A 57,671-nucleotide genomic window follows, 5' to 3' on the forward strand; every position below is an offset into this window, starting at 1 on the left:
AAAACATACACTGAGAAAAACAGATTCATGATGACAAATAAGATACCAATCCATAATGCTGATCCCTGATACGAGCTAAAATTATATTTAGGGATAGTTGGACCAAATTTCAAATGAAACGATGCGAGAATTGCTAAATTGAAAAACAGTAGGTCTCCTGCGATAGTCATTAATTTTTTAGTTTTACTCCATCCTGCACTTGTGCTCATAGTTATAATCAATTCCTTTCATTACGCTCAAGTCACAATGCTGTCAAAACAGTTGCACGATAAGCTACGATATTAACGTTAAATTTAAATGCTGGTCACTTCTAGGTGAGCTACTTAAATAATTTACTCAAGTACTTCTCGTTTCCCACTAACCACCTATCAAAAGACTACACTTCTAGCTTAACTTCCTTATTATAGGCAATTAGTTGAGAAATGTAAAACACAATAAATGGTAAGATAAACAAGGTTCTAAAATAGAAGAAATTTGCAAAGCCAATTTCAAATAAAAGAAACATAGTAAAAAGAAAACTAGCTAATAGCCAATTCAAATGTTTTTTCAAAAATCTAAAAAAAGACAAATAAATCAGAATCATCCCCGGCAATGACAGTCTTTGAGCAAAATGAGTAAATCCACAATCGATGTAATAGGTTTCCCATATAGACCTATAGCCAGTTCCTTTAAAAGGGTTAGCCATTACTCGATCTATCTGTACCGCAATTGTACCACCTTCTCTAAAACGTATCCCCATACCGTTATTACTTGCTTTGTCAAACAAATTTGATTTAAGCACTGAGAATAAATCAAACTTTACACTTAATATAACCCCTAATACAGCGGCCACTACAAGACCTATAATAAACGTTTTTTTGTTTACCAGATAAAGCATTAATAAGAATAAGCCACTTCCGATAATAAAATAAACATACGATGTCGTTGATTTTGTTGCAACTAAGAAGATTAAAAATAAACTTGCAGCAACTGCATTAAAATATTTTCTCGTGACATAAAAAGTTAACATATGCAGTGTGGCAAAAATAAATAAGTAGAAGCCTGCTAATGAGTGTGTACCGAATACATTAATTGGTTTCCCTTCTGATAGCATTGTCTGAACTAAACCATCATAAAAAGCTTGATATGGTCCAATGATGAAATTCGTGAAAAGCTCAATGTGAAGAATTGCCGACAATGACCATAAAATAAAAATAACACTAATTCCATTTAGGGCCCAACGACTATAATCCAGTCGACTATTTTTTATGTCTAAGTCTAAACAGAAGATTAATGTCATCATTAAAAAAAGAATGGCATAATAACGATACATTTCAGGTGGATTTTCTATATTCTTAGCGCTAGCTGTATAGAAAAGTAGTAGTCCATTTAACAGAACTGCCACTCCTAATTGAACTTTATCCACTTTTTTCTGAATCAGAAACAACAGTAATAAAAAAGCACCCAAAATCACAAAATAGAAAATCTCATTTCTCATCCACTGACCAACACTTGTTGGCAAAAATAAGCCTACAACTAGCAGCGAGAGAACAATACTTTGTGTATTTACATGAAAAAATTTTAAGACTTTGTCAATCATGTTTTATTTCCTCTACTTTTTCTTTAAATTCCGCTAAGCCATACTGCCATGTTGGAATATTAAATCCAGTTGCTTTAGTCTTACTAAGATCTAAAATCGAATATTGAGGTCTTTTGGCCTTTTGAGGAAAATCGCTTGAGCGTATAGGGGCAACTTTAACGTCTGAGTCTTTCAATATTTCTACGGCAAACTCATACCAACTACAGCTATTATCATTAGACAAATGATAAATACCATGCTCAGGTTGGCTTTCCATCAAATGGATCATAAATTCGGCTAAAGTTCTAGTCCAAGTCGGTCGACCAAACTGATCATCCACAATTGTCAATTTGGGGTTCGTTTTAGCTAGTCTTTCCATGGTATACACAAAGTTATTGCCATATACCCCAAACACCCAAGATGTTCTCACGATATAATAGTTAGAACAAATTGATTGAACAGCTAACTCCCCTTCATACTTAGCTCGGCCATACTCATTTTGCGGATTAGGTTGATCCAGTTCTGAATATTCCCCTTCTTGTTTTGTTCCATCAAACACATAATCGGTACTGATGTAAATTAAAGTAGCTCCTACTTTTTCTGAGGCTCTTGCAATGTTCTCTGTGCCTTCAACATTGACCAATTGATTTATTGCTTTCCCTTCATCCTCGGCCTTATCAACAGCTGTATAAGCCGCACAATGAAAGACATAGGTTGGTTTATTATGTAAAAAGAATACATCGACAGCTTCCTGATCAGTAATATCGAGTTGTGCTGTATCAGTTCCTAAGTATTCGATCCCTCTTTGATCTAAAAGCACTCGCAATTCTGTGCCTAATTGGCCTTTTGCACCGGTTATTAAAATTGACACTTTTTCACTTCCTATTTTATAAATATTTTCTTTTGTCGAATGACCATATACATCGATAATGTTGCAATACTTTCTATTAGTATAACATTAATAGCGGCCCCTATCTCATTAAACAAGGTAATTAGCACAATCGTTGAAACAATGCTCCCTAGGCCACATAAGACATAAATTCTTGAAAGGATTTTTTGGTAACCAAAATTAATTAATGTCAACACACCATAAATGTTGGCCCATACGGTAATAAGTGGTAAGAACGACATAATTTTTATTAATTGAATTGAATGATTATACTTATCACCAAACACAATTGGAAATAGAAGATCTGATCCAAACAACAAAATCAAACACCCAACCCCAATGACGATACTCGCATAAACAAACAACTTTTTTATCAAAGTAATCGCCTGATCTTTAGATTTTTCTAATGTATGACTAACGTGAGGGTAAACTGCTTGAATAAGCGGATGGACGACACTTGAACATGCCTTAATTATTTTATCAGCTGCAGAAAAATAACCGACTATCGTATTGTTGGTTAAGAGTCCTAGTATGACGACGTTCCCCGTTGTGTAAAGACTAGTAGACACATTGGATAAAAAGATTTCCCAACCTTCTCTCATCTGAGCTTTCACGTCCGTCAAACTTGGTTTAGTAAAAGTAAAATGATACTTCTTAACCATAATAAGAAGTGATACCAACCCAATTGTGATATATCCTAATGAATTGAATACAGGAACTAATAGATAGTCACTGGGATTGTGAATAAATATAAAGATCGCAATCGTAAAAAAGAGTTTGAACGAAATATTTAAAATCGAAATATTTTTCATTTCTTCAATCCCTTGGAAGTAAAATGTGGGAAACAGGACGCTTCCTATAACCATACCGAAGGTTAATAAGTAAATAAGCGCATCTGAACGAAATTTAGGAACTATCACGATTAACCCCAGTAAGATCAACGCTGACACTAGCAATAGGATGGCCTTGGCCACAAGTGCATTCGAAACTATTTTGGATACTTGCTTTTTATCATCTACCACTTTAGCAATATTTTTGGTAGCAATTAAGTTAAACCCATAATCTGTGAATAAAATGAAATACTGAATAATCGCTTGGGCAAAGTTTACCAGTCCAAATTTCTCAGCTCCCAAATTATTCATTAAATAGGGCAATGTCAGCAATGGTAAGATGTAATTTAACATTTGGACACTTGCTAAAGAGAAAAAGTTTCCTATAATTTTTTTATTCATAAGATGAGTCTCCTTCTCTTATTTTTGATGAGAATACACGCCAAGTTTTCCATTTTTAGCGTCTCTTTTACCTAAGATAATCGATTGGCACTTTTTGATTTTTTCTTTTTCCAAAAAGATGATTTTTAACCATTCGATTAGTTCCATTTTTTTATCCAATTGAATCCACTCTTTTTGCGACTCCTTATATCGATTCCAGACAACTCGCCGATTTCTGGTAATATAATAGCGCCGCTGGTAATTGTGATTACTGGTCTGCAAGGTTTTCCCCAGTATATGATGAGTGGTTAAATTGCCTAAGCTATGAATCAATTCCACCTTATTTGCTTGAATAATCAATTTCCCCTGCTGCATTAAATCAAAACAAAAATCAAAATCAACATAATCAATAAAAAGGTCATCATCAAACGTACAGCCTTCTGGAAGACTTGCCATCCTGAGACAATTGCCGGAGGACATTAATACCGTTGCCTCTCGATAGTCCCCATCATTACTTTCTGGAGATTGATAATCGACCTCCTCCGTAGGATGCCGATAGGTGGGGCCAATCAAGGTGGGGTAAATTCCCCGGTCCTCATAAAAAACTTGCCCTATCTCTATTAATCTTTTGGTGTACCCCTCAGTAATCAGACTATCCTGATCGAAGGTAAAAAGATAGTCCACTACTTGGTGGCGAGCCAGCTTTAACCCTTGATTTAAAGCAAACGCAATGCCTTTGTTTTGTTTGTTCATCACAACTTTAATATTGGAACCCTTTAGCGATTCGAACTTCTCAACCTGCTCTGGGGTATTATCAGATACTAAGACTTGATCAACTTGAGCAGCAATGGCTTTGATATTTTCAATATTGGCGTCATCTGGAAAATAAGTTACGATTACAGCTAAGGTCTTCATCTTACAAGCCTGCACGTTCTTTCAACGGTCTCCACCAAGCTTCATTGGCTAGATACCATTCAATGGTTTCTACAATCCCTGTCTCAAACGTATAGTCTGGTTTCCAACCTAATTCTGTTTCTAGCTTAGTCGGATCTATCGCATAACGTAAATCATGACCTAAACGATCTTCTACATATTTTTTTAAGTCTGAGGACAGGTCTAACTTATCAATAATGATGTCCACAATTTGATTGTTAGTTCGTTCGTTGTGGCCACCGACATTATAAACCTCACCTTTGACCCCTTTATGAAGAACTAAATCAATGGCTTGACAATGATCCTGAACATGCAACCAATCCCGAATATTTTCACCATTGCCGTAAATTGGCAACTCGTTCCCATCTACCCCGTTCGTGATCATCAAGGGAATTAATTTTTCTGGAAAATGATAAGGCCCATAATTATTAGAACAACGGGTAATATTAACGTTTAGGCCATAAGTTTCAAAGTATGAACGGACTAACATATCAGCGCTGGCCTTACTTGCAGAGTATGGACTATTTGGCGCTAAGGGAGTTTCTTCTGTGAAATAACCTTCTGCCCCTAAGGAACCATAGACTTCATCAGTTGATACTTGTAAATATTTGTTAAGGCCTAACTCTTTGGCCACATTTAACAAGGCTAAGGTGCCTTGAACATTGGTTTCAACAAAAACTTCTGGATTCAAAATACTTCGATCCACATGGGATTCTGCAGCAAAATTGACAATCGTGGTAATATCATGTTCTTTTACTAAATGAGTCACTAACTCACGATTAGTGATATTCCCTTGAACAAAAATATGATTGGGATTGTCTTTTACATCATCTAGGTTATGGATATTTCCAGCATATGTCAATAAGTCTAAATTAATCACCTTATATGTTGGGTGATTTTTTAAGACGTAATGGACATAGTTACTTCCGATAAACCCAGCACCACCCGTTACTAAAATATTCATTATTTTGCCTCCCAGATAAAATTATTTTCCGCATCTTTTAATTGTGGATGTTTTGTGTCTTTTTCAGACAAAATTCCTTTGTTAATTGGCCAGTTAATCCCTAGATCGGGATCATCGTAGGCGATACCGCGATCGTGTTCTGGCGAATAGAGTTCATCTACTTTATATTCCACGTTAACATTACCTGTAATCGTACAGAAACCATGAGCAAAACCAGCTGGAACCAAAAGTTGACGATGATTGAATTCACTTAAAATGAACCCTTCCCATTTACCATAAGTCGGTGATCCTTTACGCATGTCGACTAACACATCATAAATCGCACCTGTTGTTGCACGGACTATCTTAGTCTGAGCTTTCGGATTTAATTGATAGTGCATCCCTCGAATAACACCTGGTTCAACCGATAATGAATGATTATCTTGAATAAACTCATGAGTAATGCCTGCCTCAACAAACTTATCCTTTGTATATGTTTCCGTAAAAAAACCACGGTGATCGCCAAAAACGGCCGTTTCAATGATTTTAACGTCTTGTAAGCTAGTTTCAATTATTTTCATTCTTCATTGCCTCTTTCATTTAAGGGTTGTTCTGCCAATCTTAATAAATATTGCCCATATTCATTTTTCTTCAAAGGCTGAGCTAATTTAACTAGCTGTTCTCTATTAATATAATTCATGCGGTAAGCAATTTCTTCCAGACAAGCCACTTTTAGATTTTGACGCTTTTCGATCGTTTCAATAAAGGTCGAGGCCTCTAATAGTGATTCATGAGTGCCCGTATCTAACCAAGCAAAGCCACGACCTAATAATTCGACACTTAATTCTCCTTGCTCCAGATAAGCTTTATTAACGTCTGTAATTTCCAATTCGCCACGAGAAGAAGGTTGGATATTTTTAGCAATCTCAATAACTCGATTATCATAAAAGTACAAACCTGTTACAGCGTAATTGCTTTTAGGAACGGCTGGTTTTTCTTCGATAGAAACGGCGCGCATTTCTGAGTCAAATTCAACAACGCCAAATCGTTCAGGGTCGTTAACATGATAGCCAAATACAGTAGCCCCCTGTTCTCTATTTGCAGCTCTTTGTAGCATCTGGGACAGGCCACCACCGTAGTAAATGTTATCGCCTAATATTAGGCAGACTGAATCCTCTCCAATAAACTCTTCCCCAATAATAAAGGCTTGGGCTAATCCATCTGGAGTTGGTTGAACTTTGTATTCAATTTTCATGCCAATATCCTGACCATCGCCAAATAATTGCTCAAATCTTGGGGTATCTTCAGGTGTCGAAATGATTAACACTTCGGTAATACCAGCTAACATCAGTGTTGACATCGGGTAATAAATCATCGGTTTATCATAAATGGGCATTAACTGCTTTGAAGTTGCTTTAGTCAGTGGGTATAATCTGGTCCCACTTCCTCCTGCTAGTATTATTCCTTTCATCCTTAACGTCTCCTTTTATCATATTTTATTATGGCTTTAAGCATGGTATATCTGCCTACTAACATCGCACTAAATTTTCTTTTTTTTATCCCAGTTACATTCCCACCATGACGTACGTAATTCATGAGCGGTTGATTGATAATGCTAATGGTTCGCTTCGTCTTAATTGCAACTAATGCTAACCATTGATCGTGCATTTCTAGCTCTTTTGGAAAAGGTAAGGCAGCTTCAGCTAATGTTCGTTTAAAAGCCATCATGCAGCCAGTATAACCATTTTTTATTAGATTTCCTAGGATATGAGTTGATAGCTTATTGTGATTGTAAGCATTCCATGATTCGGCCAACACCTTTCCTTTGCCATCAATTACGACGGCATCATGAACGACTAAATCCGCTGACTCCTCATCAAAAACTTTCATAGTTGTGGAGACTTTATTCGGCAGCCACTGGTCATCTTGATCCGAAAGAAAGATTATATCACCTTTAGCTAGTTCTATTGCTCTTTGAAAACTTCCAATAGGCCCAAGATTAAACTGATTTTGATACACAACTGTCAAAGTAGGGTATTTTTTGCTTAATGTCTTAATGATCGACACCGTATTATCATTGGATTTGTCATCAACAATGACTACTTCGTCCTTATTTGTCAGTTGATCAAGGATGGATGTTAATTGCTTTGCAATAAATGCTTCACCATTATAGGTTGCCATGCAAACAGATATCATAGATTACTTGCACTCCTTTAATTTCCTCATCTCAACTAACGTCCGTCGATAGATGTCTCTATTTTTCACTGTCAAAAATTGTTTTAAGACTCTTTTTCTTAAGTGCTTTTTGTGCATCGCCAACCTCTCTCGGCAATACTTTGTATAATAAAGTGTTTCAGACTGGATAATACTTTCATATCGCTTAAAAGACACATGACGGTAATCCAAGACAGATAAATCATGCTCCAAAGCCTGATTCAAAACATAATAGTTTTTCCCAGACTGATTGAGTCGCCAAAATAGCCAATGATCTAGATAATCCAGTGGAAACTCCTGATTGAATCCACCAATGTCTGTTATTGCTTGGACCAATAAAGCAGCACCTGAATTGATTGCCATCAAGGGTTTCGTACATAAACCACTTGCTACACTCTGACTTCTCATACTGATGTATTGGTCTGTATAGACAGGTGATATTTGTCTTCCTTCAGACTCTATTAAAGGTAAACAAGCCCCTATATCAGATGTGAGAGACAGGTTGACTAATTTTTCAAAATAAGAAAGAGGTAATTCAGTATCCTGGTCCAATAGTAATAAAAGTTGACTATCATTCTTTTTTGCTAATTCAAGGGCACAATTATAAGCGATCGCCAATCCAGAGTTAGAAGCATCGTGAATATAAGATATCGGGTAGACAAACTGTTCGTCTGGCTGAGTTTCAAGACTATTGTCGTAAATCAGTAATTCCTTTAATAACTTCTTATCCAGAGCTTCTCTCAAAATTTTTAGGGATGCTATCTCACTTAATTTTTTTTCATAAATAACAATAACTGCGGTAATTTTATTTCCCATTCCAACATTCTCCTAAAAAAAAGTCCAACCCCATTTATTAAAGTATTGAACCATCGATTTGATAAAAATTGAAAATAATTTTTTGCTTTTATGTGCACCTTTAGCATAGAAGTGAATGACAGTCGCATCAGGTAAGTAATAAATTTTTTCATTAGCGGCTCTTAACCGTTGACAGATATCGTTATCTTCAAAATACATAAAAAAACGTTCGTCAAATCCTTTAATTTTCTTAAAAATAGAGGTTCGAAAAAACATAAAGCAACCTGAACCGAATAAAATTTCCTGACGTTCATCACTTAAATCACGACATTCATAATTTGCTAACCGTTTATCAAATAGTCGTCGGATAAACTTAAACGGAATAAATCTCAGCATGTAATCAAACAGGTTCAATCTTTTTCGAATTAAGTACTGTATGGAACCATCTTTATTCAACACTTTTGGAACACACATCCCCACCTCGACTTGATCTTCCATAAAATCATGCATTTTTATGAGTGTCTCGTGATCTGCCAAGATATCTGGGTTGTAAACAATAAAATATTCATCATTACATTTACTTGCATTGTAATTGTGTCCAAAACCAAATCCCATATTTTCATGATGGTAGTGGATTGACATTTGCGTCCCATAGCTTTTTAACTTTTTTTTATATTCATCTGACGAATTATTATCAAATACATAAATGTTGGTTTTTATATATGGCATGATCTTGGTCACAATGTTGTCCAGTGTTTCGAAAACATCTTGACTATTATAAGTCACGATACTAATTGCAATTGTTTTGATAAGAAGCAACCCTTTCTATTTCTAATCTTTTCGCACTTACAATTACTGGCAATAAAAAACCAAGTCCAATCGGACTATTCAAATAAGGATTTATATTAGTAATGACAACCATGCACAAAACGCATGCTGCCATTGCAATACTCATGCTATCTAAATAACGGTGCTTCAAAATGAATTTAAAATAATAAAATAACGGTAGCATACTAAAGCTTAACCATATCAAAACACCGATTAAGCCTTGTTCCACCCATATATCGAGAAAGGTCATCTCGATACCATCTGTGCGTGTTCCAATTTGCGAGCCATATCCATTACCAAAAATGATCGTTTTCGGCCCTTTTTCTAAGATTTTAACTGACTCATCCAACAAGTACACTCTCATATTTATACTAACATCATTGACTTTTTTGACATTTTTTTTCTGCTTCTTACTTTTGGTATAAGCCTGCTCGGTTCCATCATTAAATCTGGCCTGAGTCGATGATGTATAAAGTGTCGGCACAATCGTAAACGCACATAAATAAAAAACAATAGCCGTAATCATTTTTTTGTTAAACTTGATCTTATTAACACGATCTTTTCTACCTATTAAATAAATCAAAATATGAGCGGCCAATATGACTAACAAGGCAATTAAATAACCGATATACAACCCTCGTGTTTCAGAAAAGATGATCGAGATCGACGCCAATACTAAAACGACAATATCACTTTTTGCGCCTTTACTAATAATAATATTATTAGATGCTACAATCAAACCAAACAAAACAATAAAATGGGATTTATAAAAAACGCCTCTACTTGGTCTAAAGAATAAATCGGCAGGCAAAAGGTTATTGATGAATTCATAGAAAGCCCCAAACTCATTTACAAAAAAGAATTTACCACATAAACCAATAATAATTGTCCCTGTGGCAACTATTATTGTCGCTATTTTTAACAAAGTCAAAACATTATTTAATGAAAAACGATCTTGTCTAATATATGTCCAAAACGGAAAAATCAATATCACATAAGAAACTCTGAGAGCATCCTTAATTGTTTCACTAATGCTATGGCCAGACGCCAACCCCAGTAATGTACTAAAAGCTATCCACATGAGTAAGCCAATCGTAATCACACTCATCATATTTTTAACACTAAAAAGTTCTTTCAATTCCGCTCTAGTATCAGCTTTAGTTAACACGCGATACCCGTAGACAGCTAACAATAAGATAAAAAGAACTTGTCTTATTGAAATAGGACCAAATTCAATTTGTCTACCGCCACCGCCAATAAATAATTCCATAAATAAAACCGTTAATAGCCACTTTTCTATTTTGCTCATCCATGATCTCCCGAAAATTAATATGTTACTTCACTATACCGTTAACTTAAGCTTATTTCAATTTTTTTACTAATTCTTAATAAAAATTAACAACGCTAAAACAGAAGATGGCTACCTATTAAAAGAATAAGCAGCCATCGTTTTTACCTTTATTATTATTTACTCTTATACCTGTCATTCTTCCGCTTATGACTATTCAAATTTCTATTAACTATATAGTTCCCATTAAATAATCATCCTTTACCGTTAAACTTTCAGCCAGAAAAAAGCAGAAAGTACCACTCTTGGCGGATGATTATGCGCATTATCCAATGGAACTATATGTTTGATTATTTAACAGGATGTATATATTAATCATCCACTGCCCCATCACCATAGGGTGGGTAGGTTTGCTCACTGACAATGCCATCTGTCTCAAAAACATAGCCTGGCTTATCACGTTCATCTTCCGCTTCCTTGCCTAAAGAGACTAATAATTTATGCTTAATGTATTCTAAACTATCTTCATGGAGCCCTACCATACTTTCTCCAGTATAACTATAAGTAAAACTCATCCAAGAAAAAGTAAACGATTCAAAGCTGAAATCATTAGTTAATGCTGATTGAGCCACTTTCATCATGGTATCTCTATTCATATCCGTCCACAAGTGATTATTAAGCGAAGCCATAACATCTGAATATTTAGTAATGGATCCTACTGCCATCGCTTTTTTCATCACCGCTTGAACGACCATTTGTTGACGTTCTCCACGTTTGATGTCATTATCAATTTTTCTTGTACGAGCGAAAGCTAGCGCTTCTTCACCCGTTAACACCTGTTCGCCAGGCTCTAATTCGACCATTCTAGTCAACTGAGCGTTTGCTTCACTTATTGCAACTGGGACATCCACTGAGACTCCACCTAAAGCATCCACAATTTTTTCAAATGCCTGAAAATCGACAGTTACATAGAAATCAATCGGAATATCCAATAATCCTTCAACAGCATCGATGGCACCATCTTCCTTACCATAGGTATATGCAGCATTGATTTTTGTGTATCCTGTAAAGTCATCTGACTCGACATAAGTAAAAGTGTCACGAGGAATGCTGACCATGCTGACTTTTCCAGTGTCTGGATTCATGGTTACAACAATCATCGTGTCTGTACGATTAGAACCGAGGGCCCGTTCATCATTATCATCTACCCCCATAACTAAGATTGAGAATGGGGTTTTATTAGGTTCGATCGTCTCGTTACTATCAGTTCCACTTTTACGAGGTTTGTATGTCTGTTCCATTAAATCCTCAGCTTGAGTTAACAATTTGGCGCCATAAGCCACTGCTCCCAACACGGCAATCAATAACACAACTAAAGACACTTTAAAAACGTTCACCCAAACACTTGGCTTATTCCGACTGCTTCTACTTTCATAATTTTCGTCTTCGGACTTATGTTTTTTTCTATTTTTATCTTTTCGATATCTTGTTTCTTTTTTGCTCATTCTCAGTTTGCTTCCTTTCGCATCCACCGAAACACAGATTAGTTTCTCTCTGAAACGTGTAAGTAAAAATCTTATTTATTTTACTACATATTATTGCAAATGACCAGTCTCTTAACAATAATTTAACGAAACCAATACAATTAACTTCTCGTAATTTTATTAAACACTACCCAATTAGATTGTATTTTGAGCTAAGACTTTGTATAATAGTGACATCGACCCATTGAAAGTAGGGCTAAATTAATGAATGATGTATTTGGTATTGTTATCTATTTATTTTCAACTGTTTTCCTATCACTGATTATAACGCCTTTTGTTCGGTGGTTTGCATTTAAAATTGGCGCGACTGATAAACCAGATGCACGGCGAATCAATAAAACAGTCATGCCCACGATTGGTGGCTTAGCGATATTTCTCTCGTTTGCAATTTCTGCTGTTTTTATATTTGACAACTATATTCCTAAAACTTATATCCTTCCTATTCTGTTAGCTGCCACTGTCATTATTGTCACAGGCATTATTGATGACACTAAAGAATTATCTCCTAAAGGAAAACTTTTAGGGATCACAATTGCGGCTTGTATTGCTTATTTTCTGGCTGATATTCGTATGGAGTCGTTTTCGTTGCCTTTTATCGGTAATGTAGAGTTAGGTATTTTAAGTTTTCCAGCCACAATAATTTGGATTCTTGCCTTAACTAACGCTGTTAATCTGATAGACGGGCTAGATGGGCTTGCTTCTGGGGTCTCGTTAATCGCCCTCGGTACGATGGGAATCATCGCCAATTTCTTTATTCCCAGCTCAAATTTTCACATCACATTAACGATTTTTATTCTAATCGCAAGTATTGTCGGCTTTTTCCCCTATAATTTTCATCCTGCTAAAATATTTTTAGGAGACACAGGGGCTTTATTTTTAGGGTTTATGATTGCCATCATGTCCCTTCAGGATTTAAAAAATGTCACAATTGTCTCCTTAGTTACACCTTTAATTATTCTTGGTGTCCCGATCACTGATACGGTTTTTGCTATTATCAGACGTTACATCAATAAGCAACCCATCGCTTCTGCTGATAAGATGCATTTGCACCACCGCCTCTTGTCATTAGGGTTTACCCATCGGGGTGCGGTGCTAACGATTTACGGCTTGGCCATGTTATTTTCCTTTACAGCCCTTTTGCTGACATATACTAGCACATTCGGCGGTATTCTATTGGTTATCTTGCTGCTACTAGGAATCGAATTATTTGTTGAGTTAATTGGTCTTGTTGGACCGAACAAACAGTTTCTTCTTAACCTATTCGGATATCTTTTCGGCAATAAGAAAAAAAATGATTCCGAAAACGATGAACAAAAATGATAAAAAGCAGTTGAAGCCTTCTTTGAATGAAGGCTTCAACTGCTTTTTTATTTGAAACTATTATATTATTCTTTTTTTGAGTGAATGAATTTTGTTAGTCTTTTGGGTATGCGACGGCTTTTCGCCTCTATCTCACCATTAGAAAACTCCTCAATTACGGCATTGATGACCCCACCGATAATGATGACTGTGGCAGCAAAATTAAGCCATAACATAAAGACGATAAACCCTCCAATTAAGCCATAACTGGAGAAGCCTTTTGAGAAGTACTTGGTATACAGTCCAAAAAACTGAGTCAAAGCCATCCAGCCAATGGTGGAAAAGGCCGCTCCTGGTAAGACGGAGCGCAGTCGAACTTTAGCATTAGGTAAAAAGTAATAAATAATACTCATGACTAAGAAAAGCGAAATCATGGTGACTGGCCACTTCAAGGTGCCAAATATTCCGGAAATATTATGGGGTAAATTTAAAATTGGCAAGACATAATCCAAGATGGATTGGCCTAAGGTAAAGAGAATAGCTAAAACCATGACAGCCATTAAAAAGAGAAAGATCGCTGCAAAACTGAACAATCTAGTTAAAAGGGCATTTACCCGGTTATTCACGCCGTAGACCTTATTCAAAGCGTTCTGTAAGGCATTAATACTCTTGCTAGCCGCCCAGAGAGTGGCGATGGCGGAAATGGAGAGCAAGCCACCATTGGAGTTCTCTAAGAGCGCGCGAATGGTGCCTTCCAACATCTCGTAAATACTGACTGGTAGCATGGATTCAATATAAGGCAACACGGTTTCTGGATTAATTTGCAGAAAAGGCAAAATATTCCCAACGGCAATTATCAATGGAAAGATTGACAACAACAGATAGTAAGCAATTGTGGACGATGAGGGGCCAATTTCAGCACCGGACACCCGCCCAATGACGGTTTGAATGAACTTCTTTAGCTTGTCATTTTTTATTTTCTCGAGTGGTTCCATCGCTCTCCCCTAATCAAACAGCTACTTTACACAGAAAGTAGCTGTCGTTGTATTTTTATTGCAGTTATAGATTACTGATCCCCTTGAGAAGTTAAAATTTTCGGGCCTTCTTTGGTGATAGCCAAAGTGTGCTCATATTGACAACTTAAACCGCCATCAAGGGTGCGAGCAGTCCAGTTGTTGTCGTCCATTTTCATGCGCCAGGTTCCAGTGTTAACCATTGGTTCAATGGTAATGACCATCCCTTCCTTAAGGCGAAGCCCTTTGCCTGCTTCACCGTAATGAGGAATAGCGGGTGCTTCATGGATTGTTGGCCCTATGCCATGGCCGATAAAATCGCGGACAACGCTGAGATTTTCACCTTCTACATAGGTTTGAATGGCATGCCCAATATCGCCGATACGATTGCCTACTTGAGCTTGTTCGATACCGATGTACAAGGCTTTTTTGGTAACCTCCATCAGCTTATCAATTTCCGGTGTTGATTGGCCCACAACATAAGACCAACAAGAATCTGACATGGCACCGTTTAAATCGATACACATGTCGACTTTGATCAGATCGCCATCTTTTAGTTTCTCTTTACGAGGAAAACCGTGGCAGATTTCGTCGTTAATGCTGCAACAGGTGGCGTATTTATAGCCTTCAAAACCAATTTGGGCTGCAACCCCACCGTTTTTTTTGATAAAATCGTGGACAAACTCTTCCACATCCCAGCTGGTAATGCCTGGTTTGATAAAGGTTCTAAGGGCATGGTGGACTTGAGCTAACAAGGCGCCAGACTCCTCCATCATTTCTATTTCTCTTGCTGATTTAAGTGTAATCATTTTTTGTCTCCTTTGATTGATCCGATTGATTCCGATAGGTCAGAATAAACAACTTCTTAATCATTTGAAGTTGTTGGCAATTTACATTCTATCATATTGAGACAAATCCGCCAAATATCTATGTTTCACTTCTTCTGGCCAGTAAGTGATCACGGTCTAAAAATTATTTTCTTCATTTAAGGAAGTGGTACTTTCATTTACGATTGTTTCTGGTATAATTTAGCAGTAGACTGATTGAAAGGATGATGGATATGGCTCTCGCTAAAATTGTGTATGCTAGTTTAACTGGTAATACCGAAGAAATTGCTGATATTGTAGCTGAAGCATTAGAAAATTTAGACCTAGAAGTTGAACAGGAAGAGTGTACGCAAGTTGATGCGGAAGATTTCTTAGATGCAGACATTTGTATTGTGGCAACTTATACTTACGATGATGGAGAACTACCTGATGATATCGTCGATTTTTATGAGGAGTTGCAGGAACTTGATTTATCTGGAAAGATTTTCGGCGTCGTCGGCTCTGGCGATACCTTTTACGAGTTTTTCTGTAAGTCAGTTGATGATTTTGAGGCCGCTTTTGTCAAAGCTGGTGCCACTAAAGGGGCTGACTGTGTCAAAGTCGACTTAGCTGCTGAAGAGGAAGATATTGTGAAGTTGGAAGCTTTTGCCAAAACAATTGCAAGTAAGGCGTAAAAAAACCCGTTATGGTAACCATAACGGGTTTTTCTTATGCTTGTTTTTCTTTAACTGGCTTTGTTAAAATTTGATTTTTATCGTTCTTTGTTACGCTGCTGATCACATCGTTTAACAAGGCTTTGATGTTGTCGTCAGTTGGGTTAATCAGGCCACCGGATTTTAGGGAGGCAATTCCCGTTGCCACAATCCATGTTCCTGAGAAAATGGCCGTTTTCATCTCTGTGTCTAATTGGCTTAATTCTGGATCTTTGTTGATGTTTTCCATAAATAAATCATGACTGAATTGATTTAACATCGCTTCACCAGAATGTCCTTCTAAATAAAGAGAGCGATAGAGCACTTTCTCCTCAGTGGCAAAACGAACATAGTTTAGATTCATATCCAATAACGGGTCACCTGTGACAACTCGAGCAAAGACAACGTCTCTTAAATAAGTCTCAATCTTTTCGAAAAGTGCTGCCTTCAAATCATCCATGTTTTTGAATTCTAAATAAATTGGTTGAGTCGAGCATTTCATTTTACTGGCAATATTACGTGCCGTAAAACGAGAAAAGCCTTCTGTCGCCACGATGTCGTATGCTGCAGTTAAAATCTGATCTTTCGTAATGGTTTTTTTCCTTGCCATTCTTCTTCCTACCTCTCTTTACATTCACTTTGAGTGTTTATCCTATAAGTTTGTCCAATTGTATTTTCTGCCAAGCCCCTCAAAAATTACCGTTCACTTTATCTGATTTTATTGTATCATGAATCGTACAATAAAAAAAGACAGTTATAATATCTTGTTATTTTTACAAAGTGGAAACGCCGTCTACTGTTTGAAAGAAACGGAACCTTATGTGTAATGAGACCATCAACGCCACTGGATAAATTGTTCCCTTCTGACCTTTGTGTTATCATATGTATGGTGGCCAAAGCCTATAAAACTAGTGTTTTCTATATGGGGTTCCCCGTAGTGTGCCATCACGATAATGAACATTCATTAATAGGAGGAAGATAGATGACATTACCTAATTTCAAAGAAAATCTCCAAAAATACGCTAAATTAATAGCTGCAACAGGGGTCAATGTGCAACAGGGACATACCGTTGTCCTTCAGATTGATGTGGAACAAGTTGAACTGGCTCGTTTGATTGTCAAAGAGGCCTATCAACTTGGGGCTGCCAACGTCAGTGTTCAATGGCGAGACGATGTGGTTCAAAAAGAATTCTTTTTACATGCTGACGAGGCGTTAATGTCGACTATTCCGCAATACAAAATTGATGAGGCTGATTCTTGGGTGGAAAAAGGAGCCAGTCGCATTAGCGTTGTCTCTCAAGACCCTGATGCCTTAGCTGGCACTGATTCTGAGCGAGTAGCCGCTTTTCAAACTGCCAATGGCAAAGCCTTAAGCAAACTCCGCCAAGCCAGTCAAGCTAACAAAATGAGTTGGACAGTAGTTGCTGCTGCTGGGACTGCTTGGGCTGCGAAAGTATTCCCTGAACTGGATACGGCTGAAGCTCAACTAGATGCTCTTTGGGATGAAATCTTTAAAACTACTCGTATTTATAGCGAGGATCCCGTGGCTGCCTGGGAAACCCATGATAAAACCTTAAATTCAAAAGCTGAGGAACTAAATGCAGAGCAATTTGATGCCTTGCACTACACTGCTCCTGGAACTGATTTAATCATTGGCTTGCCCAACAATCATTTATGGGAAGGCGCTGGTAGTTTTAATTCTCGTGGCGAGAAATTTATGGCGAACATGCCAACTGAAGAAGTCTTTACAGCTCCTGACAGCCGTCGTATTGATGGGACAGTCTCAAGTACTAAACCATTGAGCTATGCTGGTACGACTATTTCTGGCATGCATTTTACCTTTAAGGACGGCAAGGTGGTAGATGTTACTGCCGAGCAAGGTGAGGATGTCTTGAAAAAATTATTGGAAACGGATGAAGGAGCTAAGAGCTTAGGGGAAGTCGCTTTAGTGCCTGATCCTTCGCCAATTTCTCAATCTGGTATTACATTCTACAATACTTTATTTGACGAAAATGCGTCCAATCACTTGGCCCTAGGTTCTGCCTATGCTTTTAGTTTAAAAGGCGGCACGGAGATGTCTCAGGAAGAGCTGGAAGCTGCTGGTTTGAATTTAAGTACGACTCACGTCGACTTTATGATCGGTTCTGATCAGATGGATATTGATGGTATTCGCGCGGATGGTACTCGTGTTCCGTTATTTAGAAATGGTGATTGGGCTTAATAATTGGTCCATACAAAAAAACAAGAAGTTCGAAGATTGGTAATCTATCGAGCTTCTTGTTTTTTCTATTTTGATGTTACTTTAAAAAATGAATCGGACAGATACTCTTTTCCACTCGTCAAATCATATTGAACTAACTTGTAATCTTCAAGTATTTCTTTGGTTTGATCATCAAGCTCATCATACGTTTTTGCTTGACCATCGACATAATAAACTTCTCTACTATACGCCTGTATATGCTTGAATAATTCTTCCAAAACTGCATAATAGGCTGATATCTTAGCGTTATTTTGTTGGGCCACTAGATTGGTAAAAAATATTGGACTGACGATCGGAAAGTCTACTGACTGGCTCCTTCCGTGGTTGGAGTATATAAAGAAATCCGTTCCAAACTTTTCAAAATCACTCATTTTATCCGCATATTTACTCATAAAACCAGGAATATGATCACCATACAACAGCACCGTTACATCCTCGTCCATAAGCTCTATTTGATCTAAAAAGTTTTTTGTCGCTTCATCTGTGGCTTTAATTCTATCTAAGTAGTTATTAAACGTTACCTTGTCCTCATCCTCTAAGTTCAGACCTGGCTCCTCTTGAGTTCGTCTATCGATGAATTCAGTTCCATAAGGCAAATGATTTTGCATGGTGGTCAATTGAATAAATCCGACTTGATCTTTTTTTAATTCATCTAAAGTTTCCAAATAAGCCGATTCGTCCGTAATATTGACTCCATTATGAGTGTCTGTATAAGTTAAGTTGCCTTCATATAAAAACTCATCAAAACCAAAATTTTTAAAAACATCTATCCGCTTATATAGCCGAGGCGAATAAGGATGGATGGCAACTGCCTGACTTTTATCTTGATTTCCATTTTTATAAAAATTTACAACTGTTCCGTCGTTCGCTTGACTATGGGCAAAGGAAATATATGCACTAGATATCTGAGGTTGAAAATTAGCCATGGATAACCCCGTTAAAGCGGCATACTCAGTATTAGCCGTCCCACCACCAAGATTTGTTGACAACATCTTTCCAGAGTGGGACTGCTGCATAACTTTATCAATTTCCGTTAGCGGTGAATAATCCATTTCTAACATAGCAACCTTACTTGGATTGAAAAGACTTTCACTCAAAATATATACCAGTTTCGTGTCTGAAAAGTTGGTTACTCTTGTCTGGTTAATTTCGGAAGCCGTTTCTAAGTATTTGACTTCAATTTCTTTCATTTTTTCTTGTGAGTATTCAGGTATAACTGCCATAGGTTTGACAGGCATATTATATAAAAACCCGGTTACAAAACCATTAACTCGATAATTAAGCAATTGATTGTACCCAACCAATTGGCTTTTATCCGTTTTTAACAACTCACCTACCTTAGGAGAATCATTAAAATTGTATGAAAAGTATAGGATATAACCAGAAGCTACAATTGCAAAGAAGCGGCCAACTAAATAAATGTATGTGCCAATGCTGTGTTTTATTTGAATTCTTCGTAGTCCAAGTTTTGTTGTATACTTTCCTAAAATTACTTTTCTAACTAAAAAATAATAAATGATTGTACTCAGAACTGCCATAATTAATATATTGATTCCCAAAGCAATATATTTCGAATCAATCATCTCCAATAATTCTTGAGATTGACCGATCATTTGAAGTTCTTCTGGAAAGACTGGTTCTTGTCTCAACTCAACTTTTTGATTATTTGCAAATACTAATAAACTCATTGCAACACTATAAAAAACAGTAGTAAGAACAAATTTCCCAGTTAGACTCCAAAGAAAAATGAATACAATTAATAGAATCAAAAAACCACTAAAAATACTCTGTTGAAATTCAAACACTCGGACATCAATTTCTCGCATATTAATTTCAAAACCAATAAATAAACTTTTTTGTAAATAAATATTAAAAAGTATTGAAGTAGCTATTGCTATAAATAACTTAATAATAAATAAGAGAAGTCGACTTACCTCATACCCCAAAATGCTAGAAGTAACTTTTTGAATAGTCAATTTTTTTTCTAAATTATTCTCTTCTATTGTTTGTTTAGAAATAAATGTCCGAATCTTTTTTATCGCATCCCCAATAATATCAAACATCTTTATGTTTTTTTCACCTTTCCTTAAGTCACTAAAATATTTCAGATTTAACGTCCCTGACTGGATTCGAACCAGCGGCCTATCGCTTAGGAGGCGATCGCTCTATCCTACTGAGCTACAGGAACACAACATGGACTATTTTCTCATGAAAGTCGCTAAATGTCTAGTTCTAGAAACAAAATTTATTCTTCTAATTGAAAGGTTCTCATAAATTAGTCACCTAACATAAAATATTACATATTTTATGTTTAACCACCTCTGACAAAAGAAGCAATTATTAACTGATCTTTAGTATTACACAACTGAGCCCAAAGCAATCTATGTTACTTTAATTGATATAAACTCTACTATTCGTAATGCAGAATATAGCATTCTAAATTTCACTTATCTAAAAACGTTTTCCCAAACTCATACAGAAGGGTTATCCGAAGGTGATCTTTACATGAATAACCTTAACGATTAAAGCTAAGGCATATCAAAAATTTAAAAAAAATTGGAGAGATTTGATAAAATAATTCTTAAAAAAACAGAGTCTAGAACTTAGTCCCAGACTCCTTTCCAAACCCTAATTCGATTTTAATTCAATAGAATTAGAGAAAACTATGTCCTACAGTCACTATTCACGATAAACTTTTTGATATTCAAGCTCTTTCGCATCAAATTTTCCCCTCAACAAATCAATAAATTTTGACTCTGACTTCAGCTCTTGACAAACAAATAAATCAACTGCTGCATAATTTAACTCAGGCCATGTGTGAATCGTAAAGTGAGATTCAGCTAAAACAACCACACCACTTACTCCATATGGCTCAAACTAATGAAAACAATGATTAACAACTGTTAACTGGCATTTACAAATAATTGCAAGCATTATTTCTTCAACTGATTTAACTGAAGATAGGATACCTTCCGAACAATCGTTTAAATCGAGGAGATAATGATTGCCCAAACGTTGCTTGCTCTTTTGAATTGGTGCATTCGGTGTTAATCGGGCGAATTTTTTTCCTCCGCACATAGAACAACCTTTTTCTTTTAACATTTCGATTGTAACTATTGGAGTTAATCCTTCCATCGGAAAAAGTTGTTGACAGTTTGGGCATCGGTAAATTACTTGTTTGATATTTACCTCTCCTGTATAAATAAACTGATTCCAGTTACTTGCTTTTGGGATTACTGGATAGCTATCAGCCGTGGTTGAAAGGACATACAGATCACTTTTCCCACCAATAATGGCTGCTCCTTGATACTGATTAAAATCTCTTCTGATGTCAGCTACTATCAGGTTTTGGTTGCTTATTAATTGTTGGATCGCCAATTGCTCAGCTGGCGCTTTTTTACCAAATGATAAATAAATCATGCCTGTGCCAAGTCTACTTGCTCCAATAGCTCTTGATAAAAATAACTTCAAGCCAGACAACGTGTAAGGTGGATCCACAAAAACCACATCAAACTGATTTAAATACAATTCTGGGTACGAATCACGAAAATCAATTTGAAAACAGTCGATTTCCAAATCAAGATTGACTGCTGACTCTTTCAGACAACGAATGATTTCACCTGACATTTCATAAATAGTCACCGCGTTATTTTTGATATGCGGTCGGCCGATCTTTTTCAGCAATAAACCGACAGCTAATGAGGTCAAATCATCGTCTCCTAAAAATAAAACGCGATGATTAACCAGTTGATGCTTAGCCAGTAATGAGAAGGCTCGGGCCACACTGGTCTCCAGTGTAGCAAAGGCTTGATCGTATCTGACTTCCACTGGTGGTCGTTGGAGGACGCCAGCAGATAATTCAGCTACAAGCTGTTTGCTAAGATAGGTACGCTCAGTCTGCGAGTTTAGCAATTTAAGGTAATAATCTTTGTTGATGGTGCTCCACCCAAGTTGCTGCTCAACATAGATAAGGCCTTTTCTTGAAAGTAGTGGCCCCCCTTGATTGATTACGAGACCAAACTTTGTCAACTCTTTTCGAATGGCCGCTACTACAGGAATTGGCAAACTTAAGCGCGTACCTAATTCACCGGTAGAGATTTTTTTATGCAGATACATTTCGACTAATAATTGATTTATTATTTCAGCCGGTTCTTTTAACTTCGTTCGTTCTTTAATTATTTCTGTTAGATTCATTTTTTCGGCTTTGCAGTATCTATACTACGAGCCATTCCATCCCTTCGTTTATTACTTGATGAAATGACTACCTGAATTAATTTAATTGATCCTGTCTTTGACTCGCTAAATGATAACAACGATGCAAAAAAGCCGAGATTTCTCTCAGCTCACCATTCTTGTTCATCTATCACTACATATTTAAGCAAGTGTGTTTGAATTATTTTGAGAATGTATGAGTATCTTTAGACATACCAAATAAACTACAGTTTAATGGCTATTAAATTAATCTAGATAGATACAGTCACAATGCTCAAAAAGCACACCTCAGTCTGATATTTGATTTGCTTAACTCAAAATAATTAATGCTACTCTTTTATTATACGGTTTGTCTTGGTAAAGTCAAATAAAAGATGAGCAATCCCTATCTATGGGAAACCCACCTTTTATCCGCAGTTCTTAATTGCTAAACGAGCTAATACAACAAAAAATGAATCATGACTCTAACTATATAGTTTCCAGTAAAAAAACGCGATCAACCGTTAAATTTTCAGCTGAACAGAAGCTAAAAATAACCTTCTCAGTGGACTATATTTCTGAATTATATTACGAGGTGTCTCTATTAAAATAATTTAAATCTTCTTTCGCAATAAAACAAACCTGCTGTTGCCAATAGAATAACGCCTACTGCAATTACTACATTATTTATTCTTACACCTGTTTGTGGCAAGATATTTTTCTTATTTTCTTTACTTTTATCAGACTCTGATGATGAGTTTTCTGATGAAGTTAAGTTTTCTCCAGGAATAGTGAATTCAACTTCATCACTATAATTAACCTGACTTGACATATCGTCATATGCCTTAAGGAACCATTTAGTCCCAACTTCTTCCATACCACCAATTTCAAAATAACCTTTTTCATTTGCAATAACATGACCTTGTCCATACCCTTTATCGATTTCACCATGATAAGTAACCCAAGCTTTTGGATCAGTCGTTCCAACTATTGCTTTTTTTTCGTCGTCATATGCTACATCTGTTAATTTGATAGTTGCTACATCATTACTGACTAAATACCCCGCTAAAATAGTTTTAGTAATTCCATCTTTATCTACTCCAGTTAATTTAACACTGTTTGGAAACTGCCCTATTACGTCTGTTGAAGGTATTTGATTGTCAACAAATTGAAATTCTTTTATTCCACGCTCTATCACTTTCTCAGTATCATCTAAATAATTGTAAAAATCTTGAGTAGTCAATTTCTGATTTTTCTTTACCGGAACAAGTATTGTCCCCAAATCTATTATGGCTGAATCTTTTTCATTTATCGCGTCTAGTTCTTCACTACTCTCACTTGTCATACTTTCTTCTTCGCTTACTGGGTTAGCTGATGTGAGATCATTCACAACAGAATTACTTGTTACCTCAGCTCTATCTTCTGACATTTCAGTTGTCTCAGCATTTACGTAACTCCAGCCAAAAAGGCTAAATAAAACTGTTAGATACACGACTTTTTTCATCTTCATCTCTCCTCTTCTGTTAAACTTCATTTAACCGTAACTTAATTGTAACATTAAAGAAATATAAAACAAGTTTTTTTAACAAAAGAAATATTAAGAAATATTTAAGGTTGCGTTTACAAGTTTAGCTACTCCCACCCTATCCGATCAAACTAGCTTTTTAGCCACAAAAAAAAAGCCCTCTACGGGGCAATTTTAAGGTTAATAAGACGATTCAATCATCTCTAGCATCTTTTTAAATTGACGCTTTTTCAGAAAGCCTAGAAGCGTTCCTACGACCATGTCGTTTAACTTCTGCATGGTTCCGAATGACTTCATTTCTTCATGATAGATCACTTCACAGCTCTTATCATCAATTGGTTGAATCTCGTATTGGACCAGAAAGTCATTACGGGTTGTAGAAGTTCTAAAATGATAAGATTGATTTTCAATGTGTTTTTCAATTTTGATTTTGGCTTTGCTGCTTTTAGAGTATTCCTTGACATACTCAAAATTGTTTAACTGCTTTTTGGTTACATTTTTGCCGGTTTGTTTGCGAATGTCAAACAACACTGAGTCGATAATTTTATCATATAAAAAGGGTGCCGGTACATCTAATTTTTTAACAATCTGCATTTCGTTCACCTCTCTGGAAAATAGCGGGTTGCTACTTCTTGTCGTTTTTATTTTTCAAAGCTTTTTCTTTTTTTGCTCCTGCTGAATAAGCGATGCCGCCGGATATCAGAAAGGCGATACCGGTTACCATGTTCAACAAGTTGTATTGTCCTGTATTTTGGTTGGCGCTATACAGAATAATTAATAAGCCAATACTACATAAAAACAAACCACCTTTAGTCATCTTGATCCATCCATTCTTTTGTCTGCTATTTTACGCCACTTGCTTGAAAGTATAATACAGAGCCCCAAGGTTGTTCTTTAATGGTATTTTTCGCAATCCGGGCTGCTCCGTCAACGTCTTCACTGTTCACGTCGAAATACAGTTTAATTCCTTTTTTCTCTTTAAATGTAAAGGTAACGCCGTCTTTCTCCAAGCCATCTAATAATTCGATCATTTTATCCTGTGAAACTGGTGCGTTTAATTCAATCATTTGTCGTTCCTTCTTCCTATGGTTTTTAATAAAAAGGAGTTGCTTCCACCTCTAGGAAGCGTCGGCAACTCCTTATACATCTTAATTCATTATAGCATAATTCGTGCTTTCGTTAAAACGTTGAGGCTATTTTAGTTTTCGTTTTCACCTAAAGCTGGATCCATTTTATTGGCTGCAATAACGAATGGTACCCAGATGATGAAAGTTGCTGCCATACAGATAAGAGAGACAATTGGTGCTCTCCAGTCAGCCCCGGTAGCTAGGAATGCTAGTAAACCAGGCGGCACGACCCAGGCAACAGCTTGTGTTACTGGCGCGACTAAGCCCCATGAGGTAGCTAAGTAACCGATTGTTGTGGCAACAATTGGAGCTAAGATGAATGGGATAAACATAATCGCATTTAAGACGATTGGTAAACCAAACATGATTGGTTCGTTGATGTTAAAGATACCAGGTCCTAATGATAGTTTTGCGATGGTTAAGTAATCCGCACGTTTAGAGAATAGTAACAGTGCTAAGATTAAGGTAATCGTACCACCTGAACCACCAAACATTGAGAAGATATCAAATGAACCACGTACCCACATAAAGGCTTTGCCATCTTTAATCGCTTCTAAGACAGCGGCACGGCCTTCTAAGCCATTGTAACCTTTTTGGTAAATATCAATATTGATCAATTGGCCTTGTCCGAAGATTCCTTCTAAAACAGGAGCCATAACGTTGGTTCCGTGAATACCGAAGAACCAGAAAATTTGAATTGCTAATTGAATGACTAAAATAGCGCCTAAACCTTGAGTGAAGCCCATTAATGGCTTAGCAATCATTTCTTGAATCCAGTCGATAAATAATTGGCCTGTTAACTCGCCAAAGGCAAAGTTAAAGATCGCTACGACATACAAGGCAACTGTGGCAGGAATGATCGCTGCAAAAGCGCTTGATACTGCTGGTGGTACTGAATCTGGTAATTTGATGGTAATGTTTTTTTGCATTAATTTAGCAAAGATAATAACTGATACAGCGCCAATAATCATGGCAGTAAAGAAGGCATTTCCGTTTAAGTGATTAAGGTTTAACCAGCCCCACAAGCCAACGCTTAGTTGACCGTCTGGTGTAACAGTTGCGCCTATTTCTGAACCAGTGATAGCAGTTGCAATCTTTTCAGGTATTTTCATGCCTAAGTCTGCAGAGTTGCTTGGTCCAAATGAAATTCCTTGAATAAGTGCTGCTAGTGACACAATACCACCGGCTAAAACGTTCACGTTGTAAGCTTTAGCTAGATTATATCCCCAAGAAAAGGCGAAGATTAACCCGGCGATGGCGATGGTTCCGTTCCAGACAAAACCATTGACACTGATAATTTGTTTGATGACTGGAATTGTTGTTCCGTCATACCCGTCAATAAATTCTTTTGGTAAATCTCTAATAATAGCGTTGATCATAACCGCAATCGATCCGGCCATTGTTGCTGGCATGGTACCAATAAAGGCATCACGCAAGGCAACTAAGTGTTTCTGTCCCCCAATTTTCGCTGCAATCGGTAGTATATACCGTTCCAGCCATGCTGTTAGTGCATTCATTTCATTTCCTCCTATAAATTGAAATATATGCTAAAGAAGTTTCCTTCTTAAAGCCAAACTGATCACAAGTCCCGTTCAAAAAACTGGTGAGTAGTATTTCCCAAAGGTTTACTTTCCAACAATCCCTGTCCCTATGGTTAAAATCCGTTCTACTGATTACTCAGCAATTTTTTGGTGCAATTCAATGATTTCTTTAGCCAAATCGGTAAAGGCAATGGCGGTCATTAAGTGATCTTGACTGTGAACTGTCAAAAGTGTTACCGTCATATGCTCGCCTTGAGCTTCTTTAGTTAACAAACCAGTTTGTGAATGATGGGCTTGCACTAATGAAGCTTCAGCACTTTTAATTTTCTCTGCTGCTTCATCAAAGTTACCAGCTTTAGCGGCTTGAATCGCCTCCATTGCGTCACTTTTGGCATTTCCTGCATTAACGATTAATCCCATGATTGATTCTAAATTTGCTTCATCCATCTAAACATATACTCCTCTTACAATTATTAGTTGTCTTTATTCCTTGATTAAGTTTAGGGCCACTTTTAAGACATTTTCACCGTTCATCATGCCGTAGTCTTTCATGTCAATGACATCTAAAGGAATGCCCATCGGCGCCAATTTTTGTTCAAATTGACCTTTCATGAATCTTACTTGTGGGCCCAGTAATAAGACATCCACATTTTTGTCTGCTAAACTTGAATCCGCATCTGATGCTGAAACGGCAAAGATATCGGCTTCAATACCTTGAGTTTCGGCAGCTTTTTGCATTTTTGTTACTAATAAACTGGTGCTCATTCCTGCTGAACATACTAACATAATTGTTTTTTTAGCCATTTGTCTTCTCCTCTTTCCTTTTTGGAAGCTTTTCTCTAACTGGCCGTTTTGTCGGTCAGTCGGAGGTAACTTCTTTTGCTTACACGTTTATATAAGCAATTATCGTGCCAACTTTTTTAAACACCTCAATCATTGACGTAACAGCTTCTACAATGGTCCAGACCAATTACTCACAATTTTACACATAACGTTATAACGTTACACACTGTCAAGACAAGTTGACTAAACCCCTTCTGAATCCTTCACTTGTTATTTTTTTATTTTCTACACACTCAAGATCAGCTGTTTTAGCAAATAAATTAGGGAATTCAGTTTAGTTTGTCGCTTTAGGATTTTGTTCGTTCATTAAAAGATCGTATTTATTAAACAGTTAGACACACTAAAGAAAGACGATGATCATCTGCCACCGTCTTTCTGTCGTTTGATTCAATTTTACCGCTTAATCAGCGATTTTTTGGTGTAATTCAATGATCTCTTTAGCCAAGTCTGTAAAGGCAATGGCTGTCATTAAGTGATCTTGACTGTGAACCGTTAAAAGTGTCACGGTCATATGTTCGCCTTGAGCTTCTTTCGTTAGCAAGCCCGTTTGTGAGTGATGAGCTTCGACTAATGATGCTTCAGCACTTTTAATTTTCTCTGCTGCTTCGTCAAATTTTCCTGCTTTGGCTGCTTGAATGGCTTCCATTGCATCACTTTTTGCGTTTCCTGCGTTAACGATTAATCCCATGATTGATTCTAAATTTGCTTCATCCATCTGTAAATGCTCCTATCTATCTAACAAGTGTTGGGGGTGATTATTCACCGATTAAGTTTAATGCTACTTTTAAGACGTTTTCGCCATTCATCATGCCGTAGTCTTTCATGTCAATGACGTCTAAGGGAATTCCCATCGGCGCTAATTTTTGTTCGAATTGGCCTTTCATGAATCTTACTTGTGGGCCTAATAATAAGACATTAACGTCTTTATCCGCTAAGTTTGAATCAGCATCTGATGCTGACACCGCAAAGATATCTGCTTCAATTCCTTGTGCTTCTGCTGCCTTTTGCATTTTTGTTACTAATAAACTGGTACTCATTCCTGCTGAACATACTAACATAATTGTTTTTTTAGCCATTTTTATATACGCTCCTAAAGATTATTTTGATTACACGTTTATATAAGCAAAAACCGTGCCAACTTTTCGGCACGGTTAAAACAAGGGCTAATTTAGGGTTTTACTGGTAATTGTCAGATAATTTAAAACTGTACACAGCAATTGACATGACTACACACTAAGGCTAGTGTGTATCAATAAAGTTCTTATCGATGCGATTTTCAATCATCATCTGAGCTAAATACGCAATCTCACTTTCAGGGAGTATAATCTCATACTGCTTCTCCAATTGCATTAAATTGGAGCGAACAGCGGTGATTTCAATGCGATTCTTGGCTTTGAAGTTATCCAGATCTTTAAATTTACGGGCTTCTTGGCCGGTTTTTAAAGCTTCTACAAGAAAGGCTAAATGAATCAAAACCCCTGCATCAATGCCTGGTTCCACAATGATTTGCATATCTGTTTGAATTTGATGGACGATTTTTTGTAGCAACGCCAATAAATCTCCGACAGAATCGACACTTTTGATCGTGCCTTCTAAAGAGGTGACCATTTGTTCTAAGGGCACTTCATCAGCGGCAATTCGTTTAAAGACATTTAATTTCTCGTTGTTAAAGATGTCAAAGGCAGAGAAAAAGGGAATATTTTGATATTCCACATCGACAGTCCCGACGATGGCTTTGATCTCATAGGTTTCCATCAACTCGTCAATATGCTTTTTAAAGGCTTCTTTCTCCAGAAACTGCATCTGAATAATTTCAATTTCCTTGGTGTTGATCACCGGTAAAATCCGTTCATATAATTTAGCAGCAACGCCTTCACCGGTAAAGCAGGTGACAATCACGGCTTTTTCCAATTCTCGCTGAGGACGAAATTGGTTGCGAATAATGCTTTCGAAAGACATTTGAATGTTTTGATAAATGTCTTCTAGGGTGCGACCAATACTGGCCATACGAACAGCTTCTAAAACGGTCATGGTACTGACCATGGAAATCGCTTTGGTGCGAATGCCGGTTTCTTCATAGATCATATTACCAAAGGTATTTAAGGAGCCCATATCGGTAAGAAGCAACATCCCGCTTGCCATTTCATCGCGATTGGCTAACACGAAGTTTTTTAATTGTTCGTACATGTGCTGGACTTCCATGGTCAAAGGCATGTTAAACGCTTGGCCAGTCTCTGTTCCCAACAGTTCCTGAACGGCCTCTAACATGCTGGATGCTGTTGATTTGCCGTGCATTAACAAGACGACGGTGACTTTGCTTTCATGGCGGGTGACTGGTTCGCTAATATCCAGTGATAAAAACATGGTAATAAAGCCGATTTCATCAAAGGGGATTTCAATATTGTATTCTTCTTCGATGATGGCAGAGAGATCGATGGCTACCTGAAATTCCTTTTTATAATTGATGCGAATCTCATTGAGATTAGGGTGAATGATGCTCCGCTCTTCTCTGATTCGTTCAAGGGTGCCTTGCAAGTGTAAGGCAAAGGTAAAGCGCGCTTTTTCATTGTACTTGCGGTTCAAGCGCTCTTCGGCTATATCGTATAATCGATCGGTTAAGTACCAAATATCATCGCTGATGAGATCACGGTGAATATCATTACGAGACAGTTCGTCCACATAGGCCTCGAAGTATTTGCTGACATCAGTGGCAATCAACGATTCTAAGGTGGTGTTTTTTAATTCTTTTGGTGATAGATTAGACACTTTTTCTTCTATTGCATTGTAGACTTCCATGTCGCGAGCCGGGTCTAGTGACCAAACCACTTCACTGGTGCCAGGATCGAAGGTTAAATAGTGACTGCTCTTATCGATAAACCGATCGACACGATCTGGTAATTCTTTTACTTTTAGGAGACCTTTTTGGACTTGCAGTGGCAATTCCTTTTGATTGATTGTTAAATATTCTTCTTGATAGGTTCGATAATGTAAAAACGCCTTGGCACAGACTAATTTTAAATCTCGTTTAACTTGACCGATATTGCCTTCAGCGTGATAGAGCATAAAGGCTAAAATTGCCTCTCGTTCGACGATAATCCGCTGATTTAAGCGGTTAGCTTCCTGTTTGATAAAAAGGGTGACAATTTCATAACGCTCGTCAATGGTCCGCTCAGTTAGTGGAGGCAGTGTAATCGACATGGGAATGCGTCGATTAAACGTACTTAAAAACCCTTCGGAAGACTCCGTGGTGGCGCCGATGATTTGCACTGAGGCTTTGTGAGTTTTACTGCTCTCTCCTAAAGGACGATAAACGCCTTTGTCGATAAAGGTAAAGAGCATTTCCTGTCCTTCTGGCGGCAAGCGGTGAATCTCATCTAAAAAGAGAATACCGCCATCGGCTTTCGCCATCAACCCTTCTTGATCCTCATTCGCCCCGGTATAGGCGCCTTTTTTCACACCGAAAATGTGGCCAAAAAGCAATTGAGGATTTTGGGCGTAGTCGGCACAGTTAAAGGAAATAAAGGGCGCCTCCTGAGGCAAGGTGCCTGAGGTAATAGCAAAACGATACATACATTCAGCGAAAAGGGATTTCCCCGTTCCGGTCTGACCAAAAACGATGGAATGCAGACCACGAGGCGGATACAACATGGCGGCTTTCGCCTGTTGAATCACAACTTTTAATGATTCGTTTGCTCCCACTAAATTATCAAAAGTCACATCGAAAGAGGCTTCTTCGGTCATGGAAGCGCTAGCCACAGTGAAAATCACTGGTCGCCCTTCAGACCGCCTGACACGCCCTTCTTTTGCTAAATCGTTTAAATAGCGACTGACATTCGTTCGATCTAAATCCATCGTTTCAGCCACTTCCATGGCTGTCAGCCCTTCTGGACGCTCACTTAACAGACGAATGATTTGCTCTTTTCTATTAGACATCGTTTACCTCCAATATTTCTAGTACAGCCTTAGGCGATTGCTTTCCTAATTTGGCTTGTTGGAATTTTGTTTGGCTTTTCTGGCACCTTTATTCTTTTGATCCTTTTTCTTATGTTTACGTGGTTCTTTGGTTTTCCCTTTGGCTGCAGCTCGATTCTTTTGAGTCGCCGGCTGCTCAATTTTGCCTTCTACTTTCTTGTTTTTAAGGGCTTCTTCTTTCATGGCGGCAGTCACTGGGACCAGTTGGCTACTATGAACACTTAATTCGGTCAACTGATAGCCTTTGGCAACTTTTTTCAGATCTTTCAGTTCGTAGTCGCCGGCAAAGGCTAGGACGGTTCCGTCATTTCCCATTCGCCCTGTTCGGCCTGAACGGTGGGTATAGCTTTCTGCTGAATAAGGAACATCGTAATGCAAAACAAAGGGTAAGGCCACAAAATCCAACCCGCGGGCGGCAATATCCGTTGTTAATAATAAGGAGACTTTGTCTTCTGCAAAGGCGCTTAATGCCAACTTGCGTTCCAATTTATTTTGATCGGAGGCCAAGGTGACATTGGGAACCCCTTGATACGCCAATTTATCGGCAACTGATCCCATTTCCTGCAATTCATTGAAGAAAACAATGCCTTTAAACCCTTTGATAAAGGCTAATTTTTTCAGTGTTTCCAGGCGTTTACGAGGTGCCACCCGAATAAAGCCATGACTGACGTTACCAGCTGACTGATCTTCAGCCGTCACGTCAATGACTGTCAGCGACGACCAGCTCTCTGCCAAGCGTTCTTGAATATCAACGGCTGTGGCTGAGACACAGACAAGCTGACTGTCATTGCTGACAGCCTTTAAAATATGTTTAGTGGCATTTAATTCACTGACTTCTATCAGTTGATCCACTTCGTCTAACACGATCATTTTTATCAGGTGGGCTTTCACCTTCTTAGCTTTAATCAATTCATGAACACGGCCTGGAGTGCCTACCAGAACTTCTGGTTTCTCTTTGAGCTTTTCCACTTGGCGTTTAACATTGGCGCCACCAATTAAGGATTGCACCTTGATGCCAATCAGCTCTGCCCAACTTTTCGCCACCGAGGCAACTTGCACTGCTAGTTCTTGAGATGGCAATAAAATCAATAATTGATTGCCTTCCCCTAATTTTACTTGTTGCAAAAGAGGCAATAAATAGGCCACGGTTTTACCCGAGCCGGTCGGTGAAACACCGACGACATTTTCCTGAGCCATTAAAGCTTCGTAACAGCGAGCTTGGATCACAGATGGGGCCTGATAGCCCAGTTCATTCCAATAAGTCTGCCACGGTTGCGGCAAGTTTGTCACAAATTCCATATCGTTTAATCTCCAATTTTTTTACCTCTATAATCTGCATCTTAGCACAAATTGAGCCTTTTTTTCCAGTCTGAAGTCCAATCACATCAAAAACCTAGGAAAGGTGGTTGGCCATCCTCGCCAACCACCTGACTTTTACCGATTTTGACAACGGAAAGCTGGTTCTCACTACAAAATTTTATCTAATTCTTATCTGCTGGGAAGACAACCTCAACCTGTTGACGCAGGTCTTCCATAATGGTGTGGACGGTTTGAGCGATAACCAACCACTCTTCATAAGCCGCTTGCCAGTTTGGATCCTGAGGCTGAGTGATGACGGCCGCAAAATCACGGGCTTCCGCAATCATTGGCTGTTCTTCTGGGGCAGCTTCCACTACTGAAAATTCCGCTTGTTGGCGATTGTAGACTTGGATTGATTCAATGCTGTTGACGGCATTTAAGACTATGGTTTCCTTCAGACTGTAAATCTCTGAAGGTAAGAAACTATTGCCGATTTTTCCTGTCATCAAGTTAACATCAAAATTGGCATAGCGTAGAATGATCGTGCCGATACCATCCACTCCGGTTGGCACTTTACGGGCAAAATAAAAGGCGCTTTCTGGTTTACCAAACCAAGCTACGGCTGCATAGACAACGTAAACACCTAAGTCCATCAAAGCGCCACCTGAAAAGGCAGGGGAAAAAATATTTGGCTCTTCACCGGCTAAAACTAAATCATAACGAGAGGAGTACTTCATAAAGCTAAAATTAGCCCCAATAATCTCCTCTGGTTGCGGTAAAATCTCACTGACTTTTTTAAAGCTGGCTTCATGTATATTACGAGCTGCTTCAAAGTAAAAACATTGTTTCTCTTTAGCTAATGCGATCACTTCTGCTAATTCTGCAGAAGTGGAAACGGCTGGTTTTTCAACAATAACATGTTTCCCATGTTCGATGGCCAACTTTGACTGCTGAAAATGCAGGCTGTTTGGGGACGCAATGTAAATCACATCCAATTCGGGCATACTGACAAACTCGATTAAGTCTGTCTTAACAGTTGACACCCCATAGGGCTTGCCAAAAGCCAACGCTGATGATTCCTTTCGAGAATAAATCGCCGTCAATTCATATTCCTTTGAGGCAATTGCGGCATCCACAAATTGATTGGTAATCCAGTTTGTGCCAATAATTCCTAATTTAAGCATCTCTCTACCTCCATTTATTGGGATCTTCTTCCCTTGTTTCCCCTTTAGGGGATTGGGCATCTTAATCGTTGGGATCACTAAATTCTGCCGAAAGATCGAAGGGAACGGCCCCTTTAAGTTCAATCGTCGCCGGGGTCACCTCACAAGTGTAAGCTAAAATCTGTAACCCTGAATCGTGATCAGCCATGGCCGTTGCCAAGGCTGGCTGCATCTTTTGGTGAATCGTGGCGAGCCGAATGTCTGCCATCTGTACGATGAATAAAACATAGACCTGATAGCCCTCTTTCCCTAAAGCGATTAATTCTCGCACGTGTTTTAAGCCCCGCTCTGTTGGTGCATCTGGGAAAGCACCGATTTGATGATTTTCCAAGGTCATGCCCTTTACTTCAACGATCACTTTTTCTGCTTGATCTGTCTCTAAATATACATCAAAACGGGAGCGATTAAAAGTTACTTCTCTTCTAATTGTCGCAATTTCTCCGACTATTCCTGGAAGGCTTATTTGCCCCCCTCGGATTCCTTCATAGGCCAGCAAGTTTGGAACCTGGCTGTCAATGTTAATCCAGTTCTGCCCTTTTTTTACGGCAATCAGGTCATAGTCGGTTTTACGGGTGGCCGAAGCTTGATAACTGACTGCTACGTCAACCCCTGGATAAAACAGTTCACGACAGCGACCAGTATTTTTAACATGGACGACAATTTCCCGGTCTTCACTGGGTAAATAACAATGGGCGATAAACCGATTTTTCCGCTCAATTAGCTGCGCTACTGCCACTTTTGGGTAAGTTACTTTCAATTAACTGGCCTCCTTTCTAGTGTGCCACTCCTTAACCTCTTAATTATACACTAAATTTTCATTAAATAGTCCCTAAGATGGATAGTCAAAGTCCTGGCGATGAGTTATGATAAGAGCATAAAAGGAAAGCTATACTTCTGAAGTATGTTACAGGCGGTATGTTGCTTATGAAAAGGTGGGAATTTTATGGCTAAAAAACACTGGTCGGTCTTTCTAGGCCTCTCTCTCGTTGCAGGCGTTGCAAGTTCGCTTCTCTTAAAAAGAAATAAAGACTCTCAAGCAACGTTGCCACAACATTATCAGGGAACTTGGTGGTTTATTGATCAACAACAAAAGGTTCAGCATTCCTTAGAGGTGTTACCTGATTTTTCTTTAAAAATCGATGGTCGGCCTTTGCCTGCTGAATTATTAGAGTTAACGGCTGAGCGCTTGGTTTTGCAAGATCAATATGGCTATCATTTAGTGATTAACTGTCGTCTTCAAGAACCGGTTGACTTTTATGATGAGGCAAATGACAGCACCTATCTTCTTGAAAAAAAACCTTAATTACTTGTCGACAACAAAAATAAGTCACTTCCGTTAATTTGGAAGTGACTTGTTTCTTTATATTAAGTCGTATTCTTTAAAAGCGTTATAAAGACCATCCGCTTCTAAATCAGTTGTAATAAAATCAGCGATTTCTTTCAAACCTGCTTTAGCATTCCCCATGGCAATCCCCACTTGGCACAATTCCAACATCTCTTTGTCGTTCATGCCATCCCCAATTCCCAGCGTTGATGCTAACGGCATGTTCAGATGATTTAATAGAAATTCAATGGCGATTCCTTTATGGATTCCTGGCACCATCAACTCGCCACTATCATCGCCAAAAATTGGCACGGTACAGTGAATCACGTCGAATTCACCGGCAAATTCTTGTTGAATCTCGCTAAAAGGCACTGCTGAGTTTTCTAAGAAGCAAGCTTTATTGACATCATTGCGATACAACTGCTCATCGCTAAAGGTGATTTTCTCCAAAAATGGGTGCTTGCCCTGTTTGGCTTTCTCGGCTTCTGTCATTCCTTGAGTGACCAAGTCAGTTAAGTGTTGTTCCAACTGAACATTTCCATATAAACCACCGTTTGATTCCAAATAAAAACTAAAACCTTTTTCCACAAAATAATCAACCATATGGCGAACACTGTTATCGGCTACTTGACGATGAAAAATCATCTCCCCTTGAGATTCAATAAAACCGCCACCTGCTCCAATAACTCCGTCAAACCCAACGGCTAATAAGTGATCGTAGATCTCCGGTTTGGATCGTCCAGTACATAAATAAAGAAGATGCCCCTTTTCTTTTGCTTTGTGGATCGCTTCCTGCGCTGACGCCGGAATTTGTTCATGACGATCAACGAGTGTGCCGTCGATGTCGATAAATACTATTTTTTTTTCCATACAAGCCTCTTTCTTCAGCTCTCATTTATCACTTAGAGCTTTTTCAGTCAGTCTTTTCTGATACTCTCTAACTGTACCGATTTCTTGATAAAAAAACTAGGGTTTCTTGTTTTTTTATAAAAAACAAAGACAAAAAGGGCTAAAAATCATGCCTTATCTCACATCCACTAATCTCATCTAGCTATCAGTGGGAAAATTAAAGAAGCCACAAGACATCGTGGCTTCTAAATTTAATCCGTCATTTTTGCTAGGCGATAAGAGACTGAGCGTCCAAATGGAAAGACTTGGACACCTGTTAAACCTTCTTTAGTTAGAAATGCGATCGATCCTTGATAGACTGGGGCAATGGCAGCTTCTTGACCAATTCCCAGCTTCTCCGTCGCTAAGAGTTGTTGCCAGCGTTCTTCTGGTTTGGTCGCCAAGTCGGCTTTTGCGGCTGCAATGCCTTGATCGTACTCAGCGTTGCTAAATTTGCCAAAGTTTAAGCCGCCAGTTGATTCGTAGACTTCCAAGAAGTTGATTGGATCAGCATAATCTGGGGTCCATGTGCCAAAGAAGAAATCAAAGTCACCCGCTCGATTTAAATCTAAGCGCTGAGCAACTGGGACGTGTTTGATGGTTACTTTCAATCCTGGCAAATTGCTTTGCAACTCTGCTTGAAGAAACTCAACGGTTTTTTTAGCGGTTGGTGAATCGGCTGACAAAAGCTCTAATTCGATGGTTTCTTTGCCTAATTCTTTTTTAGCTGTTTCCCAAGCGGCTTGAGCTTTTTTCACATCGTAAGTTAACAAATCACCGTTCTCTTCGCGAAATTCCTGATCTGTTTCCGGGTTCTTAGCATAATTATTAGGCACTAAACCATTAAGAGCGATTGATCCATCGGCTAATATATTGTCGGCAAATTTCTCTTTGTCGTATGCTTGAGCAATCGCCAAACGAGCCTGGCGATTACCTGTGATTTCCCGCTGGGTGTTAAAGCCAATATAACCGATCAAGGCTTTAGGAACAGCTTGAAATTCTGGTTCATTTTTCTTTTGAGTGGCGTATTCATCACCAATCACGGTGAAATCAACGTCGCCAGCCTCAAACAGACTAACCCCTGTGCCGATCTCTTTAATCACACTAACATTAATTTCAGCAAGCTGAACGTTGTCAGCATCCCAATAGCGATCATTTTTAGTAAAGACCCATTCATTATTTGTGCCATCCCAGCCACTAATCGTGAAAGGACCATTGCTTAAGACTTTCTCGGCATCAGTGCCGTAATCCGTCCCTAGTTTTTCTGCAAAGGCCTGATTTTTAGGTAAGAAAGGCGTTCCTGTCAGCAATTTGGCTAAGTAAGGGGTTGGATTTTCAAGGGTGATTTCCAAGTGAGTGTCATCTAGGGCTTTAACGCCTAATTCGGCCAGCTCCCCCTTGTCTTCACGAATGCTTTTGGCGTTTTTAATCACGTCCATCTGATTAGCACTTGGCGAACCGTAATCAGGGTCGACGACATTCTGAAAAGCGTAAACAAAGTCAGCAGCGGTCACCGAGTCGCCATTACTCCACTTTGCCTCGCGAATTTCAAAGGTGTAAACTCGCTGATCCTCAGATATTTGAGGCTCTTTGGCAGCCATGGCCAGCTCTGCTTCATTGTCTGAGTCCACTCGATAAAGTCCTTCAATAATTTGACCAATCGTATCTGAACTGTAAACATCACTGTAAAGTGCACTGTCCAAGGTAGCCAGTTCGCCACCAGAGGTCACGTTTATAACAGACTGGCTTTTGGCTGTCTCCTTTGGTTTCTCTGCTTCCTTGCTGGTGCCACAAGCGGCTAATAAGCCAAGGGTCATGACAACTCCTACTAATACTCTAATTTGTTTCATTCCATCATCTCCGTTCTTTCTTTGTCTATCTCTGCCCTTACAAAGAGCTGTTTCTAAAACCCATATTACTTATATTGTAATCCACTTAAACTTTCTAAACAATTTATTTGTCTTTTGCGGTATAATAGGTGTAACGTGTTAGGCACTAGATTATGTTTAAGGAGTTAGTTTATGAAAAAATCATGGATCTTCACAGGCTTATTTGTCCTGATGATTCTTATTATGGGTGGGTTATTCTATTGGAAAAACTATTATCTTACCCCCCTTAAATCAAATAAAGCTGAAATCAAAGCCACTCTATTAGACAAGGCTGACGCTTTATTTAATGCCGAAGATGAGGATTTTCTAGCAAAAAATCTGGAAGAAAAAGAAATTACGGCGCTTTCAGATGAATTAAGTCGCATTTTGGTGGCGCAAAACATCAGCCCTCAGGATCTGACAGCAACCAAACAGCAAGATTTAGCGGATGCTCAAACTAAAATTGAGCTGGCCAACCAAAAACTCGGAAACCAACTGCGCTTAAACGGGATGTTTTTGGCTGAAGACTTTAGACAAACAACGCCTGGGGAAGCGACTGGAGCCGTTGATGTGGACAAAGTTTTTGAAGAAGGAGACACAAGGGAGAGTGCCGACAGCAGTGCTGCTAAAACGAGTGACAGCAGCTCACGCACGAAGCTAAAGGATATTTCGGAAAAAGTCGCTAAAAACACCTTGGTGGCCATTAATGGCAGTGAGCACAACGCCTTCTTAATTATTTCAGACACTTTGGTCCAAGCAGACATTGATACCTTCAAAAAAAGCTTTGACGCAGAGTCTGCAACTGGCTCATGGGCACAAACCATGACAGCTATCTTAAAAAACGCTGAAGACCAGCTGACCACTTATGACACTGCCAAGGCCAAAGTTGCAGAGTTGTTTGATGGGACAGAGGTTCGTTACGATATTACCAAAGAAGCTTTCCAAGAGGTTTTAAGCCAAGTTGAAAAAGTTTACAGCCCGACTCGTCAAGAAGAACTGATGGAACAAATGGAAAAAGTAGCGGAAGCTATTGGGGCAGAAATGTTAAATCGGGATTTTATTTTTGAAAATCTCAGTGACAAAGAGGGAGTCACTTTTGAGGCTAAACAGACCAATTCTGACTGGTGGACAGGACCGATTTCTTTCAGTGTCACCGTCAAAAATGACACCTCTAAGAATATTTCCTTTTCATATGGTCGTTTGGCGATTTTGAAGTCGACCAACACCTTCCACAGTTCTCAGTATACCTTACGAAGTGACGCAGATCGTTTCGTGATCAAGAAAGGGGAAAGTTTTACGATCGACTCCTTGCAATTTAAATTCCCGACTGAAGCTTTGGTGAACAGCAGTCGTGGCAGTCAGTTGGCTTATATCTTGGATAAAGAAGAAGTCAGCACCCCGACGACGATTATTATTGCCAATGTCTTGATGAATGAAAAACCAACGACCACCAGCTCATCAGATACTCAAGAAGAGCCGATGCCTAGTTTAGATGTGGCCGCCATTCAAAATCTTCGAGAAAAGTTATTGGATCTTGATGTCACGGCCAATTCGATTACTGATGTGGATATGCAGGGTTTAATCGACCAAGCTGCTAAAGAGAATCTGGATGAAAATGGTTTGATTAAATTAGTCTGTGATTACTTACAATTGGATTATCAACAAGTCATGGCAGATGCGGCAGCTAAAGCTAATTCCAGTGGCACAACAGAGTAAAAAAGGTCTGACAAGGAAAAATCTTGTCAGACTCTTTTTTATTTTGGTCGTGCTAGTTGATAAGTCTCTCCCATTACGCCATAATTAGGTCCTGCTAAGCGGGCAATTGGTTTTAACTTCAGAACATCGAGATAATTTGTCTTTGGATCAAAGACTTCTTCGTTAAAATAATAAGCCAAAATTTCCAAAATAAATAAATCGGTGATAATTTGACTTTTATCTTGATTATAGATCGGCACATGCTGGTAAACTTTTCCTTCAAAGCGAACCTTGGCTTCTGCGATTGCCGGCACTGTCACGCGACGACTGGCAACGGTTGTGACGTCCAGCTTAGTCAATTCACTTTCATTTCGAGGCAGACTGGCCGAGCTGTCGTTCATTTCCTGAAGCAACTGATCGTCTACTAGGTGAATAACCCCTTCACCTGTTTGACTAAGGTTGTACGCGGTATCTTTTTGTTGCCCTCCTTCGCGCATGATACTGAGGGAAACTAAAGGAAGATCCTTTGAGACAATTGAAAACAGGCTAAAAGGGGCAAGATTCACCACTCCTCCGTCTGGCGATAAGGTGCTGACCCAAGCGATTGGCCGCGGGACGACACTACCGCTTAACAGCTTATACTGTTGCTCGGGGGATAGTTGTTCACTTTCATAATGAATCATCTACATCAACTCCTCTAACCACTTTTGGGCGGCTAGTAGCTCGTCACGCGTTAGACCATGACTCATGGGAGCCTGATAAACACTGACAGCCGCCGCTCGTGCCTCAAAGACTTGAACTAATTCAGCAAAAGTCTCTTGTGGAACAATCGGATCTAACTCGCCATAAGACAACCAGACTTTGCTTTCTGAAAGGGAAAATTGTTGGGTGTGTTTGCCCAAAGACATCGGATGAAAGAGCAGGCCGCGACGGAAGCTGTCCGCTCGTTCTAGCATCAGGTGGGCGCCGATATTGGCGCCATTGGAATAGCCTAAAATAATCATTTCAGATCGGTCTAATTGGTACTTTTCGGCTAACTCGTTGATCTCTTTGAGCAACTCATCGCTTTGTTTTTCCAAATCCACCAGATCAAACTGTCCTTCAGCAAAGCGACGAAAATACCGATTAGCCCCTCCTTCGCTGACTTTCCCCCGAATGGCCAACAAAGAAGCATTAGGTGCGAGACTAGTTGCCAGTTCCACTAAAGAATGTTCATCGCCACCAGTTCCGTGAAGCAATAAGAGAGTGGGATAACGACGGTCCTTTTCAATAAAAAGATGGCTCATGTTAATTACCTCGACTTGTATCGAATGGTCGTACCGCACTTTCAATGACCGCTCGTTTACTTTCTAAAAATGGTGGCAGTGATAAGCTTTCACCTAAGGTCTCATAAGGTTCATCGCCCATAAAGCCTGGCCCATCAGTCGCAAACTCAAAGAGAATATAACCTACTCGAACGTAAAGTGATTCAAAATAGAAACGATCGACATAACCTGAGTGATGCAGGCCATCCTCTTCCAAGATAGTTTCCCAATGTCTCAATGCTTCTCGGTCTGGCACGCGAATGGCAACGTGGTGAACTTCGCCATAACCTTGTTGGGCATTGCCAGATTGATGGTCTTCTTTGACAATGATTGATCCACCATTCCCACCTTGGCCTACTTCAAATAACGTGTAGTCCCCTTCTTTTGCTACTTCTCTAAAGGCCAATTTATCAACTAACCAGTGTCTTAACTTGGTATAGTAACTTACTGTTAATTCAACTGGACCCAGTCCGACAATGGCGTACTCGTGAGGCACTGGTCCCTTTTGCCAAGGAATGCCTGGGGCAACGCCCTGATCCCCTTCATCTGAGAATAAGTGGTAACGTTGATCGTCAAAGTCACTAAAACGAATCCCCTTTTTGCCAAAGGTCTCACTGATGCCTTCGTGTTTAACCCCAAATTCATCCAGACGGTTCACCCAGTAATCAAGTGCTTTGTCACTCGGCACTCGCAAACCTGTTCGCGAAATTGAATTGTTCCCTTGAATGCCTTTAGGATTATTAGGAAAATCAAAAAATGTCATATCCGTTCCTGGGTTGCCCCGGTCATCGGCAAAAAAAGTGTGATACGTTTGAATATCATCTTGATTAACTGTTTTTTTCACCAAGCGCATGCCAAGGACTTCAGTAAAGAAGTGGTAATTTTTTTCGGCACTGCTCGTCATTGCTGTTACGTGGTGTATACCTAGTATATCGTGTTTGTTTGTCATTGTGATAGCCTCCATTTTTAAAGTAACTTACTTTATGTAAGCATAATACCGTGCCACAACTTTAATTGCAAGTGATATGCATAATCGTTTAATTACAGGCTAATAACAGGCTCTTTTAGTCATCTTGATGCAGTTCATCCACTTGCGCAATCATGGCATCAAAGTAATAGGCTTCGAGCATTGCCACTTCTTTTGCCGAAATATCATAAGCAATGCAAAAGTAGTCAATGTCAATGTCAATATTGTTAATGTCGGTAATTAATAAATCATAGTTAGCATTTATTTCTTGGCGGGCATCGTCGAAGGTGCTTTGAATGAGTCTAACATCAAATCGATTCGCAAAGGTATTTTTTATGACGTTCCAGTTGTTGGCTACAATGATATTATTATATTTACCATAAATGGCTACTTTTAGTTTGGGTTGGATGCGATGACCAGTGGTTAAAAAATCATCCGTTGCACTAAAGACGTTATACAGAAGTTGATCGGTGGTCAAGTCCAAACGAGGGGCGACCTTTGCGGCAATTCGCGAGACGGTCAGATAAAGGTACGGCACCAGCTTTTTGATGTTTGGTAGTAGGTACTCTGACTTATCTGTTAAGATTGAGACAGTGTAGTACTCTCCAACAGCGATGTTGTACACATTAAAAATAAACCACTCTTTGTAATTAAAATGAAAACCCAACTCATTCTCAATTTGGTCCGCCAAGTCAGCATAGATTTCATAAGTATGCCTCACTGCGGGTTTCTCTTGAACTATTCTATGAAATTCGTCAATTCTAAAACAGGTATAATTGCCCTCTTTCGACCGCCAAATATCCCGGAAAAAGTCATAAACCTCCGTCAGCTCCGCCAACTCTGATAAACGGCGATTGTAGGTGGTGATCGACTCTTGATAAACTTCTTGGCTAGGCTCTCGCTGATACTGATTTTGGCTATTTTGTTTCATTCTAAAGACACGAATGACGCCGTAGAGGACTAACAAATTACGATTCATTGGTAAAATCGATGCCCCTTCTGCTTGATGCAGCTGATCAATCGCCTCCTTAATCGGTTCAATTAGTGTCTGATCCAAGGGTAAATTAGCATCGTATTTCGCCAAAAAGTAACTTCTAAAGTAAGCTGTAATCCACTGTTCGTCACCTTGAATTGCCAGCGGATTAGTGGTTATCCAAAATCCCTGCTCTTTAATCACTTGGTTTATTTGACGGATCGCCTTACTGACAACTGTCGGACTGGAATACATGGCGTCAGCCAGTTCCGCAATATCCGTGTAGGTATGTAAAAACAGGACTTCTAATAGGCTAAAATGAAGGCTATCCGACAATAATAAGGAATGAATAAATTTAAACGAATAGCCTTGGGGAATGATTAACTTAACCCCTAATTTAGTTGAAGCGGCAATTTCAATTGGTTTCAAAATAGTATTGAGATATTTGATGTCTTCTCGTAAGGTTCGTTCGCTATAGCCAGTGGCTTCGCTGATTTTTTCCAGCGTCACCCAATCATTTGTGTGGAGATAGGTAATCATCTCCAGCATCCGCATGCCTTGTTTACCTAATAGTTTTTTCATTGATGCTCTCCTTTTTTAACGGGGTACTTCTGGTAGATTATTTCAAATAACCAGTGCCACTAATTTATTTAGATAACTCCTAGTGACTTGATAGAATTAATATAGCATTAACGAACTGAAATTAACACTAAAAAACTGGCAGCCACAGCTCCTTTGGTGGCTACCAGTTTCAATTTATTCGTAATCCGCTTCTTCGTTAAACTGACTGTTATACAATTGCTCGTAGAAACCACCATCTGCCAATAAACTGTCGTGGGTTCCCTGCTCAATGATTTCGCCTTGATTCATCACTAAAATCAGATCGGCATCGCGAATCGTTGACAAGCGGTGAGCAATCACAAAGCTCGTACGTCCTTTCATCACTCGGGTCATGGCTTTTTGAATGAGTGCTTCTAAGCGAGTATCAACTGAACTCGTCGCTTCGTCCAAAATCAAGATTTTCGGATCGGAGATGACTGCACGGGCAATCGTCAGCAATTGTTTTTGGCCTAATGAAACATTGGAGGCCTCCTCATCAATTTCCATCTCATAACCTTTAGGCATGGTTTTGATAAAGTGGTGAACATTGGCCGTTTTGGCCGCATCTACCACTTCATAATCCGTAGCATCCAGTTTTCCAAAACGAATGTTTTCGCCAATCGTGTCGTGATATAACCAAGCATCTTGTAAGACCATGCCGAATATTTCTCGGACATCACTACGATTCATCCGCTGAGTGTCGATACCGTCAACTTTAATAGCCCCTGAATTGACGTCATAAAAGCGCATCAACAAATTGATTAAGGTGGTTTTACCAGCACCGGTTGGCCCAACAATCGCCACTGTCTGCCCCGGTTTCACTTCAAAACTCAAGTCTTTGATCAAGGGTTTAGCCGGATCATAGCTAAAGGCGACATGGTCAAAGACAACATGCCCTTCAATGACCTCAGGCAAAGGTTGATCCACATCGTTTAGGCGTTCTTCTTTTTCATCCAGGATCTCAAAAATCCGTGTGGTTGAAGCTGAAGCACTTTGTAACACCGCCGCTAACTGAGTAATTTGCCCCATCGGTTGATTAACTTGCCAGATGTACTGAATAAAGGCTTGTAAGTTTCCGATAGTTAAGCTACCTGCAATAATAAAGAAACTTCCCGTAATGGCGATGGCAATATAGGCCAAATAAGAGGTTAATTGGACCAAGGGCATCATCAATCCCGAGATAAAGGCCGATTTAAAGCCATAGCGGGATAACCGATGGCTGACTTCTTTAAAGCCTTCCAAAGTCTCTTTTTCTCGTCCATAAAGCTTTAAAACATTAAATCCCGTCATATGTTCGGTGACATAACCGTTTAAATCCCCTAAGGCATTTTGTTGCCCTTGGAAATATTTTTGTGATTTAGACACGATAAAACGAGAAATAAACAGTGAGGCTGGTATCATCAAAATGCTCATTAAAGCCATCTGGATATTTAAAACAAACATCATGGTGACAGCCATAACGATTCCCAGAATGGCCGTCACAATGGCAATAAAACTCTGCTGCAAAGCATTGCTTAAGGCATCTACATCATTGGTCACTCGCGATAAAACTTCCCCTTGTTGATGGGTATCAAAATAAGAAACTGGCAAGCGATTGATTTTTTCAGCAATGTCTCGCCGTAAATCCTTCATGGCTCCTTGAACCACTTTGGTCATCATCACGACGGAAAAATATTGAGCTGCACTATAAAAGACAGTGATCGCCAAAATAGCAATGATGGTTTTCATAATATAAGGGAAGTTAATGCCTTCACCTTTTAAGACATTTTTCAAAATTTCCGTTGTCGGCAATCCTGTTACATAAGGCAACAGCACATTCAAACCGACCGATCCTACCGTAAAAAGGACCGCTAACCAAAACTTAACTTTATATGGGCTGATATACGTCCATAATCGTTTTAATGATTTGATTGATTTTTTCATGCGAGTTCCTCCTCTGATAATTGAGATGAGGCAATATCATAATAAATCTCACAGGATTTTAAAAGCTCGCGATGGGTGCCAATCGCCACCACGTCTCCTTCATTTAACACCACAATTTTGTCTGCTTGCATGATCGTACTAACCCGTTGAGCCACGATTAAGACAGTTGAAGTGGTGGTTTCTTTTTTCAAGCGAGCACGGAGATTGGCGTCTGTTTTATAGTCCAAGGCTGAAAAACTATCATCAAAGACATAGATGGCCGGCCGCCGGATAATCGCTCGAGCAATGGCTAAACGCTGTTTTTGTCCACCGGAAAAGTTCGCTCCCCCTTCAGATAGGAGTTCATCATAGCCATCAGCTTTTTGGGAGATAAACTCTGTTGCCTGAGACACTTCTGCCGCATAATGTAAATCTTCCTCGGTGGCGTCGGCTTTACCAAAGAGCATGTTTTCACGAATTGTTCCCGTAAAAAGTAAGGCTTTTTGAGGAATAAACCCGATTTTTTGGCGCAAAGCGGTCAAGTTATAATCTTTGACATTCACCCCATCAATTAAAATATCCCCCTTGGTCGTGTCATAAAAACGAGGAATCAATTGAATCAAGGTGGACTTACCACTACCGGTACTGCCGATAAACGCGACAGTCTCGCCAGGATTAGCCGTAAAGCTAACATCGCGAATGACTGGGCTTTCTGTGGCTCCAGGATAAGCAAAGGTCACATTTTTAAATTCAATCACACCTTGAGTCGCTGTCTCTTTGACGCCATCAGGATTTTCTGAAATTGAGGTAACGGTGTCCAAAACTTCTTGAATCCGATTGGCGGACACAGCTGCTCGAGGGTACATCATAAAGACCGATGCAAAAAGCATAAAGGAGAATAAGGCATGGAAGACGTATTCAATAAACGAAATCAGTTTTCCTACTTCTAGTTGCCCCAAATCGATTTGCTTCGCACCAAACCAAATAACCAATACCATGATGATATTAAATAAGAAATAAAAACCAGGTTGAGCCACAGCTACAAGCTTAAACAATTTCGTTGAGCTAGCAGCGTAATTTTCATTGACGTCATCAAAGCGTTTTTCTTCAAATTTTTCATTAACAAAGGCCCTGATTACCCGCAAACCTGATAAATTCTCACGAAGTATCATGTTAATTTTATCGAGATTCTTTTGCTGTTTCTCAGATAGAGGTTCTGAAATTCTGGCAATGATGATTACTCCCAACAACAAAAAGGGAATCGCAAAAAAAACAAATTTTGAAAGTGACGCACTTTCTCTCATGATCATGTAGAGACTTGCGGCAAACATCATCGGTGTCATAAACCCTAATCGTAAAAACTGGCCTAAAAACATCATCACTTGGTAGGCGTCGTTTGTGGTTCTAGTAATCAGTGATGAGACACCTAATTTTTCATACTCTTGATGAGAATAAGTTTGCATGTTTTCAAACATGTCATCCCTGATGTCAATAATAATTGAGGTGTTTAATTTTGCACCAAAGTAAGTCAGTAGCATATTGAGGGTAATTCCGACGGCTACAATGGCAAGCATGAAGAGCCCCATCATTTTGACGTAGTCAAAGTCTTTTTGTTTGACCCCGATATCAATCATCCGACCCAGCAGTGTGGGCAGCCCTAACTCAATGATAATAAAGCCAAACACACATAAAAAATTAAAGAATAACAATTTTTTGTGGCGCATGGTGTATTTCCACATTAATTTCAACTAATCATCTCCTATTCGTGATTGTTTTGTTATAACTTGGCATTACTTTTGTCAACCGGTGCCCTTCTATTTAGGATAGATAATCCCGTTCTTGGTTAAATGGTTTCTGATTATCTATAGATAAAAACTAACCCCTCTCTTCTTGAGGAATTAGTTTTGGTATTCTTATGTTGAAAATGGCCAACGGCTCACTATCTTACGTGGCATCGAAGGCGCCACGTGGCTATTTATCAGATTATTTAAAACGCTTCGCTAATCTCACGTCAAAAAAACCGCTGATTTTTTTTAGCTAGTCAAACAAATTAGTACAGCCTTTAGTATTAACTAGTTAAATATATCATAGTTATCACAGATAAACCAAGTATTTCCAGGTTTTTTCTTGACACTCTATTGATCCCGTCGTAGTTACTATCAGCGTTGAAGGCTACCAAAAACTTTTCTCTTGTCCAGCTTTTGGATTCAAGTTTTCGGAAATTAGACAAGTCACTTGAAGCGATAAAAAGCATCACTTTCGTGCCTTCCTTAATTCCTATCAGCGTTAGACGCTACCAAAAGCTTTTCCTTGTTCCTATACTTATTTGGTAATTTATGATAGAATTATTTTAATTGTAACAGACACGTATTTTTATCGAACGGTTATCTATGTAGTGATTACATACTGACAAATTGGAACAAAGACGAGGTTCCATGACACTTTTTAACCCCGGGTTAGGGTGTGTTTAATAAAAAAAACAGGTGAATTTCACCTATATTTCGTGTGTTCAAATTAATAGTAACGTACGTCTTAACGTGCATAACATATAGGGATTTCTATAAGTTTGATCTGATAGGTCAGGCTTGTAGTGCCTAATGAAAAGGAGAAATGATACATGATTTTTAAAGTATATTACCAAGAAACAAAGGTTAGAAACCCAAAGAGAGAACAAACTCACTCTCTTTATATTGAAGCAGAAACGGACGTAATGGCCCGTCAGCTAGTAGAAGACAATACCCCATATAATATTGAATTGGTGCAAGCCCTTGAAGGCAATCACTTAGACTATGAAAAAGAAAATGCTGACTTTACGCTAACGGAGTTTAACTAAATGAAACCCACAATAAAAAACAATGAAACAGGTGTTTTTGGGATTGGTGGACTGGGTGAAATCGGGAAAAATACATATGGGGTACAATTTCAAGATGAAATAATTATCGTTGATGCCGGAATTAAATTTCCTGAAGATGATCTGCTTGGTATTGACTATGTTATTCCTGATTACAGCTATATTGTCCAAAATATCAAAAAAGTAAAAGCCCTCGTGATTACTCATGGTCATGAAGATCATATTGGTGGTGTGCCTTACTTATTAAAACAAGTAAATATTCCCATTTATGCTGGCCCTTTGGCTTTAGCCCTTATTAAAAATAAATTAGAGGAACATGGTCTTTTGCGAGATGCTGAACTTCATGAAATTAACGAAGATACGATCATTAAATTCCGCAAAACATCTGTGAGTTTCTTCAGAACTACTCACAGTATTCCTGATGCATTAGGAGTCGTTGTCAAAACACCGTCTGGCAATATTGTCTGTACGGGCGATTTCAAATTTGACTTTACACCGGTTGGCGAGCCACCTAACTTACAAAAGATGGCCAAAATTGGTGAAGAAGGCGTCTTATGTATGTTATCAGATAGTACGAATGCTGAGGTTCCTGAATTTACCAAATCAGAAAAAACGATTGGCAAATCGATTGAACATATTTTTGAAAAAATTGATGGTCGAATTATTTTTGCCACCTTTGCTTCTAATATTTTCAGATTACAACAAACCGCTATGGCGGCAGTTAAAACTGGTCGGAAAGTCGCCGTCTTTGGTCGCAGTATGGAAAATGCTATGATCAATGGCCAAAAACTTGGCTATATCAATGTACCAGAGGATACTTTTATTGATTCTCGTCAAATCAACAGTTATCCTGCCAATGAAATGCTGATCTTGTGTACCGGCTCTCAGGGCGAACCGATGGCTGCTTTAAGTCGCATTGCGAACGGCACTCACCGTCAGATTCAAATTCAACCTGGAGATACTGTTATTTTTTCAAGTTCGCCAATTCCAGGTAATACTGTCAGTGTCAATCGAGTCATCAACTTACTGTCTGAAGCTGGCGCTGAAGTGATTCACGGTAAAGTCAACAATATTCATACTTCTGGACATGGTGGTCAGCAAGAACAAAAACTAATGTTAAGCTTGATGAAACCTAAGTACTTTATGCCTGTGCATGGGGAATATCGGATGTTACGGGTTCACACACAGTTAGCTGAAGACACTGGTGTCCCTAAGGAAAACTGCTTTATTCTTGAAAATGGCGATGTGTTGGCCCTGACTCAAGAGAGTGCGCGAGTGGCAGGTCACTTTAATGCTGGGGACATCTATGTAGACGGCAATGGTGTTGGTGATATCGGCAATATTGTCCTACGAGATCGCCGAATTCTTTCTGAAGAAGGTTTGGTCTTAGCGGTTATTACCGTTAATTATGACAAACAGCAAATTATGGCTGGTCCAGATATTCTTTCTCGTGGGTTTATCTACATGCGTGAATCTGGTGACTTGATTAACCAATGTCAACGAATCCTTGCCAGAGCTGTTAACAAAGCGCTAAAAGAACCGGATTGTAATGAAGCGAAGCTGAAGGAAGTTATTACCAGCACATTGGATCCTTTCTTAGTTGAAAAAACGGAACGTCATCCGATGATTTTACCAATGGTATTAACAGCGGATAACTAATTACTTTAACAAGCAAATGGCTTCGGTCATTTGCTTTTTTTACTCTATAGGAAAGCATAAAACTTTCTCTATATCGTAGTTTGGATCCAGCTTCACGAGGCACCACTACGCTTCGCTTCGATCTCAACAAATTCTAAGTGCTCTTCGACCTTCAATGCTCGACGCTTCAGCGTATAGCAATTGATGAGATCGGAATGCAGAGTCATTATTCTTACAAATTTATTTGTTAGAGATAAGGGACAACGAAGTGTAGTGTCCCTTGTTTCTAATTGCTGCCGTTATTCTTACGAATTTATTCGTTAGAGTTAAGGGACAACGAAGTAAAGCACTAAGAGCAACGGCAACGCCTCGTTCAGCTTTTCTTAATAGTGCTGATTCCATGTTATGCTCCCCCATTGTCCAGTGGAACTATATGCCTGATTATTTGACACAATGTCTATGCCATGGAAAGGAAAATCCGAATGAAACCTATCCCTCCAACTGCTGTTTATATCAGATTAACCGAGTATTTCTTTAAATTTGTTCATAGCGATGCAGATTATCAAATTGCCAAGACACTGATTTGGAAAATCAATGATTTTCCTGATATTATGATTGAAGAAATTGCCTATTTGGCGAATACAGCCCCTTCTAGTGTCACCAAGTTTTGCAAAAAATTAGGCTACCGCTCATTTAAAGAAATGCGGACCGATTTAAGCTTTTACGCCGCACCAGATTTTTTCACATTTAAAGAAACCAGTTCATTAGAACCCAGAAGCTCTCAGCAATTAATCTCGCTATTTTTGGAGCAAGATCAATTAATTCAACGGGATACGTTTGCTAAATTTGATGAACAGGTATTTTCTCGAATTGCCCATAACATGAGTTTCGCAAAAGCCATCGCTTGCATTAGTAATACTTATGCCTTCCCGATAAGTAATTTTTTAAGAGAACTAATGGCGCCACTGGGGATTCCAGTATTGGCGATTAATCGACGGTCTGAACCAGAAACCATTCGTCAAATTATCACTTCTGCTGATGTCGTTTTTTATATCAGTCTGACAGGTAAGACGGTTTCGGATTACCAAAGGGCTTTAGAATCGCTCCCTGCCCTTGCTGCATATCAAGTTTTAATCACAAAAAATCCTCAAGAAGAGGCGCTTAATTTCTTCGAAGAAATCATTTCATTTGATAACTGTGAACCTTTTTTCGAATCGAATTATTATTCTCAACGAATTATGATGAATGCGATCCTCTACCTTGCCTTTTTAATGAATGCTCCAACCACTTAACCATTTTCCAATTTTGGAAAATGGTTCTTATTGTATCCTGGCCCTATTCACCATAAGATAATGGTAATCAATGAAAGGAGCACTAATTATGGATACACTGATGGTTTTTGTAGAAACAAAATTAATGGGGCCTATGACTAAAATTTCAAACCAACGGCATTTAACTGCTGTTAGAGACGGTCTCGTAGCCACCATTCCGATTACAATTATCGGTTCGATTTTCTTATTGATCCCTTTTATACCTTGGCCTCAATCTTATGTCTCATTTATGGGAGGGCATCCTGATCTGGTTGCTAAATTGCTGATTCCGTTTCAAATGAGTATGGGATTATTGTCGATTTATGCTACTTTTGGCATTGGTCGCAATTTAGCCCTAAGCTATCAATTGGATGGACTAACAGGGGGTGTCTCCGCTATCTTCGCTTTTCTTATGACACTTAAATTTGTCACGACGGAAACTGGCACCGTTTTACCAACTCAATATTTAGGTGGCGAAGGGATGTTTACGGGAATCTTAACAGCGATTTTAGCGGTGGAATTGTTGCGCTTTTGCACCAAAAAAAACATCACGATTCGCTTGCCTGAGCAGGTTCCTAGTAATGTTAGTAACAGTTTTGCCTCACTGTTTCCCATTTTCTTTTCCACGTTAATCGTTTGGCTAATCGTTCATATCTTAGGGTTTGATATTAATCAACTGATTAGCAATCTGGTAACACCTTTATTGGGAGCCTCAGCTAATTCGGTTGCCTCACCTCTAATTTATGTCTTGTTAACCTGTTTTATGTGGTTATTCGGAATTCATCCGCAAATTTTGGCCACCATTATGCTACCTATTTGGCTGATCAATTCTGAGGCTAATATGGCCGCTCAAGCTGCGGGAGAAGCCATTCCTAATATTGGGGTTCAGCCATTTATCTTTACCTTTCTTTGGATTGGTGGCGGTGGGGGGACTTTAGGGCTTTGTCTCTTGATGTTCTTCTCTAAATCCGCTCATCTAAAGAGTCTTGGAAGGCTAAGTTTGTTGCCTAGCTTGTTTAATATCAATGAGCCCTTATTATTCGGCTTGCCGATTGTCTTAAATCCAGCTTTAGCAGTTCCTTTCGTTATTGCACCGATCATCACCACTTTTGTTACCTATTTTGCCTTTACTTTAGGGATCGTCCCTGGTATGGGATATCCACTAGCTGCCGTCTGGACAGTTCCTAGCGTTTTTGCTGGCGCCATTGCTACTGCCAGTATTCGAGGCGCGTTATTGGTTGTAGTAAATTTAATTATTTATACGGTCATCTATTACCCTTTCTTTAAGGTCTATGAAAAAAAATTACTGTCAGAAGAAAACTAGCTCACAACAGCTGTCTAACTAAACTATTGAAAGAAGGAACCTATCATGTCACATAATCCAATGTCATTTCCAGCAAATTTTTTCTGGGGAGGTGCTATTGCTGCGAATCAGGCTGAGGGAGCCTACAATCTTGGAGGTAAGGGATTAAGTGTCGCTGACATCAATCGCTTCCGAGATGACGTGGCAATTCAACAAAAAAGTAACAAAGAGATGGACACTGAGGAGATTAACTTTGCTCTGAATGATTCTGAAGGGTATTACCCTAAACGATATGGTATTGACTTTTATCACAGCTATCCTCAGGACCTTAAATTATTAGCTGGGTCTGGGATGAATGCCTTTCGAACGTCTATCAGTTGGGCGCGAATTTTTCCGAAAGGAGATGAGCAAGAACCAAATGAAGAAGGTTTAGCATTTTATGATCGCTTATTTGATGAAATCATCAAAAATGGCATGGAACCGTTAATCACCCTTTCTCATTATGAGATGCCCCTCCATTTAGCAACCGCCTATGGGGGCTGGTCCAATCGCAAAGTTATTGACTTTTTTGTCAAGTTTGCCACAACCGTGCTTAAGCGGTATCAAGGAAAGATTAACTACTGGTTATTGGTTAACCAGATGAATTTGATCACACACGAATCTTTTAATCACTTAGGGATTCCAGCCGATATGGTGGATAATTTAGTCCAAGCCAAATATCAAGGGGCCCATAATGAATTAGTGGCTTGTAGTCGGATCATTAAAGCTGGAAAAGAGATTGATCCAGCCATGCAAATTGGCATGATGGCCTATTACGGGAATTGCGCGCCTGCTTCCAGTCGTTCAGAAGACTTGCTGGCAGCTCTTCAGTACAACCAAATGGAGTATTTCTACTCTGACATTTTAGTCCGCGGTAGTTATCCAGCTTATGCCAATCGTTTTTTTGATGAGCTGGGTGTCACCATTGAGTTCGGGGAACACGATCGAGAAGATTTTCGCCATACAGTTGATTTTGTTAGTTTTTCTTATTACTACACGCGCTTAGTTAGCGCTGAAAGCATCAAGACTTCTGAGCCAGCGATGATTAACCCTCAGTTAGAAACTAATGAATGGGGCTGGGGAATTGACCCTATTGGTTTGCGAATCGCCCTAAATGAGTATTATGACCGCTATCAACTACCAATTATGGTGACTGAAAACGGGATGGGATTTGTAGAAACACTTAATGAGCAACTGACAATTGATGACGATTATCGCATTGATTTTTTACGTCAACATATTGAGCAACTACTGGAAGCTATTAAGGATGGGGTCGAAGTTATTGGTTATTATCCATGGGGACCGATTGACATCGTCAGTTGTTCCTCGTCCGAAATGAGTAAGCGATATGGTTTTATCTACGTCGACTTAGATGATTATGGCCGTGGTAGCGGCGCTCGTCATTTAAAGAAAAGCTATCGTTGGTACCAACAAGTCACCTCGAGCAATGGCGCAATATTGACGCTAGATTAGGAAAAGAGAGGAGCAGTCTTTAGGCCGCTTCTCTCTTTTGATTGTTATTTAACTTGTTCATTGCCCATTTCAACGTCATAAGCTCGACGATCTTCCATTTTGAAGAAAGGATAATAAATAGCGAAGCTCAAAACAATTTGAACGATCTGTAAAACAGCTCCGCGCCAGCCAGATAAAATAAAGCCGGACACGACTGCTGGCATTGTCCACGGTAATAATATACCGTTGGTAATAGGCACTAACCCCGTCGCCATCGCTGTGTAGGCAATGATACACATAATCACTGGTGCTGCGATAAAAGGAATTAGCATGATGGGATTTAAGACGATCGGAATCCCAAAAATTAAGGGCTCATTGATGTTAAAAATTGCTGGTGCAATCGACAATTTCCCTAAGGTTTTAAACTGAGTTGACTTAGCCATTAAGACACAGGCAATCGCTAGACCAATAGTGGCACTTGATCCTCCCAATTTAATAAAGTTACCGTAAAATTGCGCATTCACGATATTTGGTAAAACCTCGCCATTGGCGAATGCACTAGCATTTTCAACGGCTAAGGCCGTCCAAATTGGGGTCATAACTGCCCCGATAATATTGGAACCATGAATCCCAAAGGACCACAATAAGGCTTCAAATAGCAAAACGATAATCGTCGCTGGCAAGGAGCTGCCCAATGCTAAGAGAGGTGTTTGTAATACCTCAAAAATAAAATTATGAGCGGTTTCAAAACTGGTAAAAGAAAAACCAATTCTAATCAAATTGAAGATCACTGCTACAAAGACTCCTGGTACCAATGCTGAGAATGAGGTAGCAACATTGGATGGGACTGAATCAGGCATTTTGATTACCCAACCTCGTTGGACAACCAAACGAAATATTTCAACGGCTAAGATGGCCGTAATCATTCCCACAAAGAGTCCTGATGCGCCAAAGTTCCCGATTGGCAACCCTGTTTCTCCCCCTTCACTGGTGATAATTGGCGTTAATATGAAAAAGGCTAAAATAGCAGCTGCTTGTGAAGAGGCTTCATCTACGTGGTAGTGTTTCCCCAGTTCTTTGGCGATTCCCAAAATCACGAAAATAGTCATGACATTCATGGTCATGTCGTTAACTTTTAGAAAAAGACTCATCCAATCTTTGCCTAAAATTGATTCCATCATATTCAAATAAGGATCAAATGGAAGCTGGGTAATTAATAAAAAGATTGAACCAATGATCAACAATGGCATTGCCACAAAAAAACCAGTTTTTATGGCACTTAGATAGCGATTTGAATCCAGTTTATACGCAATGGGGCCTAACTTTTCTTGTAATTTATCCATCATTTTATTCATAACGTTCCTCCATATTAGCTAATGATAATACTCGATCAACAACTTTGGCACCGTCCATTCGCCCGTATTCTAAAATGGGAATGGATAAAACTTTCTTTTCTGTCCCTCTAAATAGGGCCTGATACTTTTTCTCTAGAAATGACACTTGGGGGCCTAGCAATAAGATATCAGTCTCCCCTAAATACTTTTCAAATTCTTTTTCTGAGACGGACATTAATGTAATGGCGACCTCCTTTTCTTCGATAGCTTTTTTCATTTTGCTGACCAATAAACTCGTTGACATTCCCGCAGCACATGCCAAGGTGACTCTAAGCATTTACCCACCTCGTTTCATCTTAAATAATTCAATAAAATTGTCCGCTAAATCGATAATCGTTAAAGCATTCATGTAGTGATCTTGGGCATGGATGTCCATCAACGATACACTTCGTCCCTCCTCTCTTGCTACCAAGTTGTCATTGATAACCTCTTTCTGGAAGCGGTTGGCTTTATTTAATTCTTCTGTGGCCTCCATTTGCAGTTGGGCCGCTACAGTATACTTCCCTTCTTTTGCGGCTTCTATCGCCTGAAGGGCTAAACTTCTTGCATAGCCTCCGTGAACGATCAACATGATGGCTCGTTCTTCAGATTGTTCATCCTGGTTTATCACTAGCATTTCACCTCCGATTCTCACTTTTATATAAAGCAAGTTTCATGCCAGCTTTTTCTATGGTTAATTATCCTCGATAAATCAAGTCTTTCGCTAGCAAATTCTGATGTGTTTCATCTGGGAGCAGAGTCAGCCGAGAAAAGAAAACACATTGAAACAAGTTCAAGCTTTGTATTTACTTTTAAAGTCTCCTGCTCCATAATGTATCTATTGTCACTTTCCACAGCGCTGTTATAGGACACCGCTGTTTAAACTGTTCCGTGGCATACTTAGTTCACCTATACACTATATATAAAGGAGTCGATACATTCATGAAACGAATTGATTTAATTTTGATGGAAATGACTAAACTGTATTCCGGTAAAGGTCTCTCAACAATGGCCATTGCCGAACAAATAAATTTGTCGAGAGCCAATGTCAGCAATGACTTAAATGAACTCGTTAAAATGGGATTGGCTCGCAAAGAATCAGGAAAACCGGTACTTTATCACCCTGTAATTAAGCAATCAAAACTGGAACAATTTGAGCGTGACAATCCTTCACTTCAAATGATTGTCAAGCAAGCTAAAGCGGCTATTTTATATCCACCAAAAGGGTTAAATATGTTAATTTACGGGGAGACGGGAGTGGGAAAATCGATGTTAGCTTCGCTGATCTACGACTACGCCCAGCATGTCAAGCCTGAAGAACGTTTGCCCTTTGTTCAGTTTAATTGTGCTGATTATGCCAATAACCCCCAATTATTGGTCGGACAACTTTTTGGTATCTCAAAAAATGCCTATACGGGAGCGGAAGAGGAAAAAAAGGGCTTGATTGAAAAAGCTGATGGGGGAATTTTATTTCTTGATGAGATTCATCGCTTGCCACCTGAAGGACAGGAAATTTTCTTTACCTTTCTTGATCGTGGGGTCTACCATCGTTTGGGAGAATCTGATACGGAAAGACAGGCCAGTGTGCTGATCATTGCAGCAACTACTGAAGCCAGCAATTCAGCCTTATTAAATACTTTTCAGCGTCGCATTCCGATGATTTTGATGTTGCCTAATTTAAAAGAACGAACATCTGAAGAGCGGGCGGCGTTAATCTCCTTATTTTTCCAACAGGAAGCCAATCGTTTAAATGAGACTATTAAAATAACAAAAAATTCATTACGAGCTTTTTTAAACTACGAATGTTCCCATAACATTGGTCAATTAAAAAATGATATTCAGCTGACTTGCGCCAAAGCATATGCCGATTTTTTAGTCATGTCTCATAAAGAAATTGTCATACACAGTCCAGAATTACCTTCTTATATTTTAACTGGTTTGTATTCTGCTAGCGAAAAAAAAGACGACATCCTGACAAGCCAGCTGGCCGGTAAGTATATCGCATTTGAGCCCGATTGTGAGGATAACTGTCACCAAAGTGCTCTTAATATCTATAAACTAATTCATTCAAATGAAACGATTCATCAAGAGGAAACTTTAGGCTACGATGAAATTCAAGAAATTTTGCGAACCAATTTTGATACTTTTTTCCCACCGCAAAATGAGCAT

General features: G+C 39.0%; 53 protein-coding genes, 1 tRNA gene and 1 pseudogene (2 of these 55 cut by a window edge). 11 read left to right on the forward strand and 44 right to left on the reverse strand.

The window, feature by feature from the left end:
• The 13 genes from I6N95_RS21805 to I6N95_RS21865 form a co-directional block, all read right to left on the reverse strand.
• Positions 1 to 209 carry the beginning of a sugar transferase gene (locus I6N95_RS21805; protein ID WP_209531484.1) on the reverse strand. It extends 1,186 nt beyond the left edge of the window, so 209 of the gene's 1,395 nt are visible here — the first part of the coding sequence; the start codon lies at positions 207 to 209; the stop codon falls past the left edge of the window.
• A 167-nt stretch (positions 210 to 376) separates the two neighbouring features.
• The gene (locus tag I6N95_RS21810) at positions 377 to 1,579 is read right to left on the reverse strand and encodes a hypothetical protein (RefSeq protein ID WP_209531485.1); all 1,203 of its coding nucleotides are present in this window, start codon (positions 1,577 to 1,579) and stop codon (positions 377 to 379) included.
• Complete coding sequence (gene rfbD, locus I6N95_RS21815; protein ID WP_209531486.1) at positions 1,572 to 2,429, reverse strand: dTDP-4-dehydrorhamnose reductase; 858 nt, start codon at positions 2,427 to 2,429, stop codon at positions 1,572 to 1,574. Before rfbD ends, I6N95_RS21810 begins: the two co-directional genes overlap by 8 nt.
• Before the next feature lie 11 nt (positions 2,430 to 2,440).
• Positions 2,441 to 3,679, reverse strand: coding sequence for a flippase (locus tag I6N95_RS21820; protein ID WP_209531487.1), 1,239 nt, complete (start codon positions 3,677 to 3,679; stop codon positions 2,441 to 2,443).
• An 18-nt stretch (positions 3,680 to 3,697) separates the two neighbouring features.
• The gene (locus I6N95_RS21825) at positions 3,698 to 4,573 is read right to left on the reverse strand and encodes a glycosyltransferase (RefSeq protein ID WP_209531488.1); all 876 of its coding nucleotides are present in this window, start codon (positions 4,571 to 4,573) and stop codon (positions 3,698 to 3,700) included.
• A 1-nt stretch (position 4,574) separates the two neighbouring features.
• Positions 4,575 to 5,555 carry a dTDP-glucose 4,6-dehydratase gene (gene rfbB / locus I6N95_RS21830; protein WP_209531489.1) on the reverse strand — a complete coding sequence of 327 codons (981 nt, stop codon included), beginning with the start codon at positions 5,553 to 5,555 and terminating at the stop codon, positions 4,575 to 4,577.
• Complete coding sequence (rfbC, locus tag I6N95_RS21835) at positions 5,555 to 6,115, reverse strand: dTDP-4-dehydrorhamnose 3,5-epimerase (protein WP_209531490.1); 561 nt, start codon at positions 6,113 to 6,115, stop codon at positions 5,555 to 5,557. The genes rfbB and rfbC overlap by 1 nt, the downstream gene beginning before the upstream one ends.
• The gene (gene rfbA / locus I6N95_RS21840) at positions 6,112 to 7,005 is read right to left on the reverse strand and encodes a glucose-1-phosphate thymidylyltransferase RfbA (protein WP_209531491.1); all 894 of its coding nucleotides are present in this window, start codon (positions 7,003 to 7,005) and stop codon (positions 6,112 to 6,114) included. Before rfbA ends, rfbC begins: the two co-directional genes overlap by 4 nt.
• Before the next feature lie 2 nt (positions 7,006 to 7,007).
• Positions 7,008 to 7,730 carry a glycosyltransferase family 2 protein gene (locus I6N95_RS21845; RefSeq protein WP_209531492.1) on the reverse strand — a complete coding sequence of 241 codons (723 nt, stop codon included), beginning with the start codon at positions 7,728 to 7,730 and terminating at the stop codon, positions 7,008 to 7,010.
• 3 nt (positions 7,731 to 7,733) lie between these two features.
• The gene (locus I6N95_RS21850; protein ID WP_209531493.1) at positions 7,734 to 8,564 is read right to left on the reverse strand and encodes a glycosyltransferase; all 831 of its coding nucleotides are present in this window, start codon (positions 8,562 to 8,564) and stop codon (positions 7,734 to 7,736) included.
• 12 nt (positions 8,565 to 8,576) lie between these two features.
• On the reverse strand, positions 8,577 to 9,362 hold the full coding sequence (locus I6N95_RS21855) for a glycosyltransferase family 2 protein (protein WP_245249799.1): 786 nt from the start codon (positions 9,360 to 9,362) through the stop codon (positions 8,577 to 8,579).
• Complete coding sequence (locus I6N95_RS21860) at positions 9,334 to 10,680, reverse strand: O-antigen ligase family protein (RefSeq protein WP_209531494.1); 1,347 nt, start codon at positions 10,678 to 10,680, stop codon at positions 9,334 to 9,336. Before I6N95_RS21860 ends, I6N95_RS21855 begins: the two co-directional genes overlap by 29 nt.
• A 350-nt stretch (positions 10,681 to 11,030) precedes the next feature.
• A complete protein-coding gene (locus I6N95_RS21865; protein WP_209531495.1) occupies positions 11,031 to 12,164 on the reverse strand; it encodes an LCP family protein in 1,134 nt (377 codons plus the stop codon).
• Positions 12,165 to 12,407: 243 nt separating this feature from the next.
• On the opposite strand from I6N95_RS21865, the gene I6N95_RS21870 reads away from it, so the two are divergent.
• Positions 12,408 to 13,523 (forward strand): glycosyltransferase family 4 protein, encoded by a 1,116-nt coding sequence (locus tag I6N95_RS21870; RefSeq protein ID WP_209531496.1) that lies wholly within the window; start codon positions 12,408 to 12,410, stop codon positions 13,521 to 13,523.
• Between the two features lie 65 nt (positions 13,524 to 13,588).
• On the opposite strand, the gene I6N95_RS21875 is transcribed toward I6N95_RS21870, so the two are convergent.
• Positions 13,589 to 14,497 carry a YihY/virulence factor BrkB family protein gene (locus I6N95_RS21875; RefSeq protein WP_209531497.1) on the reverse strand — a complete coding sequence of 303 codons (909 nt, stop codon included), beginning with the start codon at positions 14,495 to 14,497 and terminating at the stop codon, positions 13,589 to 13,591.
• Positions 14,498 to 14,568: 71 nt separating this feature from the next.
• On the reverse strand, positions 14,569 to 15,324 hold the full coding sequence (gene map, locus I6N95_RS21880) for a type I methionyl aminopeptidase (protein WP_209531498.1): 756 nt from the start codon (positions 15,322 to 15,324) through the stop codon (positions 14,569 to 14,571).
• Between the two features lie 251 nt (positions 15,325 to 15,575).
• On the opposite strand from map, the gene I6N95_RS21885 reads away from it, so the two are divergent.
• Positions 15,576 to 16,016 (forward strand): flavodoxin, encoded by a 441-nt coding sequence (locus I6N95_RS21885; RefSeq protein ID WP_209531499.1) that lies wholly within the window; start codon positions 15,576 to 15,578, stop codon positions 16,014 to 16,016.
• 34 nt (positions 16,017 to 16,050) lie between these two features.
• Here I6N95_RS21885 and I6N95_RS21890 read toward each other — a convergent pair whose 3' ends face one another.
• Positions 16,051 to 16,644: a TetR/AcrR family transcriptional regulator gene (locus I6N95_RS21890; RefSeq protein ID WP_209531500.1), complete on the reverse strand. Its 594-nt coding sequence runs from the start codon at positions 16,642 to 16,644 to the stop codon at positions 16,051 to 16,053.
• Positions 16,645 to 17,016: 372 nt separating this feature from the next.
• Between I6N95_RS21890 and I6N95_RS21895 the strand changes: the two genes are divergently transcribed.
• The gene (locus I6N95_RS21895; RefSeq protein WP_209531501.1) at positions 17,017 to 18,255 is read left to right on the forward strand and encodes an aminopeptidase; all 1,239 of its coding nucleotides are present in this window, start codon (positions 17,017 to 17,019) and stop codon (positions 18,253 to 18,255) included.
• A gap of 65 nt (positions 18,256 to 18,320) precedes the next feature.
• On the opposite strand, the gene I6N95_RS21900 is transcribed toward I6N95_RS21895, so the two are convergent.
• The 17 genes and pseudogenes from I6N95_RS21900 to sfsA all read right to left on the reverse strand — a co-directional run bounded on the left by I6N95_RS21900 (position 18,321) and on the right by sfsA (position 34,772).
• The gene (locus tag I6N95_RS21900) at positions 18,321 to 20,357 is read right to left on the reverse strand and encodes an LTA synthase family protein (protein WP_209531502.1); all 2,037 of its coding nucleotides are present in this window, start codon (positions 20,355 to 20,357) and stop codon (positions 18,321 to 18,323) included.
• A 51-nt stretch (positions 20,358 to 20,408) separates the two neighbouring features.
• Positions 20,409 to 20,482 (reverse strand) — tRNA-Arg (locus I6N95_RS21905).
• 491 nt (positions 20,483 to 20,973) lie between these two features.
• Positions 20,974 to 21,159: pseudogene (locus tag I6N95_RS21910) on the reverse strand (S-adenosylmethionine decarboxylase family protein); the annotation flags it as partial.
• 12 nt (positions 21,160 to 21,171) lie between these two features.
• Positions 21,172 to 22,488, reverse strand: a complete 1,317-nt coding sequence (locus I6N95_RS21915) for a bis-aminopropyl spermidine synthase family protein (RefSeq protein ID WP_209531504.1) — start codon at positions 22,486 to 22,488, stop codon at positions 21,172 to 21,174.
• A 601-nt stretch (positions 22,489 to 23,089) separates the two neighbouring features.
• Positions 23,090 to 23,989: an LPXTG cell wall anchor domain-containing protein gene (locus tag I6N95_RS21920; protein WP_209531505.1), complete on the reverse strand. Its 900-nt coding sequence runs from the start codon at positions 23,987 to 23,989 to the stop codon at positions 23,090 to 23,092.
• A 201-nt stretch (positions 23,990 to 24,190) separates the two neighbouring features.
• A complete protein-coding gene (locus I6N95_RS21925) occupies positions 24,191 to 24,604 on the reverse strand; it encodes a DUF3284 domain-containing protein (RefSeq protein WP_209531506.1) in 414 nt (137 codons plus the stop codon).
• Positions 24,605 to 24,635: 31 nt separating this feature from the next.
• Entirely contained in the window at positions 24,636 to 24,827 is a 192-nt protein-coding gene (locus I6N95_RS21930) for a DUF3188 domain-containing protein (protein ID WP_209531507.1), read from the reverse strand.
• A gap of 25 nt (positions 24,828 to 24,852) precedes the next feature.
• On the reverse strand, positions 24,853 to 25,077 hold the full coding sequence (locus tag I6N95_RS21935) for a hypothetical protein (protein WP_209531508.1): 225 nt from the start codon (positions 25,075 to 25,077) through the stop codon (positions 24,853 to 24,855).
• A gap of 131 nt (positions 25,078 to 25,208) precedes the next feature.
• Complete coding sequence (locus I6N95_RS21940; protein ID WP_209531509.1) at positions 25,209 to 26,654, reverse strand: PTS sugar transporter subunit IIC; 1,446 nt, start codon at positions 26,652 to 26,654, stop codon at positions 25,209 to 25,211.
• A 156-nt stretch (positions 26,655 to 26,810) separates the two neighbouring features.
• Entirely contained in the window at positions 26,811 to 27,125 is a 315-nt protein-coding gene (locus I6N95_RS21945) for a PTS lactose/cellobiose transporter subunit IIA (RefSeq protein WP_209531510.1), read from the reverse strand.
• A gap of 36 nt (positions 27,126 to 27,161) precedes the next feature.
• Positions 27,162 to 27,482 carry a PTS sugar transporter subunit IIB gene (locus I6N95_RS21950; protein ID WP_209531511.1) on the reverse strand — a complete coding sequence of 107 codons (321 nt, stop codon included), beginning with the start codon at positions 27,480 to 27,482 and terminating at the stop codon, positions 27,162 to 27,164.
• A gap of 439 nt (positions 27,483 to 27,921) precedes the next feature.
• Positions 27,922 to 28,236 (reverse strand): PTS lactose/cellobiose transporter subunit IIA, encoded by a 315-nt coding sequence (locus tag I6N95_RS21955; RefSeq protein WP_209531512.1) that lies wholly within the window; start codon positions 28,234 to 28,236, stop codon positions 27,922 to 27,924.
• A gap of 40 nt (positions 28,237 to 28,276) precedes the next feature.
• Positions 28,277 to 28,597: a PTS sugar transporter subunit IIB gene (locus tag I6N95_RS21960; RefSeq protein ID WP_209531513.1), complete on the reverse strand. Its 321-nt coding sequence runs from the start codon at positions 28,595 to 28,597 to the stop codon at positions 28,277 to 28,279.
• Between the two features lie 163 nt (positions 28,598 to 28,760).
• A complete protein-coding gene (locus I6N95_RS21965) occupies positions 28,761 to 31,454 on the reverse strand; it encodes a sigma-54-dependent transcriptional regulator (RefSeq protein WP_209531514.1) in 2,694 nt (897 codons plus the stop codon).
• Between the two features lie 45 nt (positions 31,455 to 31,499).
• Complete coding sequence (locus tag I6N95_RS21970) at positions 31,500 to 32,792, reverse strand: DEAD/DEAH box helicase (RefSeq protein ID WP_209531515.1); 1,293 nt, start codon at positions 32,790 to 32,792, stop codon at positions 31,500 to 31,502.
• 182 nt (positions 32,793 to 32,974) lie between these two features.
• Positions 32,975 to 33,976, reverse strand: coding sequence for a Gfo/Idh/MocA family protein (locus I6N95_RS21975; RefSeq protein WP_209531516.1), 1,002 nt, complete (start codon positions 33,974 to 33,976; stop codon positions 32,975 to 32,977).
• A 61-nt stretch (positions 33,977 to 34,037) separates the two neighbouring features.
• The gene (gene sfsA, locus I6N95_RS21980) at positions 34,038 to 34,772 is read right to left on the reverse strand and encodes a DNA/RNA nuclease SfsA (RefSeq protein WP_209531517.1); all 735 of its coding nucleotides are present in this window, start codon (positions 34,770 to 34,772) and stop codon (positions 34,038 to 34,040) included.
• 186 nt (positions 34,773 to 34,958) lie between these two features.
• On the opposite strand from sfsA, the gene I6N95_RS21985 reads away from it, so the two are divergent.
• A complete protein-coding gene (locus I6N95_RS21985) occupies positions 34,959 to 35,318 on the forward strand; it encodes a DUF4828 domain-containing protein (protein WP_209531518.1) in 360 nt (119 codons plus the stop codon).
• A gap of 57 nt (positions 35,319 to 35,375) precedes the next feature.
• Here I6N95_RS21985 and I6N95_RS21990 read toward each other — a convergent pair whose 3' ends face one another.
• Together I6N95_RS21990 and I6N95_RS21995 are read right to left on the reverse strand one after the other, a co-directional pair.
• A complete protein-coding gene (locus I6N95_RS21990) occupies positions 35,376 to 36,209 on the reverse strand; it encodes a Cof-type HAD-IIB family hydrolase (RefSeq protein WP_209531519.1) in 834 nt (277 codons plus the stop codon).
• A gap of 230 nt (positions 36,210 to 36,439) precedes the next feature.
• Positions 36,440 to 38,077, reverse strand: coding sequence for a peptide ABC transporter substrate-binding protein (locus tag I6N95_RS21995; RefSeq protein WP_209531520.1), 1,638 nt, complete (start codon positions 38,075 to 38,077; stop codon positions 36,440 to 36,442).
• 171 nt (positions 38,078 to 38,248) lie between these two features.
• Between I6N95_RS21995 and I6N95_RS22000 the strand changes: the two genes are divergently transcribed.
• Positions 38,249 to 39,811: a hypothetical protein gene (locus I6N95_RS22000; RefSeq protein WP_209531521.1), complete on the forward strand. Its 1,563-nt coding sequence runs from the start codon at positions 38,249 to 38,251 to the stop codon at positions 39,809 to 39,811.
• Between the two features lie 38 nt (positions 39,812 to 39,849).
• On the opposite strand, the gene I6N95_RS22005 is transcribed toward I6N95_RS22000, so the two are convergent.
• The 6 genes from I6N95_RS22005 to I6N95_RS22030 form a co-directional block, all read right to left on the reverse strand.
• Entirely contained in the window at positions 39,850 to 40,473 is a 624-nt protein-coding gene (locus I6N95_RS22005) for a flavin reductase family protein (RefSeq protein WP_209531522.1), read from the reverse strand.
• A complete protein-coding gene (locus tag I6N95_RS22010; protein ID WP_209531523.1) occupies positions 40,474 to 41,076 on the reverse strand; it encodes an alpha/beta hydrolase in 603 nt (200 codons plus the stop codon).
• Between the two features lies 1 nt (position 41,077).
• On the reverse strand, positions 41,078 to 42,043 hold the full coding sequence (locus I6N95_RS22015; RefSeq protein WP_209531524.1) for a ring-cleaving dioxygenase: 966 nt from the start codon (positions 42,041 to 42,043) through the stop codon (positions 41,078 to 41,080).
• A gap of 115 nt (positions 42,044 to 42,158) precedes the next feature.
• Positions 42,159 to 43,616 (reverse strand): AcpB/EbpR/MafR family transcriptional regulator, encoded by a 1,458-nt coding sequence (locus tag I6N95_RS22020; RefSeq protein WP_209531525.1) that lies wholly within the window; start codon positions 43,614 to 43,616, stop codon positions 42,159 to 42,161.
• 174 nt (positions 43,617 to 43,790) lie between these two features.
• The gene (locus I6N95_RS22025; protein WP_209531526.1) at positions 43,791 to 45,557 is read right to left on the reverse strand and encodes an ABC transporter ATP-binding protein; all 1,767 of its coding nucleotides are present in this window, start codon (positions 45,555 to 45,557) and stop codon (positions 43,791 to 43,793) included.
• Positions 45,554 to 47,284, reverse strand: coding sequence for an ABC transporter ATP-binding protein (locus I6N95_RS22030; RefSeq protein ID WP_209531527.1), 1,731 nt, complete (start codon positions 47,282 to 47,284; stop codon positions 45,554 to 45,556). Before I6N95_RS22030 ends, I6N95_RS22025 begins: the two co-directional genes overlap by 4 nt.
• A gap of 869 nt (positions 47,285 to 48,153) precedes the next feature.
• Between I6N95_RS22030 and I6N95_RS22035 the strand changes: the two genes are divergently transcribed.
• The 5 genes from I6N95_RS22035 (at position 48,154) to I6N95_RS22055 (ending at position 54,150) form a co-directional block, all read left to right on the forward strand.
• Entirely contained in the window at positions 48,154 to 48,369 is a 216-nt protein-coding gene (locus tag I6N95_RS22035) for a DNA-directed RNA polymerase subunit epsilon (protein ID WP_209531528.1), read from the forward strand.
• Positions 48,370 to 50,046: a ribonuclease J1 gene (gene rnjA, locus I6N95_RS22040; RefSeq protein WP_209531529.1), complete on the forward strand. Its 1,677-nt coding sequence runs from the start codon at positions 48,370 to 48,372 to the stop codon at positions 50,044 to 50,046.
• Positions 50,047 to 50,507: 461 nt separating this feature from the next.
• Positions 50,508 to 51,317: a MurR/RpiR family transcriptional regulator gene (locus tag I6N95_RS22045; RefSeq protein WP_209531530.1), complete on the forward strand. Its 810-nt coding sequence runs from the start codon at positions 50,508 to 50,510 to the stop codon at positions 51,315 to 51,317.
• A gap of 88 nt (positions 51,318 to 51,405) precedes the next feature.
• Positions 51,406 to 52,659: a PTS sugar transporter subunit IIC gene (locus I6N95_RS22050; protein WP_209531531.1), complete on the forward strand. Its 1,254-nt coding sequence runs from the start codon at positions 51,406 to 51,408 to the stop codon at positions 52,657 to 52,659.
• Positions 52,660 to 52,704: 45 nt separating this feature from the next.
• On the forward strand, positions 52,705 to 54,150 hold the full coding sequence (locus I6N95_RS22055) for a glycoside hydrolase family 1 protein (RefSeq protein WP_209531532.1): 1,446 nt from the start codon (positions 52,705 to 52,707) through the stop codon (positions 54,148 to 54,150).
• A gap of 44 nt (positions 54,151 to 54,194) precedes the next feature.
• Here the strand turns inward: I6N95_RS22055 and I6N95_RS22060 are convergent, their stop codons facing one another.
• From I6N95_RS22060 to I6N95_RS22070, 3 genes are read right to left on the reverse strand one after another with little or no spacing between them, the layout of a single operon-like run.
• Positions 54,195 to 55,484: a PTS sugar transporter subunit IIC gene (locus I6N95_RS22060; RefSeq protein WP_209531533.1), complete on the reverse strand. Its 1,290-nt coding sequence runs from the start codon at positions 55,482 to 55,484 to the stop codon at positions 54,195 to 54,197.
• Complete coding sequence (locus tag I6N95_RS22065; RefSeq protein WP_209531534.1) at positions 55,477 to 55,800, reverse strand: PTS sugar transporter subunit IIB; 324 nt, start codon at positions 55,798 to 55,800, stop codon at positions 55,477 to 55,479. Before I6N95_RS22065 ends, I6N95_RS22060 begins: the two co-directional genes overlap by 8 nt.
• The gene (locus I6N95_RS22070) at positions 55,801 to 56,139 is read right to left on the reverse strand and encodes a PTS lactose/cellobiose transporter subunit IIA (protein WP_209531535.1); all 339 of its coding nucleotides are present in this window, start codon (positions 56,137 to 56,139) and stop codon (positions 55,801 to 55,803) included.
• Positions 56,140 to 56,444: 305 nt separating this feature from the next.
• On the opposite strand from I6N95_RS22070, the gene I6N95_RS22075 reads away from it, so the two are divergent.
• A protein-coding gene (locus tag I6N95_RS22075; protein WP_209531536.1) for a sigma-54-dependent transcriptional regulator crosses the window boundary here: on the forward strand, positions 56,445 to 57,671 show its beginning. The gene runs 1,425 nt beyond the window's last position; 1,227 of the gene's 2,652 nt are visible here — the first part of the coding sequence; its start codon is at positions 56,445 to 56,447; the stop codon falls past the right edge of the window.

Origin of the sequence: Vagococcus allomyrinae, from assembly GCF_017829975.1 — a bacterium.
In the GTDB taxonomy this organism is placed as follows: domain Bacteria; phylum Bacillota; class Bacilli; order Lactobacillales; family Vagococcaceae; genus Vagococcus_D; species Vagococcus_D allomyrinae.

Coding starts and splice junctions, on each gene's coding strand:
- I6N95_RS21850 (WP_209531493.1), bottom strand. CDS start 8,564: ATGGGAAATAAAATTACCGCAGTTATTGTTATTTATGAAAAAAAATTA.
- I6N95_RS21895 (WP_209531501.1), top strand. CDS start 17,017: ATGACATTACCTAATTTCAAAGAAAATCTCCAAAAATACGCTAAATTA.
- I6N95_RS21810 (WP_209531485.1), bottom strand. CDS start 1,579: ATGATTGACAAAGTCTTAAAATTTTTTCATGTAAATACACAAAGTATT.
- I6N95_RS21975 (WP_209531516.1), bottom strand. CDS start 33,976: ATGCTTAAATTAGGAATTATTGGCACAAACTGGATTACCAATCAATTT.
- I6N95_RS21935 (WP_209531508.1), bottom strand. CDS start 25,077: ATGATTGAATTAAACGCACCAGTTTCACAGGATAAAATGATCGAATTA.
- I6N95_RS21925 (WP_209531506.1), bottom strand. CDS start 24,604: ATGCAGATTGTTAAAAAATTAGATGTACCGGCACCCTTTTTATATGAT.
- I6N95_RS21875 (WP_209531497.1), bottom strand. CDS start 14,497: ATGGAACCACTCGAGAAAATAAAAAATGACAAGCTAAAGAAGTTCATT.
- I6N95_RS22050 (WP_209531531.1), top strand. CDS start 51,406: ATGGATACACTGATGGTTTTTGTAGAAACAAAATTAATGGGGCCTATG.
- I6N95_RS21945 (WP_209531510.1), bottom strand. CDS start 27,125: ATGGATGAAGCAAATTTAGAATCAATCATGGGATTAATCGTTAATGCA.
- I6N95_RS21915 (WP_209531504.1), bottom strand. CDS start 22,488: ATGAATCTAACAGAAATAATTAAAGAACGAACGAAGTTAAAAGAACCG.
- I6N95_RS21860 (WP_209531494.1), bottom strand. CDS start 10,680: ATGAGCAAAATAGAAAAGTGGCTATTAACGGTTTTATTTATGGAATTA.
- I6N95_RS21995 (WP_209531520.1), bottom strand. CDS start 38,077: ATGAAACAAATTAGAGTATTAGTAGGAGTTGTCATGACCCTTGGCTTA.
- I6N95_RS21825 (WP_209531488.1), bottom strand. CDS start 4,573: ATGAAGACCTTAGCTGTAATCGTAACTTATTTTCCAGATGACGCCAAT.
- I6N95_RS22045 (WP_209531530.1), top strand. CDS start 50,508: ATGAAACCTATCCCTCCAACTGCTGTTTATATCAGATTAACCGAGTAT.
- I6N95_RS21985 (WP_209531518.1), top strand. CDS start 34,959: ATGGCTAAAAAACACTGGTCGGTCTTTCTAGGCCTCTCTCTCGTTGCA.
- I6N95_RS21845 (WP_209531492.1), bottom strand. CDS start 7,730: ATGATATCTGTTTGCATGGCAACCTATAATGGTGAAGCATTTATTGCA.
- I6N95_RS21890 (WP_209531500.1), bottom strand. CDS start 16,644: ATGGCAAGGAAAAAAACCATTACGAAAGATCAGATTTTAACTGCAGCA.
- rnjA (WP_209531529.1), top strand. CDS start 48,370: ATGAAACCCACAATAAAAAACAATGAAACAGGTGTTTTTGGGATTGGT.
- I6N95_RS22010 (WP_209531523.1), bottom strand. CDS start 41,076: ATGAGCCATCTTTTTATTGAAAAGGACCGTCGTTATCCCACTCTCTTA.
- map (WP_209531498.1), bottom strand. CDS start 15,324: ATGATTACACTTAAATCAGCAAGAGAAATAGAAATGATGGAGGAGTCT.
- I6N95_RS21940 (WP_209531509.1), bottom strand. CDS start 26,654: ATGAATGCACTAACAGCATGGCTGGAACGGTATATACTACCGATTGCA.
- I6N95_RS22065 (WP_209531534.1), bottom strand. CDS start 55,800: ATGCTTAGAGTCACCTTGGCATGTGCTGCGGGAATGTCAACGAGTTTA.
- rfbB (WP_209531489.1), bottom strand. CDS start 5,555: ATGAATATTTTAGTAACGGGTGGTGCTGGGTTTATCGGAAGTAACTAT.
- I6N95_RS22005 (WP_209531522.1), bottom strand. CDS start 40,473: ATGATTCATTATGAAAGTGAACAACTATCCCCCGAGCAACAGTATAAG.
- I6N95_RS22035 (WP_209531528.1), top strand. CDS start 48,154: ATGATTTTTAAAGTATATTACCAAGAAACAAAGGTTAGAAACCCAAAG.
- I6N95_RS21990 (WP_209531519.1), bottom strand. CDS start 36,209: ATGGAAAAAAAAATAGTATTTATCGACATCGACGGCACACTCGTTGAT.
- I6N95_RS21930 (WP_209531507.1), bottom strand. CDS start 24,827: ATGACTAAAGGTGGTTTGTTTTTATGTAGTATTGGCTTATTAATTATT.
- I6N95_RS21950 (WP_209531511.1), bottom strand. CDS start 27,482: ATGGCTAAAAAAACAATTATGTTAGTATGTTCAGCAGGAATGAGCACC.
- rfbA (WP_209531491.1), bottom strand. CDS start 7,005: ATGAAAGGAATAATACTAGCAGGAGGAAGTGGGACCAGATTATACCCA.
- I6N95_RS22070 (WP_209531535.1), bottom strand. CDS start 56,139: ATGCTAGTGATAAACCAGGATGAACAATCTGAAGAACGAGCCATCATG.
- I6N95_RS21955 (WP_209531512.1), bottom strand. CDS start 28,236: ATGGATGAAGCAAATTTAGAATCAATCATGGGATTAATCGTTAACGCA.
- I6N95_RS22015 (WP_209531524.1), bottom strand. CDS start 42,043: ATGACAAACAAACACGATATACTAGGTATACACCACGTAACAGCAATG.
- I6N95_RS22020 (WP_209531525.1), bottom strand. CDS start 43,616: ATGAAAAAACTATTAGGTAAACAAGGCATGCGGATGCTGGAGATGATT.
- I6N95_RS21870 (WP_209531496.1), top strand. CDS start 12,408: ATGAATGATGTATTTGGTATTGTTATCTATTTATTTTCAACTGTTTTC.
- I6N95_RS21865 (WP_209531495.1), bottom strand. CDS start 12,164: ATGAGCAAAAAAGAAACAAGATATCGAAAAGATAAAAATAGAAAAAAA.
- I6N95_RS21900 (WP_209531502.1), bottom strand. CDS start 20,357: ATGTTTGATATTATTGGGGATGCGATAAAAAAGATTCGGACATTTATT.
- I6N95_RS21965 (WP_209531514.1), bottom strand. CDS start 31,454: ATGTCTAATAGAAAAGAGCAAATCATTCGTCTGTTAAGTGAGCGTCCA.
- I6N95_RS22060 (WP_209531533.1), bottom strand. CDS start 55,484: ATGAATAAAATGATGGATAAATTACAAGAAAAGTTAGGCCCCATTGCG.
- I6N95_RS21920 (WP_209531505.1), bottom strand. CDS start 23,989: ATGAAAAAAGTCGTGTATCTAACAGTTTTATTTAGCCTTTTTGGCTGG.
- I6N95_RS21820 (WP_209531487.1), bottom strand. CDS start 3,679: ATGAATAAAAAAATTATAGGAAACTTTTTCTCTTTAGCAAGTGTCCAA.
- I6N95_RS22000 (WP_209531521.1), top strand. CDS start 38,249: ATGAAAAAATCATGGATCTTCACAGGCTTATTTGTCCTGATGATTCTT.
- I6N95_RS22025 (WP_209531526.1), bottom strand. CDS start 45,557: ATGAAAAAATCAATCAAATCATTAAAACGATTATGGACGTATATCAGC.
- I6N95_RS21885 (WP_209531499.1), top strand. CDS start 15,576: ATGGCTCTCGCTAAAATTGTGTATGCTAGTTTAACTGGTAATACCGAA.
- I6N95_RS21960 (WP_209531513.1), bottom strand. CDS start 28,597: ATGGCTAAAAAAACAATTATGTTAGTATGTTCAGCAGGAATGAGTACC.
- I6N95_RS21970 (WP_209531515.1), bottom strand. CDS start 32,792: ATGGAATTTGTGACAAACTTGCCGCAACCGTGGCAGACTTATTGGAAT.
- rfbC (WP_209531490.1), bottom strand. CDS start 6,115: ATGAAAATAATTGAAACTAGCTTACAAGACGTTAAAATCATTGAAACG.
- I6N95_RS22055 (WP_209531532.1), top strand. CDS start 52,705: ATGTCACATAATCCAATGTCATTTCCAGCAAATTTTTTCTGGGGAGGT.